Origin of the sequence: Williamsia sp. 1138, from assembly GCF_002095435.2 — a bacterium.
Lineage (GTDB): Bacteria > Actinomycetota > Actinomycetes > Mycobacteriales > Mycobacteriaceae > Williamsia.
Genome location: NZ_MJEJ02000045.1, coordinates 57,121 through 113,614, shown reverse-complemented (window position 1 = coordinate 113,614; position 56,494 = coordinate 57,121). Strand labels below are relative to the sequence as shown.

The window sequence follows — 56,494 nt, the reverse complement described above, 5'->3', positions numbered from 1 at the left end:
CAAGATCTCTCAGGCCGCGTCCGTCGTACACATCGGCGGACACCACCACCGCTTTCTTGCCGATCCGGACGAGGTTGCTGTCGATCAGGACCGGCCCCTGCCGCACGGCGTCTGCCGCATGCAGCGACAGGTTCTGGGTCGCGGTCCAGTCGGGTGCGGAGACCGACAATGCCGGGTCCGAGGTCACGTAGTCGACCAACGTCAGCAGGAAGCCGAGGGAGGCGGTGCCGGCCGGCGACCGCATCTTGTTGGTGAACTCGCTGCGCATCAGCGAACGCTCACGGGTCGGCTGGAACGAGGCCAGCCCGAAGTCGGACGCAAAGCTGTGGTTACTGAGCGTCACGCGTGACGACGACACGATTTCGGTAGCGGCATTCTCGGTCATGAGAAGCATCATGCCTGTCCGGCCGGAACGCGGACCGGCCGAGGTCAGGTGTGAGCCGCAACCGGGCGAAAGACGAAAACGCATCGATTTCGCGACCCGGACAGACTTTCCCGGGCAACGCCCACTACGCTCCGTAGTGCACGCACTGTGTGTTCGGACGCACCGGAATCTCCCGGCGACCGAACCGGCGCAGGGCGCGCGTTGCATCAGGACCTACCTCGGAGGAAAACCGGTGTCAGTGCAGAAAGTTTCGGCCCAACCCACGGGTTCTCGGTCGGTGCGCAGCGTCCGGCGCAGTCGATTCGTCTCGGCAGTGGCCGCCGCAACCATCGCGTCAGGCCTGCTGATCGGCACCACCGCGTGCGGCGCCGGACAGATCGCGCAGACGGCCGACCAGGCCCCCGCGATCAACGGCAACGAAATCGATGCCGGACCTCTCGCACTCCGTGATGTGCACATCATCTTCCCGAAGGACGGCAGTACTCAGGCGTTCGTCGACGGCGGACCCCTGGAGATGGCATTCCTCATCTCCAACGGCAGCCCCGACACCACCGACACCCTCGAGGGCATCTCGTTCGCCGACGGCAGTGGTCAGGTCGAGATCGAAGGCCGCAGGACCATCGGACCCAACCAGTCCCTGCGTGCCGGTGAGCCCGCGCTGCTGCTCACCACGAGCAACGAGCCGACCGACCCCAGCGAAGAGCGCATCACCGTCACCGTGACCGGCGCACCGCCGAGCCTGACCCCCGGCCTGACCGTTCCGATGGTCTTCGACTTCGAGAAGGCCGGCGAGACCACCATCGACGTCCCGGTCGACGCCGGCGCCATCCTCCCGCGCCAGGATCACCCGCGCGGGGTCGAAGAGGCCGAGGGCGAAGCGCACTAACCACCCGATCTTGGTGGGTTCTGGCGAGCGTTTCCCCAGGTGGGCGTCGCCGGAAGCCACCAATTCCGGGTTGTCCGACGGCGCCGCTAGAGTTGCCCGGTGGCCAAGACCAAAACAACGTACCGGTGTAGCGCGTGTGGCTATCAGGTCGCGAAATGGCTTGGCCGGTGCCCTGATTGCGGTGAGTGGGGTTCGGTAGGCGAGGTCGCGGCCATCGGTGCCGGTACCTCCGGCATCAGCGGCGGCAAATCCCCTACGCTCGCGACGGTTCCCGGCACGCCCGCGCGTCCGATGACCCAGATCGACGCCACCAACGCGGCGGCCTTCTCCACCGGTATCGGTGAGCTCGATCGTGTGCTGGGCAAAGGGATCGTCCCCGGGTCGGTGCTCTTGCTGGCCGGGGAACCCGGAGTCGGCAAGTCCACGCTGTTGCTCGAGGCGGTCAAACAGTGGGCACTACAGGGCAGACGCGCGCTCTACGTCACCGGCGAAGAATCCGCGGGGCAGGTGCGCCTGCGCGCCGAACGCACCGGAGCCGTCCACGACGAGATCTACCTGGCCGCCGAATCCGATCTCGGCGCCGTCCTCGGCCACGCCGAGGCCGTCATGCCCTCGCTGATGATCGTCGACTCGGTGCAGACGATGGTCGCGCAGAGCGTCGATGGCGTCAACGGCGGTGTCACCCAGATCCGCGCTGTCACAACCGCTCTGACGTCACTGGCGAAGAACTCGGGTATCGCGGTGGTCCTCGTCGGGCATGTCACCAAGGACGGCACCGTCGCCGGGCCGAGGTCCCTGGAGCACCTCGTCGACGTGGTCCTGTCCTTCGAAGGCGACAAGCACTCCACGTTGCGCATGGTGCGCGGGATCAAGAACCGGTTCGGGGCGGCCGACGAGGTCGGCTGCTTCGAACAGCGCGAGGACGGCATCCACGAGGTCACCGATCCGTCCGAACTGTTCCTGCACCACCGCGACATCGGCGTGGCGGGCACTGCGATCACCGTGGCGATGGACGGCAAACGACCGTTGCTCGGGGAGGTGCAGGCACTGGTGTCCAAGTCGAGTCTGGCCAATCCGCGCCGCGCCGTCGTCGGTATCGATTCGGCAAGAGTGGCAATGATCTTGGCGGTGTGCGCGGCTCGTGCCAATCTCCCGACCTTCGACCAGGACGTCTACGTCGCGACCGTCGGGGGCATGAAGATCAGCGAACCGGCTGCCGACCTCGCCGTCGCGCTCGCGCTCAGTTCCATCCTGGCCGAACGGTCATTGCCCGGGTCGATGGTCGCGCTCGGAGAGATCGGCCTCGCCGGTGAGGTGCGCCGCGTCGCGGGAGTGGGCAGGCGAGTGGCGGAGGCGAAGCGACTGGGCTTCAAACACGCCATCGTCCCGGCCGGCTCGCTCGATCTGCCCTCCGGCATCAAGATCACGCAGGTCGCTGATCTACAGACGGCCATGCGCGTCGCCCTGAAGGGCCCCTCGAGCCCCTACTCGTTCTAGCGCACACTCCCCTAGGCGCCGCCGCTACGTTCTCTACGGGCCACCTTGTCGGCGTAGAAGTCCGCCGCACCGCTGGCGGCGAAACTGTCGCGGTAGTGCTCGAGTGGCTTGATCTTGATGAACAGCGCGTGGGCGGCCCCGACCGGTTCCGTATCGTCGCCCAGGTACGCGACCGCGCGGGTGTACAGCTTGCGACGTACCTCACCGATGCATTCGGCCTCGATGCGCAACTCGCTGCCGATCGGTATCGGCTTGGCGAAGTCGATCTCCAGATGGGCGGTCACGGCGATCGCTCCGACCATCCACTGTGCGAGACCCATCGCCTCGTCGAACGCCGACGACAGGATGCCGCCGTGGATCACGCCGGGTCCGCCCTCGAAACGTGGCTCCACCTGCATACGAGCGGTGATGTCGACCCCTTCGCCCGCAACGGCCGTGAGATGCAGACCGGCCGGCGCATCCTTGCCGCATCCGAAGCACATCGGGTTGTGCGCCCGGACGGGCCCGCCCGCCGCCGGAGCCTTCGGCGAGCGCTGCGCGGGGACCAGGTCGTCGGGCAACACGAAAGAGGTTTTCACAGACAGCTAATCTAGTCTCCACCTGCTTCATGACAGAAAGGCGCCTCATGGCTGAGGTTCCGGCCTCGGACCTGCTTCGCACGACGATTGCCCGGCTGGCGCCTGGCACCCCGCTGCGAGACGGCCTCGAACGTATCCTGCGTGGCCGTACCGGTGCCCTGATCGTCATCGGTCATGATCCCGAAGTCGAACGCATCTGTGCCGGTGGCTTCCACCTCGACGTCGCGTTCGCCCCGACCCGCCTCCGCGAGCTCTCCAAGATGGACGGTGCCGTGGTGCTCTCGACCGACGGGAGTCGAATCGTGCGCGCCAACGTGCAACTCGTCCCCGATCCGTCGATCCCCACCGACGAGTCCGGAACCCGTCACCGATCCGCCGAGCGGACCGCCATCCAGACCGGTTACCCCGTCATCTCGGTCAGCGCGTCGATGTCGATCGTGAGCGCATACGTCGCCGGAATCCGTTATGTCGTAGAGGGTTCCGATGCGATTCTCTCCCGCGCCAACCTGGCGGTGGCCACCCTCGAGCGGTACAAGACCCGCCTCGACGAGGTCAGCGCGCAGCTGTCGCGATCGGAGATCGAGGACTACGTGACGCTGCGCGACGCCATGACCGTGGTGCAGCGCCTGGAGATGGTCCGGCGGGTTCGCGACGAGATCAAGCACTACGTCCTGGAACTCGGCGTCAACGGCCGCCAGCTCAGTCTGCAGCTCGAGGAACTGGTGGGCGAGAACGACTCTCAACGCGAGTTGGTGGTGCGTGACTACTTCGCCAGCCCGGAACCGGCGAGCACACAAGAAGTCGAGCAGGCCCTCGCCGCGGTGGAAGAACTCACCGACGCAGACCTGCTGGACCTGACCGCGCTCGCCCGGGCTTTCGGCTATCCCAACACGATCGACGCCCAGGACATCGCGATGAGCCCCCGTGGCTACCGTTTGCTGGCGCGGATCCCCCGGCTGCAGTTCGCGCACATCGACCGCCTGGTGCGCAGCTACGGCACGCTGCAAGCGTTGCTGGCGGCAACAGCGGCGGACCTGCAGGCCGTCGAAGGCATCGGCAGCATCTGGGCCCGCCACATCCGAGAGGGCTTGTCCCGCCTCGCAGAATCCAGCATCGAACGCTTCGACTGAGTCGCCCGAAGGTCAGAGCGAGCACATATTACTGCGCGGCCGGGCGATTCACGTTGAATGTGATCGGGGCGCTTGCCTTTTCGCCGATTCGCGCGACGGCCTGGTAGGCGCCGGGTGCTACCGGCTGGCGGACGGTCTCGCAGCCCGGGGTACTGGTGGTGCCGGACCAGTCGATGGTGTCCTTGACCTGTTGTCCGGGTTTGAGCAGCTGGTTGTTCACGCCTTCGACGGGTGCGCAGTCGCCTGAGGCCCAGATGCGGCGGTCGCCGGCGAGGTTGAGCACCGTGACGCTCTGCATCGCCTTGCCGACGTCCCTGGTGCATTCGGAGAGCCCGGCGTTGGTGACGGCGATCGTGAAGATCGGCTGTTCGCCTTCTGTGTATGCGGGCTTGTCGGTGTAGAGCACCACCGAGATGTTCTGGTCGGGGCACAGGCCGCTGGCGGGGACCGGCTGCGGGGTCTCACCGGCAGGGGTGCCGCCGGGGATCCCGGGTTCACCCGCAGCAGGTGACTCGCCGGGCGCTGCGACATCGCCGCCGCCACCGCCGGAGCCACCACTGACCCCGGGCACACCCGACGCCGAGGCCGACGGATCGCTGTAGGCCGACGGCAGTGCGTAACTGGGGGTACCCGAGAGATCAGTGGAGTTCGCGGTGTTCTTTCCGCCGCCGTCGCTGGTCACCCAGAAGATGAGGCCGATGATCACTGCGAGCACGACCACCAGGACGCCGACCGCCAGTGCGCGTCGGCGCCAGTAGATTTCCGGTGGCAATGGGCCCTGAGGATCTAGCACACCCTGACGCTAGTGGCCGGTAGCCACACACCGGGTCACCGGACGCGGCGTGTCGCATATCGGGGCCTGTGAGACGCAGCGCAGCGGAGCTCGAACCGATGGTGTGAGACGCAGCGCAGCAGAGCGGAGCTGGACTAGGCGTTGAGGCTGGGCGTCTCCGGGTCGCTGGTGTCTTCGCCGACGTCGCCCAGGGTGCCGCGCAGCCGGACTTTGCCCTCGGACAGTTCGTAGGTCAGGCCGACGATGCCGACCTCACCCTTCTCGACCCGGTCTGCGATGAAGCGACTGCGCTGCACCATCAACCGGCCGGTCTCCTTGACGTGCCGCGCCTCGAACTCGTCGACGCGGGTCAGGCCTTCGCTGCGGCCGGCCAGGATGCTCGGGGTCACGCGTTCGACGACGTCGCGGATGAAGCCACCGGGGATCTGGAGGTCGTCGAGGGCGTCGAGGGTGGCGCGGACCGCACCACAGCTGTCGTGGCCGAGGATCGCGATGAGCGGAACGCCCAGCACCTCGGTCGCGTACTCGATCGAACCGAGCACCGCGGAGTCGATGACGTGACCGGCCGTGCGGATGACGAACATGTCGCCGAGTCCCTGGTCGAAGATGATCTCGGCTGCCACGCGCGAGTCGGCGCAACCGAACAGCACCGCTTTGGGATGCTGGCCGCCGGTGAGCCGGTGGCGGTCCTCGATACCCTGGCTGGGATGAGCCGACTTGCCTGCCACGAAACGTTCATTGCCTTCGCGCAGCTGTTTCCACGCCTGCGCCGGAGTTGTCTGAGCCATGGGTGACATTGTGCCTCGTCCCGATCCCGTCGCGCCGGGCAAGCTCCTGGGATGGTTCGACGTCGCCGAGCGAGACCTGCCATGGCGCCGGGACGGGGTGACCGCCTGGCACATCCTGATCAGCGAGATCATGTTGCAGCAGACCCCGGTGTCGCGGGTCGCGCCCATCTGGGAGCAGTGGGTGGAGCGGTGGCCGGTGCCGTCGGCCATGGCGGCTGCACCGGTCGGCGAAGTGGTGCGCGCGTGGGGCAAACTCGGCTATCCGCGGCGCGCGATGCGGCTGCACGCCTGTTCCGCGGTCCTGGCCGCCGACCACGACGACGTGGTGCCCGCGGACGTGGACGTGCTGCTGACGCTGCCCGGAATCGGTGATTACACGGCGCGAGCAATCGCCTGCTTTGCCTATGGACAGTCCGTTCCGGTGGTCGACACCAATGTGCGACGGGTGATCGCCCGGGCGGTTCATGCCCGGGCCGAACCAGGCAATCCGGCCCGTGCTGATCTCGTCGACGCCCAATTGCTGCTGCCCGATGATTCGCGGGCCCCACGTTTCTCGGCCGCCCTGATGGAGCTGGGGGCGCTCGTGTGTGTCGCGAAGAATCCGCGGTGCGAGCGTTGCCCATTGACCGATTGTCGGTGGGTGGCAGCGGGGTCGCCGGCGCATTCCGGCCCGGCCCGCAAGGTACAGAAGTTTGCCGGCACCGACCGGCAGGTCCGCGGCCTACTTCTCGATGTGTTGCGCGGCAGCGACATTCCCGTCTCGCGACATCAACTCGACATCGTGTGGACCAAAGACACCGGACAGCGCGACCGGGCACTTGATTCGCTCCTGGTCGACGGCCTCGCGGAGGTCACGTCCGACGGCCGATTCGCGCTTGCGGGCGAGGGCTGATCAGGTCGATCAGGGTTTGAAGTACTTGTTCCGCCAAGGCGCGGGTCGCGCACAGAGGAAGGCCTCGACGGCACCGCGGTATTCGTCCGGGGCGTCGTCGTGCACGAGGTGGCTCGCGCCGGCAACCTTGATGTAGGTCGAGTTGTCTTTCGATTCGGCCATGCCCGCCATCTGTCCCGGCGGGACGACGCTGTTGCCGGCCTCGATGAGCAGACTAGGTGCACAGACCTGGCGCCACTGGTCCCAGAAGTCCCGCTGCCCCCACTCGTCGGCAATCTGCGCCCAGATGTCGAGCCGGCCGTGCAGGACCCCGTCGTCGAACGCCTCGTAGAAATAGCGCCCGGCGATGTCGCCGAACATCTCCTGTGCGTGTTCGAGGGAGGCGAACTCGGGCGGCCAGGAATCGAACCATGGCTGCCAGCCCTGCGTCGTGCGCCCCCGGAAGTCGGGAGCCATGTCCTCGATCACCAGTGCCGAGACCAATTCCGGGTATTCGGCTGCCACGCACCAGGAATGCAATGCGCCCATCGAGTGGCCGATGAGGACCGCCGGCCCCATGTCGATCCAGGTCAGCACTTCGGCGAGGTCGGCGACGAACCGCTCGGTGGAGAGTTCTTCCGCCGACGCAGGCGGTGTGACGTCGCGGCCGGTGTGCCAGGCCGCATCGAAGGTGAAGACCCGGCCATACCGCCGCAACCAGGGGATCTGCCGCCGCCACGTCCGTCCGCGGCCCATCAGCCCGTGCATCAGGACGATCGGCGGCTGATCCGGCATTCCGCCGTAGTCGATGAATCCCGTGTCCGCGCTCACGGGGTAGAACGTTATCCGGACGGGACGGCATCGGCATCGCACCTCCGGCAGCAGAGGTCGTGCGGCCCGGCCGCGACGGTAATGTGACGCCATGGCTGTTGTGAAGATAAACGCGATTTCCGTTCCCGAAGGTTCCGGACCCGAGTTGGAGAAGCGGTTTGCACATCGCGCGCACTCCGTGGACGGGTCCCCGGGCTTTCTCGGCTTCCAGCTCTTGCGTCCGGTCAAGGGCGATGATCGCTATTTCGTCGTAACGCAATGGGAATCGGAAGAGTCCTTCGCGGCCTGGGCCGCCGGACCCGCACGGGAGGCACACGCCGGGGAACGCGCCAAGCCGGTCTCCAGCGGCGCCGACCTGCTCGAATTCGAGGTCGTCCTGGACGTCAAGCCCGGTCAGTAGCGTCGCGGGTCCCGACGACGGCGACGGCACCTCTGTCGTCGTCGCGTCGGATCGAGGCCGCGAAGCCGGCGGCAGCAAAGATTTGCCGCGCCGTATCTGCCTGGCTCTCACCCACTTCCATCACCAGGTGCGACGAACTAGCCATCCATGGCACTGCTTCGCGGGCAACCCGCCGCAGCAGATCGAGCCCGTCTGCGCCGCCGTCGAGAGTCGCCTGCGGTTCGTGGACCCGGGCCTCGGGCGGCATCATCGCGATGGCTGACGTCGGGACATACGGCGCGTTGCACACCACCAGATCGATTCGGCCCCGTATCGCCTGCGGTAGGGCCTCGAAGAGATCGCCGAGGTAGACCTGGCCGCGTCCGGCGAGGTTCACCCGGGCGCACTCCGTCGCGATCGGGTCGATGTCTGCGGCGATGATCGACGCGCCGGGCAGCCGGGTTGCCAGCACAGCCCCGAGGGCCCCCGACCCGCAGCACAGATCGACGATCGTCGCCGCCGACGCAGCGAGTTCGGCGGCGATCTCGACCAGCAGCACCGACCGCTGCCTCGGCACGAACACCCCGGGCATCAGCGACACGCGCAGCCCGCCGAACTCAACCGCCCCGACGACATATTCCAACGGTTCGCCGGCGACGCGGCGCTGCACCAGCCGCTCGAGGGTCACCGCGTCCGCGGCGGCCGCCAGCAGGATCTGCGCTTCCTCCTCGGCAAAGGCGCAGCCGGCCGCTCGCAGACGAGCGACGAGATTTGCGGGCGACGCCTCAGAACTGGCCGTTTCCGTCATCGAACCGAAGGTAGCGCAGATCGGTGCCACCAACTCCATTCCTCAAAACTGGAACGTGTTCTAACATTGGCAGGAAAGCAATAATCCAACGGAGGACCAATGACGGACACTGCGCACGCCGCACCCACGACCTCGCATGACTTCTCTTCGCTCTACATCGGCGGCACCTGGGTCGCCCCTCATTCCTCTGACATTCTCGAGGTCCACTCGCCGGCCACGGGGCAGCGCGTCGGCAGCACTCCGCTGGCTGACGAGACCGACGTGGACACCGCAGTGCAGACCGCCCGAGCTGCCTTCGACTCCGGCGTCTGGCGGAACACCTCTCCCGAGGATCGGGCCGCAGTCGTGGCGAAGGTTGCCGACCTGATCGACGAGCGCGGCGCGGAGATCGCCGAGCTGGTGTCGTCGGAGATGGGCGCTCCCCCGCTGGCTGTCGCGACACTGCAGCAGCTACCGGCCACCGGCGTGCTGCGCGAATATGCCAAGGCCGCAGTCAACTACACGTGGCACGAGTACCGCGACGGGCTCTTCGGAAAGACTCAGATCACTCGTGAACCAGTAGGCGTCGTCGGCGCGATCACGGCCTGGAACGTGCCACTGTTCCTCATCTGCAACAAGCTGGGCCCAGCCCTGTCCGCGGGTTGCTCGGTGGTGCTCAAGCCTGCCCCCGAAACACCGCTGTCGGCCAACCTCATCGCTGAACTGTTCACCGAAGCCGGGCTGCCCGAAGGGGTTCTGTCGGTGATCCCCGGCGGCCCCGACACGGGCAAGGCGCTCGTCGCGCATCCCGACGTCGACAAGATCACCTTCACCGGATCGACTGCGGCCGGCCGTGCGATCGGTGCAGCGTGTGGTGAGCAGCTCAAGCGCTGCTCGCTGGAGTTGGGCGGCAAGTCCGCCGCCATCGTGCTGGCCGACGCCGATCCCGCGGAAATCGCAGGCATGTTGACGTTCACGGGCCTGATGAACACGGGCCAGGCGTGCGTTGCCCAGACCCGCGTCCTGGTGCCGAGCGCGAAGCGCGACGAGATCGTCGCCGCCATGATCGAGGCGGCCAAGCTCCTCAAGCCAGGTCTGCCCGACGATCCCGAGGCCCAGCTCGGCCCCCTGATCACCGAGAAGCAGCGCACCAAGGTCGAGGACTACATCCGCCAGGGCAAGGAAGCCGGTGCCACCGCGGTTCTCGACAGCGTCCGGCCGGAAGGCCTGGATTCCGGATACTACTTGAGCCCAACGATCTTCACGGGCGTCACCAACGACATGACGATCGCCCGCGAGGAGATCTTCGGACCGGTGATCTCGGTGATCGACTACGAGACCGAAGAAGAGGCGGTCGCGATCGCCAACGATTCCGAATACGGTCTCGCAGGTACGGTGTGGACCGCCGACGTCGAACACGGACTACAGATCGCCGCCCAGATCCGCACCGGAACCTACGGCGTGAACTGGTACGCGATCGATCCGGGTTCTCCCTTCGGTGGGTACAAGAACTCCGGCATCGGCCGTGAGAACGGACCCGAGGGCCTCGAGTCCTACCTCGAGCACAAGTCGGTCATCCTCCCGATGGGATACGACCCGAACGCCTAGTTCGCACGTCCCTCCGGCTCCAGCCAAGTCCTCTTGATCGTGGAGTCGGAGGAACTGCCACATCCTCCTGTTTCAGGACGAGGCTACAGACGAAGTCAGGCCCTCCGGTTTCGATCGGAGGGCCTGACTGGTGTCTGGGAGTATCGGGTCAGGGGGTTGGTTCCGGCTCAGGCGCAGGAGCCGGGGCGGGGGCCGACGACGCGGGTGCCGGGGCGGGGGCCGACGACGCGGGTGCCGGGGCCGGGGCGGTGGATGCACCTGGTTTGTCGGCCTCTTCGGCGAGTCGCGCTTTCACCGAATCGTCGGTGAGGATGTCGATGTTGGTGACCTTCCACTCGTCACCCGATCGCTCCATCGAATACTGCAACCGGCTGGCATTGACCGATACCAGGTCTTTGCCACCCTTGGTGACCGACTGGTTCATGAAGATGAGGAGCAGAGCCCTGTCGCGGGTGGAACTGACCACGCCGGCGTCCTGGATGGACACCTCCGATTTGACCTGCTGCTTCTGTACTTCGGCAACGAGGTTCGACTCTTTGATGATCTCGTCGTACTGCTGCTCGGCAGCACCCGACAACGACTTACGGGTGTCGGCGACATGCTGCTCGACGTTGTCGGGCTGATACCCGAACATCACTGCTGCAGTCTGCTTCCCGGCGTCGAGCGCCTCGCCGCGGGCATCCTCGGCGAGTTTGGTGTCGCGGTAGTCGAGACCGACGATCGTCGTGATGACCGCGCCGGCCACCAGCAGGGCGGCGGCCAGCAAGGACACTGTCCATGTCCAGAATCTGCGCGACATCTAGGTCACCCACTCGACGTTGGTGAGTTTGAGTTCGCCGTTGATCCGCGTGATCTCCAGCTTCCACCGGAACACCTGGAGCACGGTCTGCTGCTCGGCGACGTTGGGCTGGTTCATCTCCCAGCTGAAGACCATGATGACCGACGCCGAATCGGCATTGCTCGCGGTGACGGCTTCGGAGATCACCGCGCCCCTGGTCGAGACGTTCTCCGACTTGATCATGTTGACGGTCTGCTCGACCGACTGCCCGACCTGTTCCATCGCCTTACCGCTGGTGTCGTCCTGGAACGACTTGATCGAGGCGTCGATGTTCTCCGGGTTCAGCGTCGTGAGGTTGGTGACCATCTGCCGCGCGAAGGCCGAATATTCAGCCCGCAGATCATTGCGATCGTCGATCTTGTTGGTGCCCAACACAAAAAACGTGGACGCGACCACCATGGCGGCAATGAGCGCAATGGCGGACACCGCCGCGATCACCACTCCGAGTCCACGAACGCTCGCCCGCTTCTTCCCGGGACCTGCCTTGCCCTTGCGCAGCGAGCCCCTGCTCTTGCGCGGCCCGTCGTCGCCGGGCCCACGGCCCGCGGATCGACGTTCCCGGTACGAAACCCCGGTCGCGACGACTGCGGAGTCATCGGTCACCGGGGCCGACTCCGCCACCGGCTCATCCACCTTGGTCAAGTCCACGGAGGGAACCACAGGAGGGGTTGCCGCCGGCTCGGACTTCGGTGCCGGCTTGCGCTTACGGCCCAGCGGCGCCGACTTGACCGGCTTACCTGTAGGACTCGGCTTTCCCGTAGGACTCGCTTTACCGGTGGGGCTGGGCTTACCGGTAGGACTGGGCTTTCCGGTGGGACCCGACTTGCCGGCAGGGGTCGACCTACCGCGCTGGGCTTCTTCTGGTGGACCCGCGGGGCGACGAGCCCGGCGACGCTGCGTCGACGGGCGAGTCACCTCACGGTCCCCGTGATCAGGCTCTGCCATTGGCTGTTGTCTTCCTGCGGTTGTGCGCCGGTATCGGTGGTCCCGGAACGTGGTGCACCGGTCCCACCACTCGTACCAGAAGTCGTCGCAGACCCCGTCCCAGCGTTATAGGTCTTGCCGTCGGGACCGATGTAGTCGCCGCTGACCGGGTCGTAGGTGGTGGCGTACACCGATGGGCTGCCGTCGTCCGCGCCCGGATTGGCGTCGGTCAGGAACCCTTGCGGGACATCGATTCCCGGGAGTCCCTGGGGCAGCGGAACGTTCTCGCCGATCGGCACGTAGCCGGTCTCACATTCCGCCGGGGTCGATGCGCGTCGGCCGGGGAGCTCGACGCAGGGGTAGTTTCGGGTACCGCGAACGCCGAGGTTCGAGTCCTGCGGTACGCGGCACAACATCCCGGGCGGCAGATCGCGAGGAGTCTGTGCCGACGCATTGCGGTCGGACGTCATCGGCAAGAAGCCGACCGTGCAGGTACCCGGATCCTGGAAGCCGAGCGCGAAGTCGACGTTGGCACCATTACGGGCGTCTTCGGAGTTCAGAGCGGTGATCAGGGCCGCGATCAGCCGTGGATAGATCACCACGATCTGGCGAAGATTCGGGTGATAGATGGCCAAGGTCCGGGAGACCGTGTTCAGGTTCGAGAACAGCAGCGGCAGTGTCTGATTCATCGACGCGAACAGCTCCTGGGTCTGCTTCGCGACGCCCGGGCCCTTGTTCAGGATGTCCTTGAGCTGTGGGTCGTTGGCCCGCAGCTGATCGGTCACCGCGGCGAGATTCGCCGTCCACGCGCGGATGTCACCGACGGTCGCGGTCTGGGACTCGAGCAAGGGCGTTGCCTGCTCGATCAACTTGACGATCGCCTCGGAGTTCTCGTTGGCGTCGCCGACGAGCAGCGCCATCGAGTCGAGCAGCCGTTGCAGGTCCTCGCCGGTGCCGTTGAACGCGTTGAAGGCCTCGTCCATCACCCGCCGCAGCTTGGTGTCCTGCACCTGTTCCAGCAGATTGTTGGTCTGATCCAGCAAGGTGCCCACCTCGACCGGCACCGTGCCGTTCTCGATCACGGCGCCGTTCTCGATGTTGCCGGTGGCCTCGGTCTCCGGGTCGGGCACGAACTCGAGGTACTGCTCACCAACGGCCGACACACTGTGCACCGAGGCGATGGAATTGTTCGGGATCTTCGTGTCGGAGTTGATCGACAACTTCGCGACCACTCCCTCTTCGGTCAACGTCACCGATTGCACCTTGCCCACGTCCACGCCGCGGTAGCTGACGTTTCCGTTCTGGTACAACCCACCGGTGCTGGGCAGTTCGACCTCGACGTTGTACTCCCCGACACCCACCATGCTGGGGACGCGGATGTAGAAGACCGCGACCGCGATCACCGCGATGACGGTGACGATCGAGAAGATGATCAACTGCATGCGGACGAAAGGCGTGATCCTCATGGGCCCTCCTCCCCTGTCGGTTGCGCTCCTGCTGCAGGCGCAGGAGTTTGGGGCGGCGGATCATCCGTCAACGGCCCGGTGAACGGGTTGTCGCCTCTGCCTGCGGCGCCGGCGGGTTTACCGAACATGCCTTCCGGGCCGTAGAACTGGCTGGCAACGCCGACGCTGGCGAGCGCGCCGCGTTGCAGGCGTCCGAACGTGAGGTCGAGGTTGATGACGGCGTTGAGGTAGTCGCCGCGGACGACCTGCGGGATGGCCTGCTCCGCGAACGGGAAGGTCAGCAGGATGCCCAGGGACTGCGTCAACGACGGTCCCGTGGACTGCAGTTGATCGAGGACCGGGACGAGGTTACTGGTGAGCACCTCGATGTCCTCGGAGTTCGCCTGCAGGATGTCATCGGTGGTGCGGCTCATCCGGCTCAAAGCCCCCAGCGCATCGGTGAAGTGCACCCGCTGATCGACGAGCAGTTTGAGGATCTTCGGTCCGTCGGCCAGTGCCTTCTCGACCACCGGCGCCTGCTCGTTGATCTGTCCGGTCAGCCGGTCGAGGCCCTCCATCGCGCGGATGATGTTCTCGCGCTGATCGTTCAGCTCGCCGACGAGGGTGTTCAGTCGTGGGACCAGGTCGCGCAGCACATCCTGCCGTCCGGCCAGGGCGGCGTTCATCTCGTGCACGATGTCGCCGACCTGCGCCAGACCGCCGCCGTTCAGTACGACCGACAGCGAGCTCAGCACCTGCTCGGTGGTCGGGTACGTGCACGCCGCGACCTGCTGGGCCGAGTTGATGTCCGGGATCGGCTCGGCGTTGGTCGGCGGCGCGATGTTGTCCTGCTCGGGGCAACTCGTCGCGGGTATCTGCTCGCCCGGGGCCATGGTGCCCTTGTCTGCGTTCTCCGGCTGCACGATCTGCAGGTTCAAGGACCCGAGCACACTGGTGAGGCCGACCATGACGTAGGAGCCGACCGGGACCTGTGTCCCCTTGTTCAGTCGCAGGGTCAGCTCCGCCTGCCAGTTCTTGACCTCGATCTTGCCGACACTGCCCACGGTGGCGTCGTTGATCAGGACCGGCGCGTTCTGAACGAGGTTGGCAGCGTTCGGGATCATGGCCATCAACTCATACGAACCATCGCCCGTGCCCTCGGCTCCGGGGACCGGCAGTGAGTTGAGACCGTCGAACGAGCAGCCGGTGACGACGAGGGCAGAACTGACCACCACTGCGCCGACGACGTTGCGCAGAGCGCGGCTCCGACGTGAGATCGGACGCATCAGCCCTCACCCCCGAACGGCACCAGCAACTGCGCGAGTCCCGGGTTGTTGTATTTCTTGCGGGTCTCCGCATCCTGGTCGCGGATGCTCTGCTGCGCGCGGGCTTTCACGCTGGCGTTCTGATACTGGATCTGGTCGGGCCTGGCGTCGATGCCCGACACCGGGTTGATCAGAGCCGGCGGATAGTTCACCGAGATGGACGCGAGTACCGGCGCGAGCACGTCGACGCATTTCTCGACGTCGGCTTCCTGGCCGGGACGATCGTTCGCCTGGATGGACCCGCACAACAGGTTGATCAGGTTGCCGCCCATGCCGAGTCCGAAGATGCCGGAGAGCGAACCCTGGAGCGGGTTGTAGATGTTGTAGAAGTTCGACAGCTGGGTGGGTCCGGAGTGGAGCAGTCCCCGGATTTCCTGGTCCTTCTGGGCCAGCACGTTGGTGGCGTCGCCGAGTCGGGCGATGGAGTCGCTGAGGGTGGCACCGTTGGTCTCGATGAACGATTTCACGTCGGTCAGCGCGGTGTCGAGGTTGGTCAGCGCGCCGTTCAGATTGTCGGTGTTGTCGGCCAGAACCTGGCTGACGGACGCGATCCGGCCGTTGAACTGGACCAGTTGCTCGGAGCTCTGCGACAACGCCTCGGTGAGCGCCTGCAGATTCCGGATGGAGTTGAACAGGTCGTCGCGACCGTCCGCCAACGTGCTCGTGACATCCGAGAGTTGTTGCAGCGACTGCCGGATGGCGGTGCCATTGCCGTTCAGGTTCTCATCGGCCACGTCGACGAGGTTGGCGACGGAGCCGGGGTCGGCGCCATCGGGGCCGACGGCCTCGGTGAGTTTGCTCAACTCGGCCTTGACCTCATCCCATTCCACCGGAACCGCGGTCCGCTCCATGGGGATGGAGCCGCCGTCTTTCAGTGCGGGGCCGCCTTCGAACACCGGCGTCAACTGGACGAACCGGCCGGACACCAGCGACTGCGCGACCACCACGGCCTCCGCGTCGGCGGGGATCTCCTGATCGCGATCGACCCTGAGTTCCACCTTCACGTCGCCGTCGCGCGGGGTGATCTTTCCGACCGTCCCGACCGTGACACCGAGGACCTTGACGGCGTCGCCCTCGTACATCGCGTTGACGGTGGAGAAGTACGCGTTGTACGTCTTGTAGCTGACCTTCTGGTAGCCGACGTACACGACTGCGAGTGCCACCACCACGGCCACCACGATCGCCGTCGACATCCAGAAACGCTTGCTCAGTCGTCCCATCCCCATCACCCGTTCGGTCCTGGATAGCGGGGTGCCGGTGCGGGAGCGATCGTCGAGTTCGGATCGTTTGCCGCATCCGGTCGGGTCGTGATCGCCGGCGGGATCGGGAAGGCGAACTGGAATGCCCGGTACGCCTCTGGATACTTCTGCTGCATGATGTTCAAGAAGACGTCCGTGTAGTCGCCGAAGGTGGCGATGCCGACAAGCGACGAGAAGTACGGACCGCTGGCCACCGCTTCACCGAGAGTGTTTGCGTACGGACCCAATTCGTCAAGGGTCTCCCCCAGCTCCACCTGATTGTCCTGCAAGATCGCCAGTACCCCGTTCAGCTGTTCGAGCACCGGCTTGAGCTGAGCGTTGTTGTCGTCGATGAAGCCGCTGATCTGGGCCGTGACGTCCTCGGTGCCCGAGATCAGTTGTCCGAGTGCATATCGACGGGCCTGCAACTCGCCGAGCAACGAGTTCGCATCCAGCAGCAGTGTGTTGATCTGGCCGCTGCGCTTGGCGATCACATCGGTGACGCTGCTGGCCCGGCTCAGGAGCTGCTCCAGCGACTCGTCCCGATCGGCGATTGCCTTCGACACCCGCGCGATTCCGTCTACGGCCGAGCGCACCGACTTCGGCGTGTCGGAGAACGTGTCCGACAGCGTGTTCAATGCTTCGTTGAGCTGATCGGTGTCCGTCTCTTCGATCGTGTCGGTCGCGCCTTCGAGCGCATCGGTGAGTGAGTAGGGCGCGACGGTGTTCTGGCTGCTGATCTCGTCACCCGGCTTCAGCTGCCCGGTTCCGCGGGGTATCAACGTCAGATTGCGGCGGCCGAGCACGGTCTCTGTCTTGATGGCGGCTTCGCTGTTCTTACCGACCCGCACGGTGTCACTCATGTTGAAGGTGACCTTGGCCTTGGTGCCGTCGTCGGTACCCGCGAGTGAAATACCCTGGATGGTTCCGACATTCACGCCGGAGACCACCACGATGTCGCCGCTGGCCAGACCGCCCGCATCGTCGAAGTAGGCGGTGTAGACACTGCCGTTCGCCAGGAACGGCAGCTTGTCCATCTGCAGTGCGACGATGACGACCAACGCGGCGATCACGACACCGATCAGACCCACGCGAGCACGATCGGGCTCGCCACGTTTGATCCGACGGGCGTCATCGGCCTCATCGGTCGCCGTACGTTGTCCTTTGAACAGGGCGGCCATCATCTGGGGTCACACCTCCCGCCCGGATTCTGTTTGACGCCGGTGGTGTCGATGTTGTTCCACACGATCTCCTGGCCGCCGGGGGCCGTGAAGATGATGTTCACCTGACAGAGCCAGATCTGCAGCCACGCACCGTAACTACCGAGGTTCGACAGTGCCTTGAAGTCGCCGGGCAGTCGACTGATCAGGCCGCGCACGTAGTCCTCGCCTTTGAGGACCTCACTCGAGACCTGGCCGGTTGCGGTGATCATCGACTTCAGATCCGCACGGTTGGTGGCCAGTACGTCGGCGAGATCGTTGGTGACCTCCGAGGTGTTGGTGACCGCTTCTCCGATGACATCCCGCTGTGAGTTCAGTCCCGAGATCAGCAACTGCAGCTGATTGAGCGAGCTGTCGAATCCGGCGTTGTCGGCATCGATGATGCCGAGCGTGGTGTTGAGGTTGTCGATGACCTCGCCGATCAACTGATCGCGGTCGGCCAGCGAGTCGGTGAATGTCGCGGTGTCCGCCAGCAACTCGTTGAGAGCGGGCCCCTGCCCCTGGAACACCTGCACCAGCGACGCCGACAGTTCGTTCACCTCTTTCGGGTCGAGGGTGCGGAACAACGGCTTGAATCCGCCGAGGAGCTTGTCGAGATCGAGTGCGGGCTCGGTCTGGGTGATCGGGATGGACCCGCCGTCACCGATGAGATCGGTGGGATCGCCGGTGCCCTCCTGCAGTTCCAGGAAACGGTCGCCGGTCAGGTTCTCGTACCGGATGAGTGCTCGCGCGGCTGTCGGCAGCCGGTACTTCTCGCTGACGTCGAACTCGACGACGGCCTCGTTGTCGGGGTTCAGACCGACCGAGCCGACCTTGCCCACCTCGACACCGGCAATACGCACCTTGCTGCCCGACTTCAACTGGGAGGCACTGGTGAACGTCGCCTTGTAGCCGTAGGTCGAACCGCTGCGGTACTGGCTGAACACGACCACGAGCGCCACGAAGATCAGCAGCATCACCACTGCGAAGGTGCCCAGCTTGATGACGGTCGCGCGAAACGCGCGCTCCCTCGACACTGCCATCTCACACCTCCGTTCGCTGGTCGGTCTTCGCCATCACTGTTGTCATCGTCTTCACCCTCGCGGCGCCGGTCCGAACATCACCTGGAAGAGCTTGGTGGGGTCGGCTTTCGGGGTGGTCCGCGGCTGGTACGGGTACGCCGCATTGTCACCGACGTAGAAGTCGGTGTGGACGGCAGAGTCCGGATCGCTGAGGCCGTCCTGGCAGGTAGGCGGCCCGTCGACATTCACGCGCGGGAGATCCTCGGGATACCGGTACGGCTCCTTGCCCGGGAGCAGGCCTGCATTGAGGGCCACGTAACCGGTCTCGATACCGAAGACGGGCAACGCCTTCTGACCCGCGGCGGCCGTCGACTCGATGAAGCACGCGAGCCCCGGCGACTGATAGCCGAGCAATCGCGCGGTCGGGTTCAGGTTCGCGAGGGTGGAGATGATGTCGGCCTTCGACGGCGCGATCACCCCGTTGATCGTGTCGGCCATACCGGTCACGTTCATCAGCAGGGCGTCGAGGTCGGAGGCATTGTCGACCAAGGTGTTCCCGGTGAAGGTGAAGTTGTCGACGACCTTGAGCAGATCCGGCATCACATCGGCGTAGACGTTGGTGAACTCCGCGCCCGCCTCGATGTCACGGCTCAGCGCGTCCAGATGCGGATTGGTCTTGCGCAGCAGATCCGACAGATCGGCGAAGCCCTGCCCGATCTGCTCACCCCGCCCGGACAGGGCGGTGTCGATGGCACCGATCGTGGCGTTCAGTTTCTCCGGCTGCACCTCGGCGAGTACGTCGACGAGCCGCTGGTAGATGGTGTTCAGTTCCACCACGACGTCTTCGGTCTCGATCGTCGAACCACCGGAGAGCCTGGCCTTCGACGGGTCGTCGGGGATCTCCAGGTTGACCGATTTCGCGCCGAACACGGTGTTGGACTTGATGTCCGCACGGACATTCGCCGGGATGTACTTCAGTTGGTCCGGGTTCATGTCCAGTTTCAGCGTGACGCCGTCGGCCGATTCGCTGATGTCGCCGACCCGGCCGACCACCACGCCCCGCAGGCGGACCTTGGCGTCGGGGTTCATCACGAGTCCGGCCCGATCCGCGGTCAGCGTCACCGGCACCGTGGACTGGAAACTGCCGAGGAACTGCAATGCGGCGAGCGCGCACACTGCGACCAGGGAGACCACCATGAAGGTGGCGGCCAGTTTCTTGGCCCAACTGGGACGTTCGATTGTCTGTGCCATGGCCCTACCCCGAGAGGTTGAACTTTCCGTCGACGCCATAGATCGCCAGCGACGTCAGGAGCGTGATCACGACGACGACGACCAGGGAGGCCCGCACCGCGTTGCCGACCGCGATCCCGACCCCGACGGGACCGCCGGACGCATTGAAACCGTAGTAGGTGTGAATCATCATGACGGCCACGGCCATACAGATCGCCTGTACGAATGACCACAGGATGTCGGTGGATATCAGGAACGTCGAGAAGTAGTGGTCGTAGACGCCCGAGGACTGGCCGTACAGGAAGACCGTCGCAAACCGGCTCGCCAGGAACGAGGCAACCGAGGCAAGGGAGTAGAGCGGGATGATCGCAATGAGGCCCGCCACGATCCGCGTGCTGACCAGGTAGGGGATCGACGCGATCGACATCGCCTCGAGCGCATCGATCTCTTCGCTGACCCGCATCGCACCGAGCTGCGCCGTGGCGCCGGCGCCGATGGTCGCGGCGAGCCCGATACCCGCGATCACCGGCACCGCGATGCGCACGTTGATGAAAGCCGAGAAGAACCCGGTGAGTGCCTCGACCCCGATGTTCGACAGTGAGCTGTAGCCCTGGACCGCGATGGTGCCGCCGGTGAACAGTGTCAAGAACCCGACCACGACGACGGTGCCGCCGATGAGGGCGAGCGCACCCGAACCCATCGAGATCTCGGCGATCAGCCGCAGGGTCTCCTTCTTGTACGCACGGAGCGCCCGCGGAATGGCAACGAGGCTGTCCCAGTAGAAGAATGCTTGGTCGCCGATACGGTTCCAACCGCCACTGGCCCGTTTGAACGCCACACGTGTGGAGCGTAGTCGGACCGTGTGAGGGAGAATCATCGCTCTACCCCGCCGTCGCTTTGAGGCCGACCGCGGTCACGACCACGTTCACGACGAACAGCGCCATGAACGAGTAGACGACGGTCTCGTTGACGGCGTCGCCGACGCCCTTGGCGCCGCCCGCCACGTGCAGTCCCCGGTAGCAACCGACCAAGCCGGCAGCCAGTCCGAACAGCGCGGCCTTGACCATCGAGATCATCAGTTCGGGGAATCCGGTCAGCAGGGTCAGGTTGGCGATGAACGCGCCGGGATTGACGTCCTGCAAGTACACCGAGAAGACGAACCCGCCACCGATTCCGATGGTGCAGACCAGACTGTTGAGCAGGATCGCGACCATGGTCGAGGCGATCACGCGGGGTACGACCAGCCGGTGGATCGGGTCGATGCCGAGCACCTGCAGAGCGTCGATCTCCTCGCGGATGGTGCGGGCGCCGAGGTCGGCGCAGATCGCGGTGGCTCCGGCACCCGCGACGATCAGCACGGTGACGATCGGCCCGATCTGGGTGATGGTGCCCAGTGCCGCGCCTGCGCCCGAGAGATCCTGGGCACCGAGTTCGCGGAGGAGGATGTTGAGGGTGAAGCTGACCAGCACGGTGAACGGGATCGCGACGAGGACGGTCGGCACCATCGACACCCGGGCGATCGCCCAGGACTGTTCGACGGTTTCGCGCCACTGAAAAGGCGGCCGGAACAGTTCCCGCGCAGCACTGACGCTCATCGACACGAAATCGCCAACGCCTTCGAACGGGACTGCCAGTCTGCGGTTCACCAACTCTCCTTCAGCATGAGGCGTTCCCGGTTCGAGCGAAGCCGCTCGATCATAACGTGTTCTAGTTCTGATATCGACGATTCTCAACACTTACAAGCAGGAAAGTTCCGCCTTCCGACGACCGGCCCGACGCCCGATAACTGAAACATGTTCCACCGCTCGAGATTCCTTCGGAACCGGTGCTGTGAGCCAGCAGATGATCGCGAACTTATCACACGTCCAGTTCACAAAATCTGCGATTCATCGGCACTCCCGCACCATAAGTCGACCTATGCGAAGAGGGCTTTACCTGCGGAAAAAGTCTGCTCCGGGTCGCGGCCGACGAAGTACTCGGAGAGGGTCTTCGTGAGGTCGCTGCGGTCCCATGCGTCCTGCGCGGAAACGAAGCTCTGCTCCACCGTCGGTGCGGCCATCAGGGTCACCTTCGGGCCGTAGACGACGAACACCTGACCGTTGACCCCGTCGGAGTCGGGACCGGCCAGGAACTGCACCAGAGTGACGACGTGATCGGTCGACAACGGGTCCACGCTGCCGTCGGGTGCGTCCCCGAAGGTGCCCTCCGTCATCGCCGTGCGAGCGCGTGGGCAGATCGCATTGGATCGCACCCCGTACGCCGCCAACCCGCGCGCTGCGGTCAGCGTCAGTGACGTGATCCCGGCCTTCGCGGCCCCATAGTTGGCCTGCCCCACCGGCCCTGACAGGCCGGCCTCGCTCGAGGTGTTGATGAGCCGTCCGTAGACGGGCGCCCCGGCAGCCTTCGACTGCGAGCGCCAGTAGGCCCCGGCGTTCCGGCTCATCAAGAAGTGGCCACGCAGGTGCACGCGGATGACGAGATCCCAGTCCTCGTCGGCCATGTTGAACAGCATCTTGTCGCGGACGAGGCCCGCGTTGTTCATCACGACATGCAGTCCGCCGAGGTCTTCGGTGGCCACCCGCATGATCTCCGTCGTGGTCGCAGAGTCCGAGATGTCGCCGGCGACCGGGACACCCACCCCGCCCGCCGCCTTGATCTCGTCGAGGACGTCGCTGCGGTCGAGTGCAGCGGTCAGGTCATTGACGACCACCGTCGCACCGAGCGCGCCGAGACCGATCGCCTCGGCCCGGCCGAGTCCCGCGCCGGCACCGGTTACGACCGCGACTTTCCCGTCGAGATCCCCACCTGCTGATTGGCTCACCACTGTCCTCCATCGAGTACTCGCCGGGAGTTCGGGCTCATGATCCCGGCGGCTGTGAACCAAATGTAGAACGTGTTCTCGGTTTGAGACAACTATCGGCGAAAATCGATCGCGAAGCCGCCGGCGCGCGGCAGGCCCCGCGCGCCGGGTCGGACCAGGTCAGTCTTCGATCGACAACGCCGATTTAGGGCAGCTCCCGACCACCTGGCGCATCTCCTCACGACGGTCCTCGGGGACGTCGGATTGCAAAATGACCAGGTAGTCGTCGTCGTCGAGATCGAAAACATCCGGGGCCATGCCCACGCACACCCCGTTCGACTCACAGAGATCGAAATCAGCTTTGATCTTCATCGGTTCAGATTCCTTCCATCGCAGGACCAGGTGGCGTCGCATGTTGACGAGCAACCGACTTACAGGTTAGAACGTGTTATAGAACTGCGCGACCGGGTCCCCGGTCTCAGCCTCACGCGCGGAGAAAGCAGGAGCCCCGATGCGAATTGCTTACACCGACCAGCAGCAGGAACTCCGGCGCGAACTCCGGTCTTACTTCTCCCAGTTGATCACGCCGGAGCGTCGTCTGGCCCTGTCTTCGACAAGTGGTGAATTCGGTGAGGGCAACGTCTACCGCGAGGTCGTGGCGCAGATGGGCCGCGACGGTTGGCTGGCCCTCGGCTGGCCGAAGGAGTATGGCGGCCAGGACCGTTCGATGATGGACCAGCTCATCTTCACCGACGAGGCCGCCATCGCGGGCGCACCGGTACCCTTTCTGACCATCAATTCGGTGGCGCCGACCATCATGCATTTCGGCACCGACGAGCAGAAGGCCAAGTACCTGCCGCGGATTGCTTCGGGCGACGTGCACTTCTCCATCGGGTATTCCGAACCGGGCGCCGGCACCGACCTCGCGGCCCTGCGGACAACAGCCGTTCGCGACGGAGACGACTTCGTGATCAACGGTCAGAAGATGTGGACCAGCCTCATCCAGTACGCCGACTACATCTGGCTTGCGGTCCGGACCGACCCGGAGGCCAAGAAGCACAAGGGCATCTCCATGCTCATCGTCCCGACCGACGCCGAGGGTTTCTCGTACACGCCCGTCCATACGATGTCGGGTGTCGACACCAGTGCCACCTACTACCAGGACGTTCGCGTGCCTGCCGATTCTCTGGTGGGCGAATTGAACGGCGGATGGCCGCTGGTGACCAACCAGCTCAACAACGAGCGGGTGTCGCTGTGTAGCGCCGCCCCCATCCAGACCGCGTTGCGCGAGACCATCGAGTGGGCGCAGAACACCAAGGACGCGCGCGGCAATCGCGTCATCGACTCCGAGTGGGTCCAGATGAACCTCGCCAAGGTGCACGCAAAGGTCGAGTTCCTGAAGTTGATCAATTGGAACATCGCGTCGGAAGCGACGGGTGGGGGCTCCCCCTCCCCCGCCGATGCCTCCGCGACGAAGGTCTTCGGCACCGAGTTCGCCACCGAGGCGTACCGCCTGCTGATGGAGGTCCTCGGGCCCGCCGCGACCCTGCGTCAAGGCAGCGCAGGCACCCACCTGCGCGGGCGCCTCGAACGTTTCCACCGCTCGTCTCTGATCCTCACCTTCGGTGGCGGGACCAACGAGATCCAACGCGACATCATCGCCATGCTCGCCCTCGGCCAGCCCCCCGCCCGGCGCTGAGAGACAAGGGAAAAGGGACCACATCATGGATTTCCACCGCAGCGAACAGACCGCCGATCTCGCCGGGCTCACCCGCGACATCGTGAAGAAGCTGGTCACCACCGACCGCCTGGTGCAGTTGGAGCAGACCGGTGACGCCCCCGGCGCGAAACAGGGCGCCTTCGACCCCACCCTCTGGTCGCAGTTGGCGGCCTCGGGCCTCCTCGGCCTCGAGGTCACCGAGGACGACGGTGGCGCAGGCCTGTCGGTGCTCGAGAATGTCGCGGTCGCAGAGGAATTGGGTCGTGCACTCGCACTCGTCCCGTTCGGGCCGGTCGCCTTTGCCGCCGCCCCTGCAATAGCGGAGTTCGGTGCGCAGTCGCTCACCACACAGTGGCTCGGCCCTGTCATCTCCGGGGAGAAGGTGATCACCGTCGGCCTCGACGAGGATCTCAACGACGATCCGCTCGCCCCGGTGACCACCGCGACCGCCGACGGCGAGGGCTGGGTGCTGTCGGGCGCGAAGATCAACGTGCCGTTCGGTGAGTTCTCCGACGCCGTCATCGTCAATGCGCAAGGCCCACAGGGTGTGCTGGCCCTGCTGGTCGGCACCTCCGAGGCCGGGGTGGCGATCACACCTGCACTGTCCACCGGCCAGGGACCGAGCGCCCTCGTGGAATTCGACGGCGTTCGCGTGCCGGCGGAACAAGTGCTGGGCAGCGCCGACGGGGAGAAGGTCGTGGGGTTCCTGCGGGACCGCATGACGCTCGCGCTGTGCGCCGAGCAGACCGGGATTCTCGAACGGGCGCTGGAACTGACGGCCGACTATGGCCGCGAGCGCGAGCAGTTCGGCCGCGCGATCGGTTCGTTCCAAGCGGTTGCGCAACGGCTCGCCGACGCCTACATCGACGTCCGAGGCCTCAAGCTCACCACCTTGCAGGCTGCCTGGCTGCTCTCCGAGCAACTCGATGCGACCACCGAACTGGCGACCGCGAAGTTCTGGGCTGCCGACGCCGGCCACCGGGTCGCGCACACCGCGGTGCACGTACACGGTGGCGTCGGCATCGACGTCGACCATCCGGTGCACCGCTACTTCTTGCGGGCCAAGCAGAACGAGTTCAATCTCGGCTCGGCACCGACCCAGCTGCGGCGCATCGGAGCCGCGCTCGCCGCCGAACCGGCCTGAGGAATGGTCCAGAGCCCGACCACCGTCGCCGAACTGCTCGAGCCACTGACGGACGTCACCGACTCCGGACTTCTCTTCGAGGACGAATTCGTCTGCTGGCGGGACCACCTGCGGCTCTCGGCCTGCCGGGCATCGGCGCTGCGTCGACTGGTCGATCTCGACAGGCCCCGCCACATGGCATTGCTTCTCGACAACATCCCCGAGTTCAGTTATCTACTCGCCGCGGCCGTCTTGGGTGATCTCGTGGTCGTCGGACTCAACCCGACCAGGCGGGGCGCGGCGCTCGCCGGCGACATCGCCACCGCCGACTGCCAGATCGTGCTGGTTGAGGACGCCACCGCAGACCTGCTGGCCGGCGTCGATCTGCCGGGCGTGACCGTGTTGAACGTCGACCGGCCGGAGTGGGCCGAGTTGCTCGAGCCCCATTCCGGGCGGCGCCCCGAGTTCACCGCAATCGATCCGGCCGCGCTCCTCATGCTGATCTTCACGTCCGGTACCAGCGGCGACCCAAAAGCCGTGCAGTGCAGTCACCGCAAGTTCGCGGCGAGCGGAGCCATGCTGTCCACCCGTTTCGGGTTGGGCCCGAAAGACGTCGTCTACCTGTCGATGCCGATGTTCCATTCCAACGCGATCATCGCCGGCTGGATGGTCGCAGTGGCAGGCGGATCGTCGGTGGCTCTGCGCCGGAAGTTCTCTGCCAGTGCGTTCTTCGACGACATCCGCCGGTTCGGGGCGACCTACGCGAACTACGTCGGTAAGCCGCTCTCGTATGTGCTGGCCACCCCGACACGACCCGACGACGCCGACAATCCCCTGCGCATCCTGTACGGCAACGAGGCCTCGGCGGCCGACATAGTCGCCGTATCGCAGCGATTCGACGTCCGGGTGGTCGACGGGTTCGGCTCCACGGAGGGTGGCGTCGCCATCGCCCGTACGCCGGACACTCCCCCGGATGCACTCGGTCCACTGATGCCGCCCAACGAGATCCGGGATCCGGCCACCGGCAGGGTCTGCGCCACAGCACAGTTCGACGACCACGGGCGACTGCTCAACGCCGACGAGGCCGTCGGCGAGATCGTCAACAGCTCCGGGGGCGGCCTGTTCACCGGCTATTACCGCAATCCCGAGGCCGACGCCGAACGGATGCGCGACGGGATCTACCACAGCGGAGACCTCGGATACGTCGATGCCGACGGCTATGTATATTTCGCCGGGCGTCTCGGCGATTGGGTCCGCGTCGACGGGGAGAACATGGGCACCGGGCCCATCGAGCGGGTGTTGCTCCGCCATCCCGCTATCGCGATGGCCGCGGTCTACGGGGTGCGCGCCGACATCGGGGACGAGTTGGCCGCCGCCCTCGTCGCGCCCGACCTCACCGCGGGTGAGCTGACCGAATTCCTCTCCGCGCAGTCCGATCTCGGGCCGAAACAGTGGCCGAGCCGGGTGCGGCTGGTCAGTGACCTGCCCCGGACCGACACGTTCAAGATCCTCAAACGAACCCTCGCGGCCGACGACGCCCCACCGACATGGGTTCGCACCGACCGCTCCCTGGAGTACGTCACCCCCTGATCGCCTCCCGCCCACCGGAAATGGGTCGTTTTGGCGGCGCCCACCTGGGCTTTTGTTCGCCAAAAGGACCCATTATCGGGGGCCAGGAGTCAGCTGCGGGTGACTCGGTCGAGATATTTTGCGCGCTGCTCGCGGTCGAACTCCATGAACATGGTGTCGAAGCCGAATCGCTTGCCGTAGATGTTCTTGAGGAACCGCGGGGTGACCATCCAGCCGAGCACGGCCATGCTCTGTCGCGGGATGACCACCCGGTCGCGGTTGGTCTCGATCGTCCGAACGATCTGGCGGGCAACGTCATCGGGCTCGATCGGCGGCATGATGGCCGTCGTCTGCAACCCGTCGATCAGGCCGGTCTTGGTGAAGTTCGGCATCACCGCGAGCACCCGCACGCCCTGAGGGCTGAGTTCGTTGTCGAGAGCCTCGGAGAACGCGATGACACCGGCCTTGGCCGCGCTGTAGATACTCAGCCCCGGCAGCGGGACCAAACCGGCCACCGACGAGACGTTCACGATCTGACCCGCTCCGCGCTCGACCATCCGGCGAGCCACGAGTTTGCTGCCCCGGACGACACCGAGCAGGTCGATCTCGAAGTTGCGGGCGATCACCGAGTCCGGAAAGTCGAGAAACGGTCCGGTGGGCATGATCCCGGCGTTGTTGATCAAGACATCGATCCGGCCGAACTCCGTCTCCACCCGGTCGAGGAACTCTGCGAACGATTCCTCACTCGTGACATCGAGCGGGTATCCCTCACAACCGAGGTTGGCGGCTGCTTTCGCGACGACCTCGTCATCGATGTCACCGAGAACCACCCTGGCGCCCCGCTGCTGCAGCAACTCCGCGGTGGCCAGCCCGATGCCGCGCCCGCCCCCGGTGACGACAACGACCTTGCCCCGCACCGTGATCGCCTGGCCTCTGCGCTTGCGCGCCGCCAATCGCGCGGTTGTACCCGACCTGCTCATCGCATCCTCACTTCATCTGCTTGCGGCCACGATCCATGACCTTCTCACGCGCTGCTGCCACCTGGGAGGGATCGAAGGCTGCCATCCAGGCTTCGGAATGCGCTGCCTCGGTGTCCAATTCGGGCCCGAGACCGTGCTGTTGCGCTTCTCGGTACGAGGTGAGCAATGCTCCGACAGCTCGCCGGTTGTTGCCACCGATGTCTGCGGCCAGCGCCAGTGCGCTCGGCAGCAGCTCCGCGTGACCGACCACCTCGGTCACCAATCCGACGCGCAGCGCCGTCTCGGCGTCGACGAAATTGCCGCTCAAGCTCATCCGACGGGCAAAGCCCCAGCCGACGGCAGCGGGTAGACGCCCTGTCAGACCCCAGGCGGGCACCATTGCGACGCGAGCGTGGGTATCGGCGAAACGGGCCTTGTCCGAGGCGATGAGGATGTCGCAGGCAAGTGCCAGTTCCAATCCGCCTGTCACCGTCGCTCCGTTGATCGCACCGATGATCGGCTTGCTCAGCGGGATCCAGGGGAACCCGGTGGGCACGCCGGGGACGTTGACGTCGTCCCAACCACCCTCGCTACCCAGCATCCGTAGATCGACACCCGCACAGAACGCGGGGTCGGCGCCGGTCAACACCACGGCGCCGACGCTGTCGTCGGCATCCGCAGCGGCGAGCGCCTCCCGGAGTTGGACGATCAGGGTGCCGGTCAACGCGTTTCGGGCCTCGGGCCGGTTGAGGGTGACCACCACCGTGGCACCTGCCTCGGTCGGGACGCGCTCGGACAGCACCAGATCGACGCCCTCGGACATGGTCCTACCTCCTGCGCTGGAAAAAGCCGACGGCTGCGACCATATCTGATCACAACCGTCGGCAGAAGCGCCGGCCTGCCGAGCAGTGTGTACTCGGGGTATCCCTACTCGAGCAGGGCCAGGGTCCGGTCATCGCCCTGGCCACCGAAGTACTTGTCGAGCACCGCGACGAACACGGCATCGTCGGTGGCGGCAGCGGCGAACAGTGTCATCGAAGACCGTAGTTTCAGGTTGTCCGGGTACCCGAAGATCTCCTCGACCGTCGACCCATCGATGTCGACCACGAGTCGCGCACACTCGCGGAGCCGGGCGCCGAGCACGTCGTCCGCCAGATACTCGCGAGCCTCGTCCAGATCCCTGATCGCATACCGCCGGGCCGTCCCACTGTGCGCCAAGCCATCCAGCTGCGGAAAGACGAACCACATCCAGTGTGAACGCTTGCGTCCCGCACGCAGTTCGGCGGTGACGTCGTCGTACACCGCCGCCTGCGCATCATGAAACCGTGTCAGGTCACTCGCCATACCGCGAGGTTAGCGAGCCTTTTGCATCCGCTCCACCGCGACGTCGTATTCGCTGACCAGGTCCTTGATGAGATCCTCGGTCGGGGTGATGGCGTCCATGCGCCCGACGATCTGACCGGCTGGCATCGCGACCACACCCGGGTCGTCGGCGGCGGAGATCCGCGCGTGCGCCTCGGCGACGAGGATGTTCTGCAGCGGCATCGGCAACGGCTCGGGCGCGCCCGCCGCATCCCAGGCGTCGGTCCACTTGGTCTTGAGCAAGCGAGCCGGCTTGCCGGAGTAGATCCGCCGACGCACGGTGTCCCGCGACGTGGCGTTCAGGATGGCCTGTTGGATGACCGAAGGCCCGACTCCCCGCACCCCGAGTTGGTACTCGGCGGCCGTCAGCCAGTACGTGCCCATCCAGACCCCCGTCGCGCCCAGTGCCAACGCGGCAGCGATCTGACGACCGCTGCCGACCCCTCCAGCTGCCAGCACGTGTGCCGCATCGCCCACCGCATCGACGATCTCCGGCCACAGGATCATGGACGTCACCTCCCCGGTGTGTCCTCCTGCCTCGTACCCCTGGGCGATGACCAGGTCGACCCCGGCGGCGACGTGCCGCAGGGCATGCTCTTTTGCGCCCGCCAGCGCGGCGACCTTGATGCCGTGCGCATGTACGTTCGCGATCACGTCATCCGGCGGCGACCCCAGCGCGTTGGCGATCAGTTTGATCTGGCCGTACTTGTCGGCGTGGGTCATCGCGACGTCGACGTGCGAGCGGGCCACCGAATGCAGCCAGCCGAGGACGCCTGCGTTCACGCGGTCGCCTTCCGACAGTCGCGGAACGCCGAGATCGTCGAGGGTGCGCTCGACGAAAGCCCGGTGCTCCGGCGGGATCATCGAGTCCAGATCGACCTGCGACCCTTCCGTCGGGATCTTCGCCGGCATCACGATGTCGACGCCGAACGGTTTGCCGTCGGTGTTCTCGCGCATCCAGTCCAGCGTGGCGTCGAGCTCGTCGGCCTCGTTGAAGCGGACACAGCCCAGCACTCCGAGACCGCCGGCCCGGCTGATCGCCGCGGCGACGTGTTCGGACGGCGTGAAGCCGAAGATGGGGTATTCGATTCCGAACTCTTCGGACAGTGAGGTACGCATGTGGTCAGGCCTTTCGTGAGGCAGTTGCGAGGGTCTCGTCGGCGGGCCGGGATTCGGCGATCTCGACACCCCAGCGATAGTTGGGCTTACCGGCAGGTGACCGCTTGATCTCGTCGACGAACCAGACCGAGCGCGGACATTTGTAACCGGCGATGTCCTGGCGTGCAACGGCATTGATCTCGTCGAGGGTGGGACGCAGACCGTCGCGGGTGGCAACGATTGCAGCGACGCGCTGGCCGTAACGTTCATCGGGAACCCCGACCACGACGGTGTCGAAGACATCCGGATGAGCCTTGAGCGCCGACTCCACCTCTTCGGGGTGGATCTTCTCGCCACCGGAGTTGATGCTGACCGAACCGCGGCCGAGCATCGTGACGGTGCCGTCGTCCTCGACGCGGGCCTGATCGCCGGGGATCGAGTAGCGGATCCCGTTGTAGGTCTTGAACGTCTTGTCGGTCTTGACCGGGTCGTTGTAATAGCGCAGCGGGATGTGGCCGGTGCGGGCCAGGATCCCGACCTCGCCCTTGCCGGGCTCGATGATCGAACCGTCCTCACGCAGAACGACCGTGGACAGGTCGGCTTTGACCCGGGGGCCGCCGCCGCTGTGCGAGGTCTCCTTGGAGATGACACCCATACCGGAGAAGCCCGTCTCCGACGAGCCGATGGCATCGATGATGATCGCGTTGGGGAACTTCTCGATGAACTGATCCTTCACCGACGCCGAGAACAGTGCCGCGGACGACGCGACCGAGACGACAGAGCTGATGTCGTAGTCCTTCTCCTCGAGCGCGTCGATCATCGGGCGACCCATCGCATCTCCGGTGATGAAGATGACGTTCACCTTGTGCCGTTCGACGATCTCCCAGGTCTGGTGGGCGCCGAACTCGGGGTACACGATGGCCTTGCCGCCCTGGAACAGTGCCTGGAACACCGCCCACTGCGAGCCACCGTGGATGAACGGTGGGATGGGGAAGCGCACCAGCTGCCCGCCGTCGGCGCCGGTCTTCGCGAAGTGCCACTCATCGGTGACGGGATCGCCGGTGTACCAGTCGATGCCACCGCCGAGGACCCGGAATACGTCTTCCTGGCGCCACACGACACCTTTCGGATTTCCCGTCGTGCCACCGGTGTAGAGCATGTACACGTCGTCGTTCGACCGCGGCTCGAAGTCGCGTTCGGTGCCTCCGTCGGCGATCGCCTGCTCGTACGCCAGCCCGTCGACAGCCGCGGTGTCGAGGTCGCTGCCGTCTTCCACCACGATCACCGATGTCAACTTCGGCGCTTTCGGCAACACGTTCGCGACCTTGCCGACGTACTGGCGCTCGACGATGAGCACCTTCATGTCGGAGTCGGTGAAGATGTGTTCGAGTTCGCTCTCGACGTAGCGGAAGTTGACGTTGACCATCACCGCGCGCGCCTTGAAGATCGCCACCATGGATTCGACGGCTTCGATGTTATTCCTGCTGTACAACCCCACCGACTCGCCGGGCTGGACGCCCAGGCGCCGCAAGGTGTGTGCGAGGCCGTTGGCCCGCTGGTCCAGTTCGGTGTACGTCTCGTGTCGGCCGTCGGTTTCGAGCGCGATCCGGTCGCCCATCAAGTCGACGGCATGCTCGATGAGGTCGGCAATGTTGTAAGCCATACCGTCAAAACTAGAACGTGTTACCGTTTGAAGGCAAGGCCCCGCGAGATACCCGTCACAGGCGCCGCCGGTCGCCGAGTGCTGCCCGAAAATCAGGAGAAAACATGTCTGATGCCGCTCCCCACTGTCTGGTCGAGAAGCGCGATCACACGCTGATCGTGACGATGAACCGGCCCGAAGCGCGCAATGCACTCTCCGGCGAGATGCTGGGGATCATGAACACCGCATGGGATCAGGTCGACTCCGACAGCGACATCCGGGTCGCGATCCTGACCGGCGCCGGCGGATATTTCTGCGCCGGAGCCGATCTCAAGAACATGAACAAGTCCGCCCCAGGCGACTCCTTCAAGAGCAAGGGATTCGATCCCAGCATCCTCGACGCGCTCCTCAAGGGCCGCCGTCTGACCAAGCCGCTGATCGCTGCGGTCGAGGGCCCGGCGATCGCGGGCGGTACCGAGATCTTGCAGGGCACCGACATCCGGGTGGCCGGTGAGAGCGCGAAGTTCGGTGTATCCGAGGCAAAGTGGGGTCTCTACCCACTGGGCGGCTCAGCTGTCCGTCTCGTCCGACAGATCCCGTACACCGTGGCCGCGGAGATCCTGCTGACCGGACGCCACATCACGGCGACCGAAGCCCTCGACTACGGGTTGATCGGCCACGTCGTCCCCGACGGGACCGCGCTGGACAAGGCACTCGAACTCGCCGCCCAGATCGCCGCCAACGGACCTGTCGCAGTCCAGGCGATCCTCAAGACGATCCGCGACACCGAGGGCATGCACGAGAAGGACGCGTTCAAGCTCGACGGCGATCTCGGCGCCAAGGTGTTCATGAGCAAAGACGCCAAGATCGGCCCGAAGGCATTCTCGGAGAAGCAGACCCCGGTGTTCACCGGGGAGTAGCGCGGGGTCACCGAACCGTACCGGGGTTCCCGCTATTGCGCGTTGGTGCCGTAACAGAGGAATCCGACCACCGTCTGAACGGTCGAGTCCACGTCGACGAGTGCCGTGTTGTCGAGGATGAGTGGCAGGACCGCACCCATCAGACACGAGACCACGGCCTCACCGGCGAACTCCACGTTGATGTCCTCGCGCAGGTACCCGTCCTCGATCCCATACCTGATGTACTGACCACACAGCTGCCCGAGCTGGCCGTAGCTGCCGACCATCGTCTTCAGCGCGGCCTCATCGATGCCCGGGGCCTCCATCGCGAGGAACGTCAGCACATGGGGACGTTCGTTCGCGTACTCGACGAGCCTGCGGACCAACGTGCTCAGGGCGTCCACGAACTCCGATTCCGACCGTGGACGTGGGCGGTGCAGTTCGGCCACCGAGACTAGTTCGGACAGCTCCCGGGACAGCAGAGCGTCGAGGGCGTCTCGTTTGTTGTCGAAGTAGTTGTAGAACGTGCCGTGGCTACAGCCGATGCGCGCGACGATTTCCGCGACGCCGACGTCGCCGTATCCGTACTCGACAAACGTCTCCAGAGCGGCGTCGAGCAGTTGGATACGACGAATCCGGGTCCGCCTGGTGTCGGACCGACCCGCGCCTGATCCGACCATGGGTTGCGCCATCTGCCTCTACGCCCCGCGCTTCATCAATCCATGGAACGCGATGTCGCTGGCGCCGCTGACGGATCGCGCACGCTTGTCGGCATCGTCGTCCGAGACGATCGATCTGACCAGACCCGGCATCGCCATCATCATCAACAATCGAGCGATGATCGGCTTCTGCTGGGCGGACAGCTCGAGCCACCCCTTGTCGACCGCCCGGGTCAGCGACTGCGAGACCATCGAGTTGATCATCGCCTCGAGCCCCACGACGCGCGCCTTCAATTCCTTGTCGATCGCGCTGGCCTGCACCCCGATCAACTTCAGCATCGCAGGCTCTGCGTCGATCATCGCGTAGAGCCGCTCGCTCACGACACCGATCTGCGTGACCATGTCCTGCGCGGAGTCGGGGTCGGCAGCCAGCAGCGCATTGGGGTCCACGGTCGCGAACGCGCGTTCGACCGCCCAGTCGAAGACCTGATCCAGCAACTCACGCTTGCTGCTCACGTATCGATACACGGTGCCCTGGCCGATTCCGGCCTGCTGGGCGATCTCCGCGATGGACGTCCCGTGGTAGCCGCGCTCGGTCAGCACCTCGAACGCGGCCTCGATGATCTGGGTGCGACGTTGGTCGGCCAGACCTTCGACCTTGGGGCGGCCGCGGGGACGGCGCGCGGGGGGTTGGTCTGTCATCAGGCGAGCGTTCAGGCCGAGGCGATCCGGCTGCCCAGGAAGCCGACGTAGCCGACCAGACCAACCAGTCCGAACAATCGGGTCGACCGGTTGGCAATCGCCAGTCCGATCACGGTTTCCGTCGCCCCGTTCGCGTATATCCATTCCCGGGTGTTCTCGGGAAAAGCCGGCTTGGTGATCGATTCGAACAATTGGGGGCGCACGAAATGCGCCACTCCGGTACCGGCAATTCCCGCACCGATGATCTTCGGGAGCACCGAATCGGCGGTTTTCACCGCGATCACGGTCGGGTTCTTCGACGCCACGCCCGCGACAACCTTTTCCACTGCAGCAACCTTCTTGCCACGGCGATTTCCAACCAACGTCATGCTCCACCTCTCGTCGCGGTCAACACTATCGAAGCCTTTGCGGCGCCGACGACCGACGGGCGGAGTTTATCCCGCATTCTTTCGACGCCATTGGGCAATCGACTCACCCATCGGCGTGGCAGGCCGCGGGTCGTAGAGCCATTCGCGTGCGATCGCCCCCCACGGAGCGGTCGCACGCAACTGGCCGAGCAGGGCGCACACGCTCATCTCGGTGCGGCGGGAGAAGGCGTGCGTATCGAGCAGATTCTGCTGCCTAATCTGGCCGAAGTGTCCCGAGCCCGGCAGCACAGCGGACGCGAACACCCGGCGCGCGAGGTCGTCGGTCATGGTCACCGGCTGCGGGACCAGGTGCCACCCCGCCACGCTTCGCATGTAGCCGACAGCGTCCTCCATACCCATCGCATCGGGGTCCGCGATGAACCCGGCGTCGACGATCATCTGGTAGACGTCCGCATCGCGCCTCTCCATCAGGGCCCTGAAGGCGTTGCGCTGCAGGGCCATATCGTCGCGATCCATTCTGAGATACAGCCCGAAGTCGAGGAAACCCAGCTTGCCGTCCGGCAGGACGAGGACGTTGCCGGGGTGCGGATCGGCGCAGAACTCACCGAGGTCATAGACACCGCCGCAGTAGAAGCGGTACACGGCTTCACCGATCCGATCCCGTTCCGCGACAGGCAGATCGATGGCTTCCGCGAAGCTCATCCCGTCGAGGTATTCGGTCACCAGCACCCGATCGGTGGACAGTTCGGCGATCGGCTCGGGTATCCGCCAGCTGGGATGGTCGCGGTAGAAGTCGTACATCCGACGGTGATTGGCCAGCTCGGTGCGATAGTCGAGCTCTGCGAGCACCCGCCTGCTGACCTCGGCGACGATCGGATCGAGGTCGACGCCGGGCAGCCTGCCGCGACCGAGGCGTACCACCAGCGCCAGATTCTTCAGATCGGCCCGGACCGCTGATCCGATGTCGGGGTACTGGATCTTGATCGCGACCTCACGGCCACCCCCGTCTTCGTTGCCGTCGAGGATGGCCCGGTAGACCTGCCCGATCGATGCCGCCGCGATCGGGGTGGGGGTCACCGTGAGCCGCGCGCGCGCCGCCGTGCCCAGCTGGGCGTCGAGGATCGACATCATGACGGCATCGTCGACGGCAGGCGCGCTGTCGAACAACGGTGCCAACCGGGCCCTGAACTCCTCCCGGGTGGCCGGAGTGCTCAAACCCACGTCGAACATCGACAACATCTGACCGAGCTTGAGCGCCGCGCCCTTCATGCTGCCGATCACGGTGACCAGTTCGTCGGCGAACCGCAGGAGGGCTTCGTCGCGCTTACGGGCATTGGCGGCGTCACTGCGCAGCGGCGCACTCAATTTGGCCGTCGTCGACCTCGCCGCGTGCGCGGCCACCACCCGGCCCAACTTCTGGCCGCGGGCGGCGCGGTCAGCCATCGGCCGGATCGCGCCGTGCGGCGTCATCGATCAACACGGCCAAGTTCGCCGGCCGGGCGGCGTCGGGCAAACCGAACAGGGCACCCAACAGTGCATGCTCGGCCATCTGGCGGAGATCGACGGCGTCCACGCCGTCATCGGGATCCGCCAGCCAGGCGTGGCAGGCGCTACGCATCATGACGAGCCAGCTGCGCACGGTGATCTGCAACAGCCGCGGGTGGGACGATCCGGGATCGAGAGCGTTCAAGATGCGTTCTTCCTGGACCCTGATCGATTCCTCGATCAGGGCGAGCACCTCGGGATCCGAGCTGGCCGAACCCTGGTAGATGGCTTGGGAACCGCGTCGATTGGCGAGGCAATTGGCGAGATAGACATCGATGCCGTGCCGGAGTTGGTCGAGCACACCCAGCGCGGGATCCGGGTTCGAGTCGGCCATCATCGCACTGGTCTCACGCCTGACGAGCTCGGCGAAGAACGCACGTTTGGTCGGGAAGTAGTGATACAGCAGGCCACGAGAGACGCCCGCCAATTCGGCGACCTGCTCGATGTGGACGTCGTCGTAGTGCTGCTCTGCGAAGAGTCGAGCACCCAGATCCAGCAACTGCCTACGGCGTTCCTCGGGAGACAGACGAGTACGTGCGGCCACGGGGCTCATATTACTTGACACAGGTTCAATAGCGGCACACAATCGCTATTGAACCAATCTCCAATAAGGAGCGTCATGGCCACAACCACCGAGCTGCCCACGCCGCGTGACCTCGTCGGCCCGAACAACTGGGGGCAGCAATTCCCCCACCCACCCGGCCGGGTCCGCCTACTCGGCGACGTCCGGTCGATCAAGATCGACGGCCCGGTCCTGAGCATGCTCGACTGGCCCGAAGACATCTGGCCGTTGGTGCAATTCCAGGCGTTCCGGCAACGATTCGTGTTCGCCGGCAGCGCCGAGATCACCGCGGAGCTCTGCGACGAGACCCGGTTCGAGAAGGTTCTGACGCCGGGGGTCGCGGCGCTGCGGGCCTTTGCCGGCGACGGGCTGTTCACGGCCGCGACCGACGAGCCCAATTGGCGACTGGCGCATGACCTCCTGATGCCCGCCTTCACCAAATCTGCGATGAAGAACTACCACCCGCTGATGCTCGATGCGATCTCCGAACTCTTCACCTTCTGGGAGCGTCGCGGCGACGTCATCGATGTCGCCCCCGACATGACGCGGCTGACGCTGGAGACTATCAGCCGGGCCGCGTTCGGGGAGGATCTCGGGTCGTTCGAGCGCGACACCCCGCACGCCTTCGTATCGGCGATGATCGCCGCACTCAAGACGGGCCAGCGAACCGGAGGACTCTCGGGACTTCCCGGCGCGAAGGCACTGACCGCGTTGATGACCCGGGCGAACGCCCGCCACCAGCGGTACATCGACACGATGCTCGAGGAGCTGGTCGCCGGACGTCGCCGACGTGGGGATGGCGGCGAGACCGATCTCTTGGCGATCATGCTGAGCCAGAACGCCGCACGGGAGCGCGACGTGCTCGATGACCGCAACATCGGGTATCAGATCCTCACCTTTCTCGTCGCCGGACACGAGACGACCTCTGGGGCACTGTCATTCGCGCTGTACCACCTGGCGCAGGACCGAGAACTACTCGCCCGCGCGCATGCAGAAGTCGACTCGATCCTCGAGGCAGACGCGGAACCGGCCTTCGAGCAGGTGGCAAAGTTCCGGCTGCTCCGACGCATCATCGACGAATCGCTACGCCTGTGGCCCACCGCGCCGGGCTTCTCCCGCGGACCGATCGAGCCCACCACCGTCGCCGGGAGATACGAGATGGCGCCGGGCGATTGGGCCATCGTGCACCTACCGAAGTTGCATCGCGATCCCGCTGTCTGGACCGAGCCGTCACGTTTCGACCCGGACCGCTTCCTGGCCGCCGAGGTCAAGAAGCGGCCCGCCCACTCGTACAAACCGTTCGGTACCGGTGAACGGGCCTGCATCGGCAGGCAATTCGCCCTCCACGAATCCGTCCTGCTCCTTGCCCGCCTGCTGCAGCGCTACGACTTCGAACCCGCCGATCCCGGCTACGAACTGGCCATCACCGAACGCCTCACCCTGATGCCATCGGGACTGCGACTGCGTATTCGCCGACGCTGACAGCTGCCGCATCGTTTGATGCGTCCCGCACCAAACGATGCGGGACGAGATCGACAACAATTTAGAACATGTTCACTCAGACGAGAGTGCCTAATCGGGTGATCTGGTCGACGTCTCGGGTGGTGACCATCAGCATGCTGACACCGGCTTGCTCCCAGTGCTTGATCTGACCGCGAACCGACTCCTCGTCGCCGACGATCAGCGTCTCGAGGACCATCTCGTCCGGCACCGCGGCGATCGCCTCTTCCTTGCGACCCGACAAGAACTTCTCCCCGATCTCCCGGACGACGTCCGAGTACCCCATCCGCCGGTAGACCTCGGCGTGGAAGTTCTGCTCCTTGGCACCCATCCCACCGACATACAACGCGGTCGACGGACGGTAGGCGTCGATGACCGCGGCCACGTTGTCGGTGATCTCGACCTGGACCGTGGCGGCGACCTCGAAGGTGTCGCGGGTACGCCGCGCCCCGACACGGGCGAAGCCTTCGGCGAGCCACTGCTCGTACATGTCCGACAGCCTCGGGGTGTAGTAGATCGCGAGCCATCCGTCGGCGATCTCGGCGCTCAGCGCGACGTTCTTCGGACCCTCGGCACCGAGCCAGATGGGCAGGTCATTGCGTAGAGGATGGGTGATCGGCTTGAGCGACTTGCCCAGCCCGGTCGATCCCGGAGCGTCGGCCGGATAGGGCAACGGATAGTGAGGTCCGGCATTCGTGACCCGGTCCTCTCGAGCGAGCACGTCGCGGATCACCTGGACGTACTCCCGGGTCCGCGCGAGCGGCTTCCCGAAGGGTTCGCCGTACCAGCCTTCGACCACCTGTGGCCCTGATACCCCGAGCCCGAGGATGTGCCGACCACCGGAGAGATGATCGAGGGTCAGGGCGTGCATCGCCGCGGAGGTCGGTGGCCGCGCCGAGAGCTGGGCGATACCGGTCCCCAGCTTGATCGTGGACGTCTGCGAACCCCACCAGGCGAGCGGGGTGTACGCATCCGATCCCCAGGACTCAGCGGTGAACACGGCGTCGTATCCGGCGGCCTCGGCGGCGGCGATCAATGCCGGTGCGTCGGGTATCGGCGCGGCCCCCCAATACCCCAGTTGCAAACCCAGCTTCATGCGCCTGTGACCTCCTGATCGATCAAGTCCTTGCGAACAAATCTAGAACCTGTTCTACTCGATTCTGTGAGCGTCAGCCAGATATCCGCAGGATTCGCAGCCGTAGTCGCACCGATCGAGGACCCGGACGATCCGGTCCTGTCCGCGCCACTGCACAACGCCTTTGATTACACACGGTCGCTCGGACCGGTCCTCGGGCGCTTCGCCCGAGGCCTGCTCGACGGCAAGATCATCGGTGGACGCAGCGCGGACGGCACCGTATACGTCCCTCCCGTCGAGTTCGATCCCGTCACCCGCGCCCAGATCGACGACTTCGTCGAGGTGTCCGAGGTGGGCACCATCAAGTCGTGGAGTTGGATGGCCGAACCGATTGAGGGCCAGCCACTCTCGCAACCCTTCGCGTGGGCTCTCATCGAACTCGACGGCGCCGGCACCAGCCTCCTACATGCGGTCGCCGCCGACGGCCCCGACGCGCTGAGCACCGGGGCCCGCGTCCACGCGGTGTGGAAGACCGATCGCACCGGACGCATCGACGACATCGACCACTTCGCACTGGGCGGAGACCCGGAACCCGCGGCCCCTCGGACCAACGAGCCGTCCGACACCGACGGGATCATGATCACCACCCCGCTCGGACTGACGATCGACCACACCGCGTCCGTCGAGGAGACCTGGTACCTGCAGGGCCTCAAGGAGGGCAAACTGTACGGCGGCCGGACCGGACCCGATGCCCCGGTCTATTTCCCACCCCGCGGCGCCGACCCCACCGACGGCAACCCGACCGGTGAACGCGTCGAGGTCTCCGACAAGGGCGTGGTCACCACGTTCTGCATCGTCAACGTGCCGTTCCTCGGCCAGCAGATCAAGCCGCCCTACGTGGCCGCCTACGTGCTGCTCGACGGCTCCGACATCCCGTTCCTGCACCTGATCCTCGACGTCGAGGCAGCAGACGTGCACATGGGCCTGCGGGTCGAAGCGGTCTGGCGACCGCGCGAGGAGTGGGACCACACGCTGCGCAACATCAGCCATTTCCGTCCGTCGGGCGAACCCGACGCCGATTACGACTCGTACAAGGATCACCTGTGACCAGTACCCATCGCGAGATCCCGCCCATCGCGGTCATCGGATTCGCACACAGTCCACACGTCGATGCGACCTGGGGCACCACCAACGGTGTCGAGATGCTGGTCCCCTGCTTCCAGAAGCTCTACGCCGACCTCGGCATCGTCCGCACCGACATCGACTTCTGGTGCTCGGGATCGTCGGACTACCTTGCCGGCCGGGCCTTCTCGTTCATCTCCGCGATCGACTCCATCGGCGCCGTCCCGCCGATCAACGAGTCGCACGTCGAGATGGACGCCGCCTGGGCCCTCTACGAGGCGTGGGTCAAGATCGCCACCGGTGAGGTCGATGTCGCGCTCGCCTACGGCTTCGGCAAGCCATCGGCGTCCAACACCGATCAGGTGCTGACCCTGCAGACCGACCCCCACACCGTCGCGCCGCTCTGGCCGGACGCCCGGTCGCTGGCGGCGCTGCAGGCCCGTGCCGGAATCGACTCCGGGGCCTGGACCGAAGCCGACATGGCCGCGGTCGCCGCCCGTGGTTCCGACGCATCCGCGGAGGACCTGCTGCGCAGCGACTACGTGGCCAATCCCCTTCGCGCCCACGACACCTGCCGGTACACCGACGGCGCCGCGGCGATCATCCTGGCCAGTGAACACAGGGCACGCGAACTCGTCGCCAATCCCGCCTGGATCACGGGCTGGGATCACCGGATCGACACCCCCAACTTCGGGGCCCGCGACCTCACGAAGTCGCCGTCGACCAAGCTCGCCGGTGACACGGTGCTCGGCACCGACCGCAAGGTGGACGTGGCCGAACTACACGCGCCCTACACCCACCAAGAGCTGATACTCAAATCCGAACTCGGTCTCGACGATTCGGTGATCATCAATCCGTCGGGCGGCGCGCTGGCGGCCAATCCGCTGTTCTCCGCCGGACTCGAGCGCATCGGCTTCGCCGCCACCGCGATCCTGAACGGCGACGCCGGCACCGCGCTCGCGCATGCGACCAGCGGTCCGCTGTTGCAGCAGAACATGGTTGTGAAACTGGAAGGCAAGAACTGATGGGGCGCTATCGCGCGGCGGTGCTCGGCACCGGCCAGACCAAGTATGTTGCCAAACGCCATGACGTCTCGATGGCCGGATTGTGCCGCGAAGCCATCGACAAGGCGCTGATCGACGCGCAGGTGTCGATGGACGACATCGATGCCATCGTCATCGGCAAGGCGCCCGACCTCTTCGAGGGCACCATGATGCCCGAACTCGCGCAGGCACAGTCCCTCGGCGCCGAGGGCAAGCGGCTCATCCGCGTCCACACCGCCGGCTCGGTCGGTGGATCGACCGCGAACGTCGCCGCGTCGCTGGTGACCTCGGGTGTGCACCGCCGCGTCCTCGCCATCGCCTGGGAAAAGCAGTCGGAGTCGAATGCCATGTGGGCGTTGTCGATCCCGGTCCCGTTCACGATGCCGGTCGGTGCCGGAGCGGGCGGCTTCTTCGCACCTCATATCCGGTCGTACATCCGGCGTACCGGTGCCCCCGACCACATCGGCGCCATCGTCGCGGCGAAGGATCGGCAGAACGGCGCCCTGAACCCTCTGGCCCATCTGCATCAGCCCGACATCACCGTCGACAGCGTGATGGCCTCGCAGATGCTCTGGGATCCGATCCGCTACGACGAGACCTGCCCGTCGTCCGACGGGGCGTGCGCGGTGGTCATCGCCGATGAGGAGACCTCGGATGACGCTGTCTCCAGGGGGATTCCGGTCGCCTGGATCCATGCGTCGGCAATGCGGACCGAACCACTGGCCTACTCCCATCGCGACACCGTCAGCCCGCAGGCCGGCCGCGACGCCGCCGCCGCCCTGTGGAAGGCCGGCGGCATCTCCAACCCACTCGAGGAGATCGACACCGCCGAGATCTATGTCCCGTTCTCGTGGTTCGAGCCGATGTGGCTCGAAAACCTCGGGTTCGCGGCGGAGGGCGAGGGCTGGAAGCTGACAGAGTCCGGTGAGACCGCCATCGGGGGCAAGCTGCCCGTCAACGCGTCGGGTGGTGTGCTGTCATCGAATCCGATCGGCGCATCGGGCATGATCCGGTTCGCCGAGGCGGCCATCCAGGTACAGGGCAAAGCCGGCGATCATCAGGTCAAAGATGCCCGGAAGGCTCTCGGCCACGCGTATGGTGGCGGCTCACAGTACTTCTCGATGTGGCTCGTGGGCTCCGACAAGCCCACCCATTGAGCCGGCCGACACAACCACCCACCGATCGGATCAGGTCATGACCAAAGCAGAACCCGCCTACATGAACATCGACCGGGCCAACAATCCCGCGGTTGTCGCCGGACGTCTGTCCCGCGAGTACGTGGGGTCGAGGAACAAGGCGGCCTGGGTCAATCTCTTCGCCGAGGACGGCATCGTCCAAGACCCGGTCGGCCCGTCGATGTTCGACGAAGAAGGCATCGGGTTCACCGGGCACGATCGCATCAGCGACTTCTGGGACCTGTCGATCGGGACCACCGAGCAGATCGAGTTCGCCTTCGACGAAGAGATCATCTGCGGCAACGAGGTCGCCTACATCGGCAAGATCATCACCCACATCCACGGCCACATCTCGGAGGCCCGTGGAGTGTTCACGTACCGCGCGAACGACGACGGCAAACTGACTGCGCTGCGGGCGTTCTGGGAAGTCGAGAAGACGATCAACTCCGTCCGCAAGGCCTAGCCCGAGCCCCGATCTTGGTGGGTTTTGGCGAGTATTTCCCCATGTGACGCTCACCAGAACCCACCATTTTCGGGACACGAAGAAGCCCCCCATCCTTTCGGACGGGGGGCTTTCTCGTGTGTCTAGCCGCCGTAGTTGACCGACAGCTCCTTGACTCCGTTGATCCAGCCATGCCGGAGCCGGCGGGGCTCCGCCAGCTTGGTGATGTCGGGCATGTGATCGGCGATCGCGTTGAAGATCAGGTTGATCTCCATGCGGGCCAGGTTGGCGCCGACGCAGTAGTGGGCGCCATGGCCACCGAAGCCGACGTGCGGGTTGGGATCGCGCAGGATGTTGAACTCGAAGGGCTTATCGAAGACGTCCTCGTCGAAGTTGGCCGATCCGTAGAACATCCCGACGCGCTGGCCCTTCTTGATCTCCTGGCCACCGAGGACCAGATCATGACGGGCAGTACGTTGGAACGCGTTGACCGGGGTGGCCCAGCGGACGATCTCGTCCGCGGTGGTGGCCGGTCGATCACGCTTGAAGAGCTCCCACTGGTCCGGATTGTCGAGGAACGCATTCATGCCGTGGCTGATGGCGTTACGGGTGGTCTCGTTGCCGGCGACGGTCAGCAGGATCACGAAGTAACCGAACTCGATCTCGTCGAGCGATTGTCCGTCGATGTCGGCGTTGACCAGAGCGGTGACGATGTCGTCGGCCGGACACTTCTTGCGTTCCTCGGCCATCGTGTATGCGTAGCCGAGGATCTCGGCGGACGACAGCTGCGCCGGGGTCAGTCCGGATTCGTCATCGACCTCGTTGAACTCCGGGTCATCGGCGTTCATCATGTTGTTCGACCAGTGGTACAGCTTCTCCCGGTCGTCCTCGGGAACGCCGAGCAGGTCGGCGATGGCCATCAGCGGCAGATTGATCGCGACGTCTTCGACGAAGTCTCCGTTGCCCTTTGCCGCGGCATCCTTGACGATCTTCTGTGCCGCATCCTCGAGCTTCTCTTCGATCGCATGCACCGCCTTGGGCGTGAACAGCTTCGAGATCAGCTTGCGCAGACGGGTGTGCTCGGGCGGATCGTGGTTGATCAGCAGAGCCTTCGTGATGTCGAGCTGCTCAGACGTCATCGCGTCGTCGAACCGCATGATCACACCGTTTTCGTTGGTGGACCAGTTGTCGTTGTTCTTCGAGATCGCACGCACATCCTCGTGCTTGCTGACGACCCAGTAACCGCCGTCGGAAAAGCCACCGCCTTTACCCTCGGCTTGGGCATTCCACCAGACCGGCGACGTCTTTCGCAGCTCTGCGAATTCCGTCACCGGGATCCCTTGTTCCAACAGGTCAGGGCTGGTGAAATCGAAACCCTCTGCGAACGGGCACACCTTCTCGGCCTGCGTCATTGCAACCACCTAAATGCTAGACATGAACGTGTTCTAGTTCGATGGTAGAGCACAATGCTGAACAATGGCTACTACCTGCTGCAATAGGACTTGTGTCCAGTTGGCAACTTGTTCTAGTTTCGAATTCTGCACATCAACGCACTCGAAGGGATTGACATGGGAAAACCGGTGATAGTCGAGGCCACCCGCACTCCGATCGGCAAGCGAGCGGGGTGGCTGTCGGGCCTGCATCCGGCGGAACTCCTTGGCGCGGCGCAGAAGGCGGTGATCGAGCGGGCGGGGATCGACCCCGCTGAGATCGAGCAGGTGATCGGTGGCTGCGTGATGCAGGTGGGTGCACAGTCGAACAACGTCACGCGCACCGCCTGGCTCCACGCGGGCCTGCCCTGGCAGACCGGTGCCACCACGATCGATTGCCAGTGCGGGTCCGCACAGCAGGCCAACCACCTGATCGCGGGCCTGATCGCCTCCGGCACGATCGACGTCGGCATCGCCTGCGGTGTGGAATCGATGACGACGGTGCCCCTCGGCGCCAATGTGATGGTCGAGAACGCCGGATTGCGGCGGCCCGAATCCTGGGACATCGACATGCCCAACCAGTTCGAGGCGGCCGAGCGCATCGCGACCCGTCGCGGCATCACCCGCGAAGACGTCGACGCCCTCGGCGAACGAAGCCAGCGGCTGGCCAGACAAGCGTGGGACGAGGGCCGCTACGACCGCGAGGTGTTCTCGCTCAAGGCCCCAGAACGCACGAAAGAGGGTGAACTGACCGGCAACATCCTCGACGTCGTCCGCGACCAGGGTCTACGCGAGACCAGCCTGGAATCTCTGGCAAAGCTCAAACCCGTCATCGAGGGCGGTATCCACACGGCCGGCACCTCCTCGCAGGTCTCCGACGGCGCTGCCGCGGTGCTGATCATGGACGAGGACAAGGCCAAGGCTCTGGGCCTGCGGCCCCGTGCGCGTTTCGTCTCACAGGCTCTGGTCGGCGCCGAACCGTATTACCACTTGGACGGACCCGTGCAGGCCACCGAGCGGGTGCTCGCCAAGTCCGGGATGAGCATCTCCGACATCGACCTGTTCGAGGTCAACGAAGCGTTCGCCTCCGTGCTGCTGTCGTGGGCGTCGGTGCATAATCCCGACATGGACAAAGTCAACGTCAACGGCGGCGCCATCGCCATCGGGCACCCCGTGGGATCCACCGGTTCCCGGCTCATCACCACCGCGCTGCACGAGCTGGAGCGGTCGGACAAGTCGACCGCCCTCATCACCATGTGCGCCGGCGGCGCGCTCTCGAGCGGCACCATCATCGAGCGGATCTGAGGCCCGGTGCCGACCCAGGAACCACCCAAGGCCCTCAACTCCAAGGCGGTCAGCACGATCGTCAAACTGTCGTCACGGGTGAACACGAAGATCTACAAACTCACCGGGGGCAAGGTGGGCGCCAAGTGGCGCGTCGGGGCGGGATTCAAGGATCCGGTGCCGGTGATCCTCCTGACCACCATCGGCCGCAAGTCCGGCAAGCCACGCACCGTGCCGCTGCTCTTTCTCCGGGACGGCGCGAACGTGGTGGTCGTGGCCTCCCAGGGCGGGATGGCATCCAACCCGGCGTGGTATCTCAACATCACCGCCAACCCCGACGTGAGCATCCAGGAGGGCAAGAAGACATCGGTGATGCGGGCGCGCGAAGCCGACGACGCCGAGCGGGAACGTCTGTGGCCCAAACTCGTCGAGGTGTACGCCGACTTCGACCAGTACAAGGCGTGGACGGACCGCAAGATCCCGGTGATCATCTGCGAGCCGCGCTGAAGGCTACCGAGTGAAGAGTTCATCGCAGCGACGACAAGAATTCTTCGCGAAGGTCACCGGTCGGTGCACCCGAGGCCACCGGGTATGCCAGGATTCGATGCGCAATGACATCTAATCCAGACTCCCGCCCTGAGCCGGTCCCACAGCCATCCTGGACCCAGCCGTCACGTCGCGCCTTTCTCGGCGGTGCCGCCATCGGTACCGTCGGCGTCCTCGGAACGGTCTATGCCGGTGGTGCCGCGGCAGCGCCCGCACCCCCGTCGGAGGTGTTCCGCCACGGCATCGCCTCCGGCGATCCCCTGCCCGATCGCGTCATCCTGTGGACCCGAGTGACGCCGACGGCAGACGCCACCGCAGGATCGGGCCGCGGCGGCGCGACGACGATCCGCTGGGAAGTGGCGACCGATCCGGGCTTCGGGTCGGTGGTGTCCTCGGGCACCACGACCACCGATACCGGAAGCGACCTGACGGTGAAGGTTGACGCCGGCGGGTTGAGCCCGAACACCGGTTATCACTACCGGTTCCATGTCGTCGACGGTCCCGCCGCGGGCACCGTCTCGCCGGTCGGTCGCACGAAGACCGCGCCCGACACGGCGGCAGAGGTCGCCCGGGTCCGGTTCGGGGTGGTGTCCTGCGCCAACTGGGAAGCCGGGTATTTCGGCGCGTACCGGCACCTGGCCGCGCAGCCGGATCTCGACGCGATCGTGCACCTCGGCGACTACATCTACGAGTACGGAATCGGCGAATACACCGGCAAGAACGGTCCGGTCCGACGCCACGAACCGGCGCACGAGATCATCTCCGTGGCGGATTACCGGATTAGGCACGCCCAGTACAAGACCGATCCCGATCTACAGTTGGCCCACCGAGACCTGCCCTGGATCTGCACCTGGGACGATCACGAGGCCGCCAACGACGCCTGGGCCTCCGGCGCGGAGAACCACAGTGCCGCCGAGGGGGATTGGCCGGCCCGCAAGGCCGCCGCGGAACAGGCCTACTACGAGTGGATGCCCGTGCGTCCGGTTCCCGATGCCGGAGGCAGGCACCTCTATCGCAGGTTGCGGTACGGCAACCTGCTCGAATTGTCGATGCTCGACCTGCGGACCTATCGGACCGAACAACCGGGCACGACCTCGAACGCTGCCGACAATCCCGCGGCCACCATCACCGGTGCCGCCCAGATGTCCTGGCTGACCAACGGTGTCGTGTCGTCGCCGACCCGGTGGAAGATCGTCGGCAACCCGGTGATGATCAGCCCCATCCTGATCCCACCGTTGGAACCCCGCACCACCGCCGCCCTCACCGATCTGCTCGGCGTGCCCAGCGCCGGCATCCCGCTCAGCTCGGACCCGTGGGACGGCTACACCGCCGACCGCCGGCGCCTTTATCAGGCGTTGCGCGACAACAACATCCAGAACACGGTCTTCATCACCGGCGACATCCACATGTCGTTCGCGTGCGACCTGCCGAACGACCCCGCCAACTACCCGGGGGCCGGCACGGTGGGCACCGAGTTGGTGACGCCGTCGGTGACGTCGAGCAACGTCGACGATCTCGTCGGGGCACCGGAATACACGGTGGGCAACGTCGCGGCGGCGGCGCTGACAAACGTGAACCGACACCTGCGCTGGGTCGACACCGATGCTCACGGTTACGCGGTGCTCACGGTGACCGACGCTGCGACCCAGATGGATTGGTATTTCGTCAACAATCGCGACGACCCGCGATCAGGCCAGCGGTACGGCCAGTCCTGGCGGGTGCCGAACGGTTCACAGAAGGTCGTTCAGGTCGGACGCGCAGCCGGGTAGCTCGACCCGGTGTGCGTCGCATTCGCATATCACGGACCTATCACACGCACCGACCAACGCTCTTTTCAGGGCGCCGAAAAGTTCGCCGGCGAGCAATTTCGAGCAGCCGGTGCAATTTGTCGTGCGATAAGCTAACTTATTCTGCAAAGCGGACATTTCACCAATCCCGTCGGGCGTTCGATTCGGAGGGTGCCTGTCCACCCCCTGTGATCACGCGGCCTGAGGAGGCGTAGTGCGAAAGCGCTATATATCGATGCTCGTTGCGGCAATTCTGCTCGCATTTCCGGTGAGTGCGGGCGCGGCGCCGCTCATCGACCTCCCTGACACAGGGTCGCTGGAACAACCGGAACAGCCAGAAAACCCTGGCTCTTACGTGGCGCTCGACCCGACGTCGGGAACACTGATCGCGGACAGTGGCTTCGAGGCCAAACGGGACGGTTTCTCCTTCGCGAACTGGGGCCCACCGGACGAGTCGCATCGTCGCAGCATGACACCGGCCGCCATGCAATCGCTCTACGGAGATCGTATCTGCGCCCGCATCGTTGACGGAGCATGCGTGCTGACCGCCACCGGCGAAGTGCTGGAAAGAGATTCGAATGAAGGCTCCGACGGAGGGCACTGCTTCGGGATGGCCGCCGTTGCCGGCCTCTTCTACACCGGCGGTCTCGACAAGTCCGGATACGTTCCCGCGGGCCAGAGCCTCTATGACGTCGGCCCGTCGGATCAACTCGACGGTTTGATCTCCAGGTACTTCAATTCGCAGGGCGCCCTCCCGACTGCCGGCGCCTCCACGAAGTCTTCCGTGGCCGACACCCTCACAAAGATCCAGAGCGCATGGGCCGCCGGAGACGATTATCTGCTGGCCATCATGAGCGACACCGGCGGGCATGCGATAACCCCCACCGCCCTGCGCGACCTGGGCGACGGGCGGATCGGAATCGTCGTTTATGACAACAACTATCCGGGCGAAGAAAAAATGGTCGTCACCGACCCCGGGGCGAACACGTGGTATTACACGACGGCGCTGAATCCGGCTGAGCCGAGTGCCCTTTATCTCGGGTCACCGACCAATCCGATGATCCTGTTTCCGCTGTCGCAGATGACACAGGTCCACGAATGCCCGGTATGCCATGACGTCGGCGACGATTCCGTCCTGATCCTGGTGAAGGACACCGCCGCCAAGCCCGCCGCCGACGCGGCGGACTGGGATCTGACGATCACCCGCCCCGGCGGCGGACCTGTCGCCGGACTCGAGCGACTCGACTACTCCAACACCCGGCGAAGCGAGTTGTACCGGGTCCCGGCGGCGACCGCGTTCGAACTGACCATCGGTGGTGTGCCGATCGGGCCGGCCGCAGACGTGGACGTCTCCATCATCGGCGACGGCTGGATCAACGAGGTGGACGATCTGGTGATCCTCCCGGCCGCCACCGCCACCGTGTCGGTAGACAAGGATCAACGCCGCGTCGCCCTGGCGAGTTCGTTCCCGGTCTCTCCACGGCTGACGGTCGCGAGCGAGGAAGCGGACTGGTCCGTGGCTGCCGAGGGAACCGGCCTGAACCTCCTGCCCGGCAGCACGGTTTCGGTCGGCCGAGACACCGACGGTGACTACACATTCGGACTCACAGGCATCGGTCTCCCGGGGTCACTGCACGTCGATGTCAAACGCAGCGACACCATCGCCGACCACATCGCCCGCACCAACGGGGCGGTGACCATCCCCGTGGGCGCCACCGGTTCGGTGGCCGCCGAGATATGGGACGGAACGACCCCGCTGACGTTCCGAGTCGGGTCGCAGAACCACCCGATGAAAGTCGGGTGAGCTTTACCGGGGTCAGCCGACCACCCGGAGGCATTCGCAATAGACTTGGCTGCATGACTGCTCCAGACCGTGCGGCGACGCGCCGCGACATCACTGCCGCCCTCGAAGCCGCCTTCGAACGGCGCCACGAAGTCCTCGACGCGATCGTGGAGGCCGAGGACCGCGCGTCGGCCATCAACTCCATCGCCACCCTGCTCTCGGTCCCTGCGATCGGTGCCGAGGCCGTCCTGGGGATGTCCTTCGACCGCTTGACTGTCACGGCGCGGCGCGAGAATGCTGCCGAGCTCGAGGATCTCAACTCACAGCTGACGTTCACGCAGACCGAGCGCCCGGCCAGCACGTCCGAGACCCTTACGCTGCGCCAGTTCACCGACGCCGATGCCGACATCTTCGAGAAGCGGACCTCCGACGTGGGTGCCGCCGGCGACGGGAGCGGTTCTCCCGCTTCGGGAATCGCCGATGAGATCTCGGCCGCCAACAGCCGGATGCACGCCGAAGAGGCCGTCTGGCTGGTAGCCACCGAAGGGTCGGACAAGATCGGACTCGTGTTCGGTGAACTATCCGACGGTGAGGTCCACGTTCGGATCTGGATCGCTCCCGAGCATCGCAAGAAGGGCTACGGCACTTCAGCCCTGCGTCGTTCGCGGTCCGAACTGGCCGCCTACTTCCCCGGTGTCCCCCTGGTCATCCGCGCGCCCGGTTCCTGACCCGGAAACGATCCATTCATACGAAGACGATCCACCTCTAGGTGGATCGTCTTCGTATATCCGGCGCGGCTGGGGGGCTAGGTGGGCCGGCGCCGTGGGATGCCGAACTTCGCGATGATCTTGACGATCCTGCCGTCATCGTCGAACTCGAAACTCTCGGTCACCCTGGCGGCCAATTTCAACGGCTTCGGCTGCACGTGCACATAGAAACTCACGTACACCACCGGCCCCTCGACACGCGGGCTGAAGTCACTGATCCTGTGGATGACGCGGTACTGCGGCCCCCTGGCCAGACTGCGCGTCAGGTGATCGCCGCTACGTCCGGTCTTGGCGCCCATCTCGATGCGCACGCAGTCCGGATGGAACGGCACTGCCGACGGATCGTGACTGACCAGGGCGTCGACGTAGGCTTTCGCCGCGGCGATCAGGTCGGTATCCGTGCTCATCGTGCCTGCCCCTTCTATCGTGTGTGCCCTTCTATCGTGCCTGCCCTCTATCGTGCCTGCCCTTCTATCGTGCCTGCCCTTTTATCGTGCGCCGTACACCGGCATCGGGGTCGGGGCCTGTGCCAGGATCTCCTCGACCACAGGCCCGAGTTCGGCCGGGTCCCACCGAGCACCTTTGTCGCGTTTGACGCTTCGCTGCCAACCATCGGTCACCGACACCGTGCCGCCCTCGACCTCGAAGACCCTTCCGCTGACCGAGCCGGCTTCGACCGAGCCGAGCCAGACCACCAGCGGCGAGATGTTCGCCGGGTCCATCGCGTCGAACGAACCGTCCTCGGGTGCGGCCATCTGCGCGGCCATCGCGTCGCCGGAACTGGTGGTCATCCGGGTCCGGGCCGACGGCGCGATGGCATTCACCGCCACACCATATGCTTTCATCTCGGCTGCCGCCTGAATCGTCAGTTCCGCGATGGCAGCCTTCGCCGCGGAGTAGTTTCCCTGTCCGACAGAGCCGTACAACCCAGCGCCAGAGGACGTGTTGATCACCCGCGCCTGCCTCGGATTGCCGGCCTTCGATTCGGCCCGCCAGTATGCGGCGGCGTGCCGCAAGGTCGCGAAGTGTCCCTTCAGGTGGACCCGGATCACGTTGTCCCAGTCCTCTTCACTCATCGAGACGAGCATCTTGTCGCGGAGGAATCCGGCATTGTTGACCAGGATGTCCAGCGCTCCAAAGGAATCGATTGCTGTCCGTATCAGGTTTTCGGCGCCGGCCCAGCTGGCGACGTCGTCGCCGTTGACCACGGCCTCGCCGCCCGCTGCCTTGATCTCCGCCACCACCTGCTCGGCAGGGCTCTCGCCGGTATTCGAGCCGTCCAAACCGGCCCCGATGTCGTTCACAACGACCTTGGCGCCCTCGGCCGCGAATGCCAGTGCGTGCTCACGGCCGATGCCCCGGCCCGCCCCTGTCACGATGACCACTCGGCCGGCCACGATTCCACTCATCAAATCAGCTCCTTCGGTTTGTCGATGTCGTCATGAGTTCTGCGCCCGCTGATCAGCTGGGGATCTCGTTGGATCCGACGTCCCAGAAGGCGAGGCGTTCGCCGCCGCCGTGGACTTCCATCGTCGATCCGGTCATGTAGGAAGCCAACGGGGACAACAGGAATGCCACAGCGTTGCCGACGTCCTCGGGAAGCGCCAGGCGACCCATCGGGATGGTCCGCGCCACGGCTGCTACGCCGTCGTCGTCGCCGTAGAACATGTCCGCGAGCTCGGTGCGTACCGCACCCGCGACCACGGAATTGACCCGCACCCGCGGAGCCCACTCCACAGCCAGCGACCCGGTCAGTGAGTCGAGCCCCGCCTTGGCAGCACCGTAGCCCGCCGTTCCCGGCGACGGCCTGCGCCCGGACATGCTGGACACGTTCACGATCGAGCCGCCGGAGTCCTGTTGCTGCATGACCTTGTTGGCAGCCTGCGCGATGATCAGCGGAGCGAGCAGGTTGAGTTCCACGATCTTCGAATGAAAGCGCGGCGAGGCGTCCGCCGCCATCGCGAACGGCGCACCACCGGCATTGTTCACGACACCACTGAGCCGGCCGTGCTGCTCCACCACCTGCTTGATCATGGCGGTCACCGCGTCGGCGTCACGGATGTCGCAGCTGACGAACTCGGCATAGGGCGCCGGCGATCCCTCGTCGGCGGGCCGCCTTGCGCAGGCGACCACCGTCGCACCCAGCTCCGTCAGGACCGCACTGATACCCGCGCCGACTCCGCGCACGCCTCCGGTCACGAGCACCACCTGCCCCGACAATCCCAAGTCCATCCACTGCCCCATCTGTCATGACCACAAGGGTGTTAAAGTACCAAGCAATTGCTTGGTTGGTCTACAGACGTACGGTACGCGAGGAGCATCGATGCCCATCACCACATCCACCGTCGAACCAGGGATCGTCGCGGTCACTGTCGACTTTCCGCCGGTCAACGCCCTTCCGTCGGCCGCCTGGTTCGAATTGGGGGAAGCGATACTCGCGGCCGGACGCGACCCGAACACCCACGTGGTGATCCTGCGGGCCGAGGGCAGGGGCTTCAACGCCGGCGTCGACATCAAGGAGATGCAGGCGACCGAGGGCTACGGAGCGCTCATCGCCGCCAACCGCGGATGCGCCGTCGCCTTCTCCGGGGTGTACGACTGCGCTGTCCCGGTCATCGCGGCGGTCAACGGCTTCTGCGTGGGGGGCGGGGTCGGCCTCGTCGGAAACGCCGACATCATCGTTGCCTCTGACGACGCGGTCTTCGGACTCCCCGAAGTCGATCGTGGTGCCCTCGGAGCAGCCACCCATCTGTCGCGACTCGTCCCCCAGCACACGATGCGCGCCCTGTATTACACCGCTCAGAACGTCACCGCCCAGCAGCTCGAGCACTTCGGGTCGGTACAGAAGGTGGTCCCACGCGAGCAGCTCGACGCCGCTGCGCTGGAGATCGCCCGCAAGATTGCGGCCAAGGACACCAGGGTCATCCGGGCTGCCAAGGAAGCGTTCAACGGCATCGATCCCGTCGACGTGAAATCGAGTTACCGCTTCGAGCAGGGCTTCACATTCGAGCTCAACCTCGCCGGTGTCGCCGACGAGCACCGCGACGCCTTCGTCGAGACCGGCAAGCCCAAGACGAGTTCACCTCAACAGAGTTCACACAGCGGCGGAGGGTCGGAATAACAATGGCGAAGGACAAGACGAGCACGCTCGACGACGTCATCGGCGAGATCGAGAGCGGCATGACCATCGGCATCGGCGGCTGGGGTTCACGCCGCAAACCGATGGCGCTGGTGAGAGCCCTTGCCCGGTCGGAGGTGACGGACCTGACCGTGGTCACCTACGGCGGACCCGACCTCGGATTGCTCTGTGCCGCAGGCAAGGTCAGCAAGGCCTACTACGGGTTCGTCTCACTGGACTCACCACCGTTCTACGACCCATGGTTCGCCGCCGCCCGCACCTCCGGCGCGATCACGGTCCGTGAGATGGACGAGGGCATGGTCAAGTGCGGGCTCGAGGCCGCCGCCGCCCGACTGCCGTTCTTGCCGATCCGCGCCGGCCTCGGCTCCGATGTGCCGAACTTCTGGGACGGTGAATTGTCCACGGTCACTTCGCCCTATCCCGACGAAGACGGTAGGCACCAGACCCTCATCGCGATGCCCGCCCTCAACCTCGACGCCGCGTTCGTGCACCTCGACCTTGCCGACAAGCACGGCAACGCCGCCTACACCGGAGTCGACCCCTATTTCGACGATCTCTACTGCGGGGCCGCCAAGCGCCGGTATCTCGAGACCGATCGCCTGGTCTCCACCGAGGAACTGATCGAATCTGTGCCGCTGCAACGGGTGTTGCTCAACCGGCTCAACGTCGACCGCGTGGTGCACACCCCGAACGGCGCCCATTTCACCTTCGCGGGCGACTACGGCCGGGACGAAGCATTCCAGCGGTTCTACGCGGAGTCGGCCAAGACCCCCGAGGCGTGGCAGGCCTTCTCCGACCGCTTCCTCACCGTCGACGAAGCGCAGTACCAGAGCGAGATCAGCACATGGGCCACCGAACAGGCGACCAACGCGAAGGAGTCGGGAAAATGAGCGAACCCCAGGCCGCAGACGTCACCCGCGCAGAGAGCTGTGTGATCGCGTGCGCCGAGATCTTCGCCGGCGCCGGCGAGACCATGGCATCACCGATGGCCACCACACCCCTCATCGGAGTCCGGCTGGCGCGCCTGACCACTGAGCCCGACCTGCTGATCACCGACGGTGAGGCCCTGATCTTCGCCGACACCCCCGCCGTGGGAAAGTCCGGAGCCATCGAGGGCTACATGCCGTTCCGGAAGGTCTTCGACGTCGTCGCCTCCGGCCGACGCCATGTGGTGATGGGCGCCAACCAGATTGACCGCTACGGCAACCAGAACCTGTCGGCCTTCGGTCCACTGCAGCAACCGACGCGCCAGATGTTCGGCTCACGCGGCGCACCGGGCAACACCATCAACCATCCGACGAGCTACTGGGTCGCCAAACACTCCTCACGGGTGTTCGGCGGTGTGGTGGACGTGGTGTCCGGGGTTGGTTACGACAAGGTCGATCCGGAGAACCCCGCCTACAAATACCTCAACATCTACCGAGTGGTGACCAACCTCGGCGTCTTCGACTTCGGGGGTCCGGGTCACACGATGCGCGCCTTGAGCCTGCATCCGGGGGTCGAGGCGGACGAGGTCGCGGACAACACCGGCTTCGAGGTCGCGGAACTCGAGACCGCGGGGGTGACCCGCCTCCCCTCTGCCGAGGAACTCCGGCTCATCCGCGAGGTCATCGACCCGAAAGGCTTGCGGGAGAGAGAAGTCAAGCCGGTGGAGGCGACCAAGTGACCACCCCGCAACCCGCGCCCGCGCTCGCCACGCGTTTCACGGACTTGGTCGGGATCAAGTATCCGATCGTGCAGACCGGGATGGGCTGGGTGTCGGGCCCCTCGCTGACCTCGGCGACGTCGAACGCCGGCGGCCTCGGCATCCTGGCGTCGGCCACGATGACCTATCCCGAGCTCGAGACGGCCATCACCAAGACGAAGACGTTGACGGACAAACCATTCGGCGTCAACCTTCGTGCCGATGCCACCGACGCACCCGAGCGAATCGATCTGCTGATCCGCGAAAAGGTCAAGGTCGCATCGTTTGCACTGGCACCCAAGCCTGAGCTCATCGCCAAGCTGAAAGACCACGGCATCGTCGTCATCCCGTCGATCGGGGCGGCGAAGCACGCGGTCAAGGTTGCCTCCTGGGGTGCGGACGCGGTGATCGTCCAAGGCGGCGAGGGCGGCGGCCACACCGGGCCGGTCGCAACCACCCTGCTGCTGCCGAGCGTGCTCGATGCGCTTGGTCCAGAAGGCATTCCAGTCGTGGCTGCCGGCGGCTTCTTCGACGGGCGCGGGCTCGTCGCAGCCCTGTCCTACGGCGCCGAAGGTGTCGCGATGGGGACCCGATTCCTGCTGACGTCGGACAGCGCGGTGCCCGACGCCGTCAAGAAGGAATACATCGCGCGCGGCCTCGGGGACACCGTCGTCTCCACGAAAGTCGACGGGATGCCGCACCGGGTACTGCGGACAGAACTCGTGGACAAACTCGAATCGGGCAACAGCGCAACAGCTCTGGCGGCTGCGGCAAACAACGCCAACAAGTTCAAGCAGCTGACCGGCATGAAGTGGTCGACGATGCTCAAGGACGGCCGCACCATGCGCAAGTCCGGCGAACGGACGTGGCAGCAGATCATCATGGCCGGCAACACCCCGATGCTGCTGCGCGCCGGCCTGGTCGAGGGCAACACCGACGCCGGCGTTCTCGCCTC

57 protein-coding genes (2 of these 57 running past the window's edge) are annotated in these 56,494 nt (G+C 65.4%); 24 read left to right on the top strand and 33 right to left on the bottom strand.

Going from position 1 to position 56,494, the window contains the following annotated elements; all coding sequences use genetic code 11:
- A protein-coding gene (locus BH683_RS15935) for a hypothetical protein (protein ID WP_094647530.1) crosses the window boundary here: on the bottom strand, positions 1-385 show its beginning. It extends 545 nt beyond the left edge of the window; 385 of the gene's 930 nt are visible here — the first part of the coding sequence; its start codon is at positions 383-385; its stop codon lies beyond the left edge, outside the window.
- Positions 386-617: 232 nt separating this feature from the next.
- Here BH683_RS15935 and BH683_RS15930 point away from each other — a divergent pair, with 232 nt between their 5' ends.
- Both BH683_RS15930 and radA read left to right on the top strand, forming a co-directional pair.
- Positions 618-1,271: a hypothetical protein gene (locus tag BH683_RS15930; RefSeq protein WP_143696067.1), complete on the top strand. Its 654-nt coding sequence runs from the start codon at positions 618-620 to the stop codon at positions 1,269-1,271.
- A 99-nt stretch (positions 1,272-1,370) separates the two neighbouring features.
- Positions 1,371-2,768 (top strand): DNA repair protein RadA, encoded by a 1,398-nt coding sequence (gene radA, locus BH683_RS15925; protein ID WP_084837239.1) that lies wholly within the window; start codon positions 1,371-1,373, stop codon positions 2,766-2,768.
- An 11-nt stretch (positions 2,769-2,779) separates the two neighbouring features.
- Here the strand turns inward: radA and BH683_RS15920 are convergent, their stop codons facing one another.
- The gene (locus BH683_RS15920) at positions 2,780-3,346 is read right to left on the bottom strand and encodes a PaaI family thioesterase (protein WP_084837238.1); all 567 of its coding nucleotides are present in this window, start codon (positions 3,344-3,346) and stop codon (positions 2,780-2,782) included.
- A gap of 47 nt (positions 3,347-3,393) precedes the next feature.
- Here BH683_RS15920 and disA point away from each other — a divergent pair, with 47 nt between their 5' ends.
- Positions 3,394-4,476: a DNA integrity scanning diadenylate cyclase DisA gene (disA, locus tag BH683_RS15915; RefSeq protein WP_210405227.1), complete on the top strand. Its 1,083-nt coding sequence runs from the start codon at positions 3,394-3,396 to the stop codon at positions 4,474-4,476.
- Between the two features lie 28 nt (positions 4,477-4,504).
- On the opposite strand, the gene BH683_RS15910 is transcribed toward disA, so the two are convergent.
- On the bottom strand, positions 4,505-5,269 hold the full coding sequence (locus BH683_RS15910; RefSeq protein WP_084837236.1) for a hypothetical protein: 765 nt from the start codon (positions 5,267-5,269) through the stop codon (positions 4,505-4,507).
- A 134-nt stretch (positions 5,270-5,403) separates the two neighbouring features.
- A complete protein-coding gene (locus BH683_RS15905; RefSeq protein WP_084837235.1) occupies positions 5,404-6,057 on the bottom strand; it encodes a carbonic anhydrase in 654 nt (217 codons plus the stop codon).
- Here BH683_RS15905 and BH683_RS15900 point away from each other — a divergent pair.
- The gene (locus BH683_RS15900; protein ID WP_084837234.1) at positions 6,056-6,949 is read left to right on the top strand and encodes an A/G-specific adenine glycosylase; all 894 of its coding nucleotides are present in this window, start codon (positions 6,056-6,058) and stop codon (positions 6,947-6,949) included. The genes BH683_RS15905 and BH683_RS15900 overlap by 2 nt on opposite strands.
- Before the next feature lie 9 nt (positions 6,950-6,958).
- Here BH683_RS15900 and BH683_RS15895 read toward each other — a convergent pair whose 3' ends face one another.
- A complete protein-coding gene (locus tag BH683_RS15895; protein WP_246833418.1) occupies positions 6,959-7,723 on the bottom strand; it encodes an alpha/beta hydrolase in 765 nt (254 codons plus the stop codon).
- A 127-nt stretch (positions 7,724-7,850) separates the two neighbouring features.
- Between BH683_RS15895 and BH683_RS15890 the strand changes: the two genes are divergently transcribed.
- Positions 7,851-8,159: an antibiotic biosynthesis monooxygenase gene (locus tag BH683_RS15890; protein ID WP_084837232.1), complete on the top strand. Its 309-nt coding sequence runs from the start codon at positions 7,851-7,853 to the stop codon at positions 8,157-8,159.
- On the opposite strand, the gene BH683_RS15885 is transcribed toward BH683_RS15890, so the two are convergent.
- A complete protein-coding gene (locus BH683_RS15885; protein WP_084837331.1) occupies positions 8,143-8,946 on the bottom strand; it encodes a putative protein N(5)-glutamine methyltransferase in 804 nt (267 codons plus the stop codon). The genes BH683_RS15890 and BH683_RS15885 overlap by 17 nt on opposite strands.
- Before the next feature lie 99 nt (positions 8,947-9,045).
- Between BH683_RS15885 and BH683_RS15880 the strand changes: the two genes are divergently transcribed.
- Positions 9,046-10,533, top strand: coding sequence for an aldehyde dehydrogenase (locus tag BH683_RS15880; protein ID WP_084837231.1), 1,488 nt, complete (start codon positions 9,046-9,048; stop codon positions 10,531-10,533).
- A 148-nt stretch (positions 10,534-10,681) separates the two neighbouring features.
- Here the strand turns inward: BH683_RS15880 and BH683_RS15875 are convergent, their stop codons facing one another.
- The 12 genes from BH683_RS15875 to BH683_RS15820 form a co-directional block, all read right to left on the bottom strand.
- On the bottom strand, positions 10,682-11,332 hold the full coding sequence (locus BH683_RS15875; protein WP_084837230.1) for a hypothetical protein: 651 nt from the start codon (positions 11,330-11,332) through the stop codon (positions 10,682-10,684).
- Positions 11,333-12,316, bottom strand: a complete 984-nt coding sequence (locus BH683_RS15870; protein ID WP_143696066.1) for a hypothetical protein — start codon at positions 12,314-12,316, stop codon at positions 11,333-11,335.
- Complete coding sequence (locus BH683_RS15865; protein WP_084837228.1) at positions 12,283-13,761, bottom strand: MlaD family protein; 1,479 nt, start codon at positions 13,759-13,761, stop codon at positions 12,283-12,285. Before BH683_RS15865 ends, BH683_RS15870 begins: the two co-directional genes overlap by 34 nt.
- On the bottom strand, positions 13,758-15,026 hold the full coding sequence (locus tag BH683_RS15860; RefSeq protein ID WP_084837227.1) for an MCE family protein: 1,269 nt from the start codon (positions 15,024-15,026) through the stop codon (positions 13,758-13,760). The genes BH683_RS15865 and BH683_RS15860 overlap by 4 nt, the downstream gene beginning before the upstream one ends.
- On the bottom strand, positions 15,026-16,291 hold the full coding sequence (locus BH683_RS15855; RefSeq protein WP_084837226.1) for an MCE family protein: 1,266 nt from the start codon (positions 16,289-16,291) through the stop codon (positions 15,026-15,028). Before BH683_RS15855 ends, BH683_RS15860 begins: the two co-directional genes overlap by 1 nt.
- Positions 16,291-17,484: an MCE family protein gene (locus BH683_RS15850; protein ID WP_084837225.1), complete on the bottom strand. Its 1,194-nt coding sequence runs from the start codon at positions 17,482-17,484 to the stop codon at positions 16,291-16,293. The genes BH683_RS15855 and BH683_RS15850 overlap by 1 nt, the downstream gene beginning before the upstream one ends.
- Positions 17,484-18,545, bottom strand: a complete 1,062-nt coding sequence (locus BH683_RS15845; protein WP_084837224.1) for an MCE family protein — start codon at positions 18,543-18,545, stop codon at positions 17,484-17,486. Before BH683_RS15845 ends, BH683_RS15850 begins: the two co-directional genes overlap by 1 nt.
- Positions 18,546-18,596: 51 nt before the next feature.
- A complete protein-coding gene (locus BH683_RS15840; protein ID WP_084837223.1) occupies positions 18,597-19,775 on the bottom strand; it encodes an MCE family protein in 1,179 nt (392 codons plus the stop codon).
- 4 nt (positions 19,776-19,779) lie between these two features.
- Positions 19,780-20,631 carry an ABC transporter permease gene (locus BH683_RS15835; protein WP_084837222.1) on the bottom strand — a complete coding sequence of 284 codons (852 nt, stop codon included), beginning with the start codon at positions 20,629-20,631 and terminating at the stop codon, positions 19,780-19,782.
- A gap of 4 nt (positions 20,632-20,635) precedes the next feature.
- Positions 20,636-21,400: an ABC transporter permease gene (locus BH683_RS15830; protein ID WP_094647522.1), complete on the bottom strand. Its 765-nt coding sequence runs from the start codon at positions 21,398-21,400 to the stop codon at positions 20,636-20,638.
- A gap of 269 nt (positions 21,401-21,669) precedes the next feature.
- Positions 21,670-22,578: a 3-oxoacyl-ACP reductase gene (locus tag BH683_RS15825; RefSeq protein WP_084837221.1), complete on the bottom strand. Its 909-nt coding sequence runs from the start codon at positions 22,576-22,578 to the stop codon at positions 21,670-21,672.
- 156 nt (positions 22,579-22,734) lie between these two features.
- On the bottom strand, positions 22,735-22,926 hold the full coding sequence (locus BH683_RS15820; protein ID WP_084837329.1) for a ferredoxin: 192 nt from the start codon (positions 22,924-22,926) through the stop codon (positions 22,735-22,737).
- Between the two features lie 139 nt (positions 22,927-23,065).
- Here BH683_RS15820 and BH683_RS15815 point away from each other — a divergent pair, with 139 nt between their 5' ends.
- The 3 genes from BH683_RS15815 to BH683_RS15805 are packed head-to-tail and all read left to right on the top strand — an operon-like array spanning position 23,066 to position 26,987.
- Complete coding sequence (locus BH683_RS15815) at positions 23,066-24,253, top strand: acyl-CoA dehydrogenase family protein (RefSeq protein ID WP_084837220.1); 1,188 nt, start codon at positions 23,066-23,068, stop codon at positions 24,251-24,253.
- Between the two features lie 25 nt (positions 24,254-24,278).
- A complete protein-coding gene (locus BH683_RS15810; RefSeq protein WP_084837219.1) occupies positions 24,279-25,418 on the top strand; it encodes an acyl-CoA dehydrogenase family protein in 1,140 nt (379 codons plus the stop codon).
- A gap of 3 nt (positions 25,419-25,421) precedes the next feature.
- The gene (locus BH683_RS15805; protein ID WP_084837218.1) at positions 25,422-26,987 is read left to right on the top strand and encodes a long-chain-fatty-acid--CoA ligase; all 1,566 of its coding nucleotides are present in this window, start codon (positions 25,422-25,424) and stop codon (positions 26,985-26,987) included.
- An 89-nt stretch (positions 26,988-27,076) separates the two neighbouring features.
- Here the strand turns inward: BH683_RS15805 and BH683_RS15800 are convergent, their stop codons facing one another.
- The 5 genes from BH683_RS15800 to BH683_RS15780 all read right to left on the bottom strand — a co-directional run bounded on the left by BH683_RS15800 (position 27,077) and on the right by BH683_RS15780 (position 32,048).
- The gene (locus BH683_RS15800) at positions 27,077-27,946 is read right to left on the bottom strand and encodes an SDR family oxidoreductase (protein ID WP_084837217.1); all 870 of its coding nucleotides are present in this window, start codon (positions 27,944-27,946) and stop codon (positions 27,077-27,079) included.
- A 7-nt stretch (positions 27,947-27,953) separates the two neighbouring features.
- The gene (locus BH683_RS15795) at positions 27,954-28,748 is read right to left on the bottom strand and encodes an enoyl-CoA hydratase (RefSeq protein ID WP_084837216.1); all 795 of its coding nucleotides are present in this window, start codon (positions 28,746-28,748) and stop codon (positions 27,954-27,956) included.
- Between the two features lie 104 nt (positions 28,749-28,852).
- Complete coding sequence (locus tag BH683_RS15790; protein WP_084837215.1) at positions 28,853-29,269, bottom strand: DUF1810 domain-containing protein; 417 nt, start codon at positions 29,267-29,269, stop codon at positions 28,853-28,855.
- A 9-nt stretch (positions 29,270-29,278) separates the two neighbouring features.
- A complete protein-coding gene (locus BH683_RS15785; RefSeq protein ID WP_084837214.1) occupies positions 29,279-30,406 on the bottom strand; it encodes a nitronate monooxygenase family protein in 1,128 nt (375 codons plus the stop codon).
- A 4-nt stretch (positions 30,407-30,410) separates the two neighbouring features.
- Entirely contained in the window at positions 30,411-32,048 is a 1,638-nt protein-coding gene (locus BH683_RS15780) for an acyl-CoA synthetase (RefSeq protein WP_084837213.1), read from the bottom strand.
- 104 nt (positions 32,049-32,152) lie between these two features.
- Here BH683_RS15780 and BH683_RS15775 point away from each other — a divergent pair, with 104 nt between their 5' ends.
- Entirely contained in the window at positions 32,153-32,947 is a 795-nt protein-coding gene (locus tag BH683_RS15775) for a crotonase/enoyl-CoA hydratase family protein (protein ID WP_084837212.1), read from the top strand.
- A gap of 32 nt (positions 32,948-32,979) precedes the next feature.
- On the opposite strand, the gene BH683_RS15770 is transcribed toward BH683_RS15775, so the two are convergent.
- From BH683_RS15770 to BH683_RS15750, 5 genes are all read right to left on the bottom strand, one after another.
- Positions 32,980-33,606, bottom strand: coding sequence for a TetR/AcrR family transcriptional regulator (locus BH683_RS15770; protein WP_168187057.1), 627 nt, complete (start codon positions 33,604-33,606; stop codon positions 32,980-32,982).
- Positions 33,607-33,624: 18 nt separating this feature from the next.
- A complete protein-coding gene (locus BH683_RS15765; protein ID WP_084837210.1) occupies positions 33,625-34,287 on the bottom strand; it encodes a TetR/AcrR family transcriptional regulator in 663 nt (220 codons plus the stop codon).
- 11 nt (positions 34,288-34,298) lie between these two features.
- A complete protein-coding gene (locus BH683_RS15760; RefSeq protein ID WP_084837328.1) occupies positions 34,299-34,568 on the bottom strand; it encodes a hypothetical protein in 270 nt (89 codons plus the stop codon).
- Between the two features lie 153 nt (positions 34,569-34,721).
- Positions 34,722-36,125 carry an AarF/ABC1/UbiB kinase family protein gene (locus BH683_RS15755; protein WP_094647520.1) on the bottom strand — a complete coding sequence of 468 codons (1,404 nt, stop codon included), beginning with the start codon at positions 36,123-36,125 and terminating at the stop codon, positions 34,722-34,724.
- Positions 36,091-36,744 carry a TetR/AcrR family transcriptional regulator gene (locus BH683_RS15750; RefSeq protein WP_246833408.1) on the bottom strand — a complete coding sequence of 218 codons (654 nt, stop codon included), beginning with the start codon at positions 36,742-36,744 and terminating at the stop codon, positions 36,091-36,093. Before BH683_RS15750 ends, BH683_RS15755 begins: the two co-directional genes overlap by 35 nt.
- 75 nt (positions 36,745-36,819) lie before the next feature.
- Between BH683_RS15750 and BH683_RS15745 the strand changes: the two genes are divergently transcribed.
- Positions 36,820-38,244 carry a cytochrome P450 gene (locus tag BH683_RS15745; RefSeq protein ID WP_084837208.1) on the top strand — a complete coding sequence of 475 codons (1,425 nt, stop codon included), beginning with the start codon at positions 36,820-36,822 and terminating at the stop codon, positions 38,242-38,244.
- A 76-nt stretch (positions 38,245-38,320) separates the two neighbouring features.
- Here BH683_RS15745 and BH683_RS15740 read toward each other — a convergent pair whose 3' ends face one another.
- Entirely contained in the window at positions 38,321-39,358 is a 1,038-nt protein-coding gene (locus BH683_RS15740; RefSeq protein ID WP_084837207.1) for an LLM class F420-dependent oxidoreductase, read from the bottom strand.
- Between the two features lie 66 nt (positions 39,359-39,424).
- Here BH683_RS15740 and BH683_RS15735 point away from each other — a divergent pair, with 66 nt between their 5' ends.
- Genes BH683_RS15735 through BH683_RS15720 form a run of 4 tightly spaced genes read left to right on the top strand, consistent with a single transcriptional unit; the run spans position 39,425 to position 43,140 of the window.
- A complete protein-coding gene (locus BH683_RS15735) occupies positions 39,425-40,444 on the top strand; it encodes an OB-fold nucleic acid binding domain-containing protein (RefSeq protein ID WP_084837206.1) in 1,020 nt (339 codons plus the stop codon).
- Positions 40,441-41,484 carry a thiolase domain-containing protein gene (locus tag BH683_RS15730; protein ID WP_210405226.1) on the top strand — a complete coding sequence of 348 codons (1,044 nt, stop codon included), beginning with the start codon at positions 40,441-40,443 and terminating at the stop codon, positions 41,482-41,484. Before BH683_RS15735 ends, BH683_RS15730 begins: the two co-directional genes overlap by 4 nt.
- Positions 41,484-42,659, top strand: coding sequence for a thiolase domain-containing protein (locus BH683_RS15725; protein WP_084837205.1), 1,176 nt, complete (start codon positions 41,484-41,486; stop codon positions 42,657-42,659). The genes BH683_RS15730 and BH683_RS15725 overlap by 1 nt, the downstream gene beginning before the upstream one ends.
- Positions 42,660-42,696: 37 nt before the next feature.
- Complete coding sequence (locus BH683_RS15720; protein ID WP_084837204.1) at positions 42,697-43,140, top strand: nuclear transport factor 2 family protein; 444 nt, start codon at positions 42,697-42,699, stop codon at positions 43,138-43,140.
- A 122-nt stretch (positions 43,141-43,262) separates the two neighbouring features.
- On the opposite strand, the gene BH683_RS15715 is transcribed toward BH683_RS15720, so the two are convergent.
- Positions 43,263-44,531 carry a cytochrome P450 gene (locus tag BH683_RS15715; RefSeq protein ID WP_084837325.1) on the bottom strand — a complete coding sequence of 423 codons (1,269 nt, stop codon included), beginning with the start codon at positions 44,529-44,531 and terminating at the stop codon, positions 43,263-43,265.
- 156 nt (positions 44,532-44,687) lie between these two features.
- On the opposite strand from BH683_RS15715, the gene BH683_RS15710 reads away from it, so the two are divergent.
- The 5 genes from BH683_RS15710 (at position 44,688) to BH683_RS15690 (ending at position 50,677) form a co-directional block, all read left to right on the top strand.
- Entirely contained in the window at positions 44,688-45,854 is a 1,167-nt protein-coding gene (locus BH683_RS15710) for a steroid 3-ketoacyl-CoA thiolase (protein ID WP_084837203.1), read from the top strand.
- A 6-nt stretch (positions 45,855-45,860) separates the two neighbouring features.
- Entirely contained in the window at positions 45,861-46,340 is a 480-nt protein-coding gene (locus BH683_RS15705; RefSeq protein ID WP_084837202.1) for a nitroreductase family deazaflavin-dependent oxidoreductase, read from the top strand.
- A gap of 104 nt (positions 46,341-46,444) precedes the next feature.
- Positions 46,445-48,148, top strand: coding sequence for an alkaline phosphatase D family protein (locus tag BH683_RS15700; protein ID WP_084837201.1), 1,704 nt, complete (start codon positions 46,445-46,447; stop codon positions 48,146-48,148).
- 232 nt (positions 48,149-48,380) lie between these two features.
- Positions 48,381-49,970: a hypothetical protein gene (locus tag BH683_RS15695; protein WP_168187056.1), complete on the top strand. Its 1,590-nt coding sequence runs from the start codon at positions 48,381-48,383 to the stop codon at positions 49,968-49,970.
- Between the two features lie 53 nt (positions 49,971-50,023).
- A complete protein-coding gene (locus BH683_RS15690) occupies positions 50,024-50,677 on the top strand; it encodes a GNAT family N-acetyltransferase (RefSeq protein ID WP_084837200.1) in 654 nt (217 codons plus the stop codon).
- Between the two features lie 77 nt (positions 50,678-50,754).
- Here the strand turns inward: BH683_RS15690 and BH683_RS15685 are convergent, their stop codons facing one another.
- The 3 genes from BH683_RS15685 to BH683_RS15675 form a co-directional block, all read right to left on the bottom strand.
- Positions 50,755-51,123, bottom strand: coding sequence for a nuclear transport factor 2 family protein (locus BH683_RS15685; RefSeq protein ID WP_084837199.1), 369 nt, complete (start codon positions 51,121-51,123; stop codon positions 50,755-50,757).
- An 81-nt stretch (positions 51,124-51,204) separates the two neighbouring features.
- Positions 51,205-52,125 (bottom strand): SDR family oxidoreductase, encoded by a 921-nt coding sequence (locus tag BH683_RS15680; protein WP_084837198.1) that lies wholly within the window; start codon positions 52,123-52,125, stop codon positions 51,205-51,207.
- Between the two features lie 52 nt (positions 52,126-52,177).
- Positions 52,178-52,948, bottom strand: coding sequence for an SDR family oxidoreductase (locus tag BH683_RS15675; RefSeq protein ID WP_084837323.1), 771 nt, complete (start codon positions 52,946-52,948; stop codon positions 52,178-52,180).
- Positions 52,949-53,039: 91 nt separating this feature from the next.
- Here BH683_RS15675 and echA20 point away from each other — a divergent pair, with 91 nt between their 5' ends.
- The 4 genes in view from echA20 to BH683_RS15655 are tightly spaced (at most 2 nt apart) and all read left to right on the top strand, a layout consistent with a single transcriptional unit that may run on beyond the window.
- Positions 53,040-53,837: a (7aS)-7a-methyl-1,5-dioxo-2,3,5,6,7,7a-hexahydro-1H-indene-carboxyl-CoA hydrolase gene (echA20, locus tag BH683_RS15670; protein ID WP_084837197.1), complete on the top strand. Its 798-nt coding sequence runs from the start codon at positions 53,040-53,042 to the stop codon at positions 53,835-53,837.
- 2 nt (positions 53,838-53,839) lie between these two features.
- Positions 53,840-54,745, top strand: a complete 906-nt coding sequence (locus BH683_RS15665; protein WP_084837196.1) for a CoA-transferase — start codon at positions 53,840-53,842, stop codon at positions 54,743-54,745.
- Positions 54,742-55,521 (top strand): CoA-transferase, encoded by a 780-nt coding sequence (locus tag BH683_RS15660; RefSeq protein WP_084837195.1) that lies wholly within the window; start codon positions 54,742-54,744, stop codon positions 55,519-55,521. The genes BH683_RS15665 and BH683_RS15660 overlap by 4 nt, the downstream gene beginning before the upstream one ends.
- On the top strand, positions 55,518-56,494 hold the 5' portion of the coding sequence (locus tag BH683_RS15655; protein ID WP_084837194.1) for a nitronate monooxygenase. It continues 106 nt past the right edge of the window; the window shows 977 of its 1,083 coding nt (coding positions 1-977); its start codon is at positions 55,518-55,520; its stop codon lies beyond the right edge, outside the window. Before BH683_RS15660 ends, BH683_RS15655 begins: the two co-directional genes overlap by 4 nt.

What these genes read in the sequence shown, in the direction of transcription:
- BH683_RS15785 (WP_084837214.1), bottom strand. Translation starts at nt 30,406, where the DNA reads ATGCGTACCTCACTGTCCGAAGAGTTCGGAATCGAATACCCCATCTTC.
- BH683_RS15710 (WP_084837203.1), top strand. Translation starts at nt 44,688, where the DNA reads ATGGGAAAACCGGTGATAGTCGAGGCCACCCGCACTCCGATCGGCAAG.
- BH683_RS15675 (WP_084837323.1), bottom strand. Translation starts at nt 52,948, where the DNA reads ATGGACTTGGGATTGTCGGGGCAGGTGGTGCTCGTGACCGGAGGCGTG.
- echA20 (WP_084837197.1), top strand. Translation starts at nt 53,040, where the DNA reads ATGCCCATCACCACATCCACCGTCGAACCAGGGATCGTCGCGGTCACT.
- BH683_RS15800 (WP_084837217.1), bottom strand. Translation starts at nt 27,946, where the DNA reads ATGAGCAGGTCGGGTACAACCGCGCGATTGGCGGCGCGCAAGCGCAGA.
- BH683_RS15890 (WP_084837232.1), top strand. Translation starts at nt 7,851, where the DNA reads ATGGCTGTTGTGAAGATAAACGCGATTTCCGTTCCCGAAGGTTCCGGA.
- BH683_RS15765 (WP_084837210.1), bottom strand. Translation starts at nt 34,287, where the DNA reads ATGACAGACCAACCCCCCGCGCGCCGTCCCCGCGGCCGCCCCAAGGTC.
- BH683_RS15905 (WP_084837235.1), bottom strand. Translation starts at nt 6,057, where the DNA reads ATGGCTCAGACAACTCCGGCGCAGGCGTGGAAACAGCTGCGCGAAGGC.
- BH683_RS15900 (WP_084837234.1), top strand. Translation starts at nt 6,056, where the DNA reads ATGGGTGACATTGTGCCTCGTCCCGATCCCGTCGCGCCGGGCAAGCTC.
- BH683_RS15780 (WP_084837213.1), bottom strand. Translation starts at nt 32,048, where the DNA reads ATGGCTTACAACATTGCCGACCTCATCGAGCATGCCGTCGACTTGATG.
- BH683_RS15660 (WP_084837195.1), top strand. Translation starts at nt 54,742, where the DNA reads ATGAGCGAACCCCAGGCCGCAGACGTCACCCGCGCAGAGAGCTGTGTG.
- BH683_RS15685 (WP_084837199.1), bottom strand. Translation starts at nt 51,123, where the DNA reads ATGAGCACGGATACCGACCTGATCGCCGCGGCGAAAGCCTACGTCGAC.
- BH683_RS15745 (WP_084837208.1), top strand. Translation starts at nt 36,820, where the DNA reads ATGGCCACAACCACCGAGCTGCCCACGCCGCGTGACCTCGTCGGCCCG.
- BH683_RS15850 (WP_084837225.1), bottom strand. Translation starts at nt 17,484, where the DNA reads ATGGCCGCCCTGTTCAAAGGACAACGTACGGCGACCGATGAGGCCGAT.
- BH683_RS15810 (WP_084837219.1), top strand. Translation starts at nt 24,279, where the DNA reads ATGGATTTCCACCGCAGCGAACAGACCGCCGATCTCGCCGGGCTCACC.
- BH683_RS15795 (WP_084837216.1), bottom strand. Translation starts at nt 28,748, where the DNA reads ATGTCCGAGGGCGTCGATCTGGTGCTGTCCGAGCGCGTCCCGACCGAG.
- BH683_RS15715 (WP_084837325.1), bottom strand. Translation starts at nt 44,531, where the DNA reads ATGACGCAGGCCGAGAAGGTGTGCCCGTTCGCAGAGGGTTTCGATTTC.
- BH683_RS15820 (WP_084837329.1), bottom strand. Translation starts at nt 22,926, where the DNA reads ATGAAGATCAAAGCTGATTTCGATCTCTGTGAGTCGAACGGGGTGTGC.
- BH683_RS15875 (WP_084837230.1), bottom strand. Translation starts at nt 11,332, where the DNA reads ATGTCGCGCAGATTCTGGACATGGACAGTGTCCTTGCTGGCCGCCGCC.
- BH683_RS15790 (WP_084837215.1), bottom strand. Translation starts at nt 29,269, where the DNA reads ATGGCGAGTGACCTGACACGGTTTCATGATGCGCAGGCGGCGGTGTAC.
- BH683_RS15885 (WP_084837331.1), bottom strand. Translation starts at nt 8,946, where the DNA reads ATGACGGAAACGGCCAGTTCTGAGGCGTCGCCCGCAAATCTCGTCGCT.
- BH683_RS15725 (WP_084837205.1), top strand. Translation starts at nt 41,484, where the DNA reads ATGGGGCGCTATCGCGCGGCGGTGCTCGGCACCGGCCAGACCAAGTAT.
- BH683_RS15805 (WP_084837218.1), top strand. Translation starts at nt 25,422, where the DNA reads ATGGTCCAGAGCCCGACCACCGTCGCCGAACTGCTCGAGCCACTGACG.
- BH683_RS15865 (WP_084837228.1), bottom strand. Translation starts at nt 13,761, where the DNA reads ATGAGGATCACGCCTTTCGTCCGCATGCAGTTGATCATCTTCTCGATC.
- BH683_RS15755 (WP_094647520.1), bottom strand. Translation starts at nt 36,125, where the DNA reads ATGACGCCGCACGGCGCGATCCGGCCGATGGCTGACCGCGCCGCCCGC.
- BH683_RS15880 (WP_084837231.1), top strand. Translation starts at nt 9,046, where the DNA reads ATGACGGACACTGCGCACGCCGCACCCACGACCTCGCATGACTTCTCT.
- BH683_RS15860 (WP_084837227.1), bottom strand. Translation starts at nt 15,026, where the DNA reads ATGCGTCCGATCTCACGTCGGAGCCGCGCTCTGCGCAACGTCGTCGGC.
- BH683_RS15680 (WP_084837198.1), bottom strand. Translation starts at nt 52,125, where the DNA reads ATGAGTGGAATCGTGGCCGGCCGAGTGGTCATCGTGACAGGGGCGGGC.
- BH683_RS15740 (WP_084837207.1), bottom strand. Translation starts at nt 39,358, where the DNA reads ATGAAGCTGGGTTTGCAACTGGGGTATTGGGGGGCCGCGCCGATACCC.
- BH683_RS15815 (WP_084837220.1), top strand. Translation starts at nt 23,066, where the DNA reads ATGCGAATTGCTTACACCGACCAGCAGCAGGAACTCCGGCGCGAACTC.
- BH683_RS15770 (WP_168187057.1), bottom strand. Translation starts at nt 33,606, where the DNA reads ATGGTCGGATCAGGCGCGGGTCGGTCCGACACCAGGCGGACCCGGATT.
- disA (WP_210405227.1), top strand. Translation starts at nt 3,394, where the DNA reads ATGGCTGAGGTTCCGGCCTCGGACCTGCTTCGCACGACGATTGCCCGG.
- BH683_RS15845 (WP_084837224.1), bottom strand. Translation starts at nt 18,545, where the DNA reads ATGGCAGTGTCGAGGGAGCGCGCGTTTCGCGCGACCGTCATCAAGCTG.
- BH683_RS15840 (WP_084837223.1), bottom strand. Translation starts at nt 19,775, where the DNA reads ATGGCACAGACAATCGAACGTCCCAGTTGGGCCAAGAAACTGGCCGCC.
- BH683_RS15895 (WP_246833418.1), bottom strand. Translation starts at nt 7,723, where the DNA reads ATGCCGGATCAGCCGCCGATCGTCCTGATGCACGGGCTGATGGGCCGC.
- BH683_RS15855 (WP_084837226.1), bottom strand. Translation starts at nt 16,291, where the DNA reads ATGGGGATGGGACGACTGAGCAAGCGTTTCTGGATGTCGACGGCGATC.
- BH683_RS15835 (WP_084837222.1), bottom strand. Translation starts at nt 20,631, where the DNA reads ATGATTCTCCCTCACACGGTCCGACTACGCTCCACACGTGTGGCGTTC.
- BH683_RS15720 (WP_084837204.1), top strand. Translation starts at nt 42,697, where the DNA reads ATGACCAAAGCAGAACCCGCCTACATGAACATCGACCGGGCCAACAAT.
- BH683_RS15870 (WP_143696066.1), bottom strand. Translation starts at nt 12,316, where the DNA reads ATGGCAGAGCCTGATCACGGGGACCGTGAGGTGACTCGCCCGTCGACG.
- BH683_RS15700 (WP_084837201.1), top strand. Translation starts at nt 46,445, where the DNA reads ATGACATCTAATCCAGACTCCCGCCCTGAGCCGGTCCCACAGCCATCC.
- BH683_RS15775 (WP_084837212.1), top strand. Translation starts at nt 32,153, where the DNA reads ATGTCTGATGCCGCTCCCCACTGTCTGGTCGAGAAGCGCGATCACACG.
- BH683_RS15665 (WP_084837196.1), top strand. Translation starts at nt 53,840, where the DNA reads ATGGCGAAGGACAAGACGAGCACGCTCGACGACGTCATCGGCGAGATC.
- BH683_RS15690 (WP_084837200.1), top strand. Translation starts at nt 50,024, where the DNA reads ATGACTGCTCCAGACCGTGCGGCGACGCGCCGCGACATCACTGCCGCC.